Consider the following 57510-nt stretch of genomic DNA (forward strand, 5'->3'; position numbering starts at 1 on the left):
CGCGGAGCGGATCCCGCCGCAGCTCTACCCGCCGGCCTCCGCGTAGCCGGCCCCGGCGACGCCGAAGGGCGCCCCCGTCACCCGACGGGGGCGCCCTTCGCGCTGTCGCGCACGCGCGGGGACCTCTCGGCTCAGATCTCGCCGCGCAGCTTCGCCAGCGCCTCGGCCAGGATCGCCTCGCCGTCGGCGTCGGTGCGCCGCTCGCGGACGTAGGCGAGGTGGGTCTTGTACGGCTCGTTGCGCGAGGGCGCCGGCGGGTTGTGCTGGTCCTGGCCGGCGGGGAAGCCGCAGCGCGGGCAGTCCCAGGTCTCCGGGATCGCCGCCTCCGCGGCGAAGCTGGGACGGGTCTCGTGCTTGTTCGCGCACCAGAAGGAGATCCGGTTGCGCGGGGCGGACTCGCCGCGCTCCGCTTCGCCCATCGGGCCCGCCCCGACCCTGCTGCCACGGATGGCATTGCCACTTGCCACGGTCTGACTCCCTGCGTACTGGTGCGCCCACCCGCCGCGGTGCGCGTCGGTGGCGAAAGTCGTCCTAGTGTAAGCAGGAGTTAAGCATCCGCCACCATCGCCTCCGCTCCCGGCCGTTCCAGGATAGGCGCTCGGGCGACGGGGCGTCAGGGGTACGTCAGACGACCGACGTCTTCATCAGCAGGCCCAGGATGATGATGCAGGCGAACCAGCCGACGCCGACCACGATGGTGATGCGGTCGAGGTTGCGCTCGGCCACCGCCGAACCGCCGCCGGTGGACATCGCGCCACCGCCGAACATGTCGGACAGGCCGCCGCCCTTCCCCTTGTGCAGCAGCACCAGCAGGACCATCAGCAGACTGAAGACGATCAGGGCAATCGAGAACCCGAGAACCACGACGGGACCAACTCTCTCGTATCTTCGGCGAAGGGGCCGGGCCCGCGAACGGCGGTCCGGCCCCAAAGCCTACGTTGCTGCGGCGGCGTTAGCCTACTGCCTGCTCACGGTAGCGCACGATCTTGACGAACTCGTCCGCGTCCAGCGAGGCACCGCCGACCAGGCCGCCGTCGATGTCGGGCTTGGCCATCAGGCCGGCCACGCTCGACGACTTCACCGAGCCGCCGTACAGCACCCGGACCTTGCCGGCCAGCTCGGCGTCGTACAGCTCGGCGATCCGCCCGCGGATGGCGGCGCAGACCTCCTGCGCGTCCTCCGGGGTGGCCACCTCGCCGGTGCCGATCGCCCAGACCGGCTCGTACGCGACCACGACCGACTCGGCCTGCTCGGCCGGCACGCCGGCCAGACCGCCGTCCAGCTGGGCCAGGGTGTACTCGACGTGGGTGCCGGCCTTGCGGACCTCCAGCGGCTCGCCGACGCACAGGATCGGGGTGACCCCGGCGCGGTAGGCGGCCTTCACCTTGGCGTTGACGATCTCCTCGTTCTCGCCGTGGTACTGGCGGCGCTCGGAGTGCCCGACCACCGCGTAGGTGCACTGGAGCTTGGCCAGCATCGGGCCGGAGACCTCGCCGGTGTAGGCCCCGCCGTCGTGCTGCGAGATGTCCTGCGAGCCGTACTTGATCTTCAGCTTGTCGCCGAAGACCAGCGTCTGCACCGAGCGCAGGTCGGTGAACGGGACCAGGACGGCGACCTCGACGGCCTCGTAGTCCTTGTCGGCCAGCGCGAAGGCCAGCTTCTGGGTGTGCTGGATGGCCTCAAGGTGGTTGAGGTTCATCTTCCAGTTGCCCGCCATCAGCGGGAGACGGTCGGTCATGTGCTTTCAGTCCTCCAGAGCGGCGAGACCGGGGAGGGTCTTGCCCTCCAGGTACTCGAGGCTGGCGCCGCCGCCGGTCGAGATGTGCCCGAACTTCGTCTCGTCGAAGCCCAGGATGCGGACGGCCGCGGCGGAGTCGCCGCCACCGACCACGGTGAACGCGTCGCTGTCGAGCAGGGCCTGCGCGACGGCCTTGGTGCCGTTCGCGTAGTCCGGGTGCTCGAAGACGCCCATCGGGCCGTTCCAGAACACCGTGCCGGCGTCGGCCAGCTTGGCCGCGTACAGCTCGCGGGTCTTGGGGCCGATGTCCAGGCCCTCCTGGTCGGCCGGGATGGCGTCCGCGGCGACGGTCGAGGGGTTCGCCGGGGCCTTGGTCTTGAGGTCCGGGAACTCGGCGGAGACCAGGACGTCCACCGGCAGCACGAACTCGACGCCGCGCGCCTCGGCCCGGGCCAGGTACTCCAGGACGGTCGGGATCTGGTCCTCCTGGAGCAGCGAGATGCCGACCTCGTGGCCCTTGGCCTTGAGGAAGGTGTACGCCATGCCGCCGCCGATCAGGATCCGGTCGGCCTTCTCCAGCAGGTTGTCGATCACGCCGAGCTTGTCGGAGACCTTGGCGCCGCCGAGCACCACCACGTACGGGCGGGCCACGTCCTCGGTGAGCTTCTTCAGCACGCCGACCTCGGTGGCGATCAGGTCGCCCGCGGCGTGCGGCAGCAGCGCCGGCAGGTCGAAGACCGAGGCGTGCTTGCGGTGCACGGCGCCGAAGCCGTCGCCCACGTACAGGTCGGCCAGCGCGGCCAGCTGCTCGGCGAAGGCCTTGCGCTCGGCGTCGTCCTTGCTGGTCTCGCCGGCGTTGAAGCGCAGGTTCTCCAGCAGCGCGACCCCGCCGTCCGCCAGGGCGGCCACGGTGGCCTCCGCGCTGTCGCCGACGGTGTCGGTGGCGAAGGCGACGTCCTTGCCGAGGATCTCGCCGAGCCGCCCGGCCACCGGGGCGAGCGAGAACTTCGGGTCCGGCGCGCCCTTGGGGCGGCCCAGGTGCGAGGCGACGACCACCTTCGCGCCGGCCGCGGCCAGCTTGGCGATGGTCGGCGCGACGGCGCGGATGCGGCCGTCGTCGGTGATCGTGGCGCCGTCCAGCGGCACGTTCAGGTCGGCGCGCACGAAGACGCGCTTGCCTTCGACACCGGCTTCGATGAGCTCTTCGATGGTCTTCACGGGGATTCGGTTTCTCCTGGGGAGATGGTTGATGCGCAGTGAGGCGGCACGGCGCAGGGGCCGCCTGAGAAGTCCTTGAGCGCGGAACGAGGGCCCGGTCGGCACCGTACGCCGTCCGGGCCCTCGCCCCTACATCACGTCAGCTCCCGCAAGGTCAGAGCTGCCCGCCGACGAGGGTGACCAGGTCGACGACGCGGTTCGAGTAGCCCCACTCGTTGTCGTACCAGCCCAGCACCTTGACCTGGTTGCCCTGGACCATGGTCAGCTGCGAGTCGAAGATGCAGGAGTGCGGGTCGTTCACGATGTCCGAGGAGACGATCGGGTCCTCGGTGTAGGCCAGGATGCCCTTGAGCGGGCCCTCCTGCGCGGCCTTCTGGAAGGCGGCGTTGACCTCGTCCTTGGTGACCTCGCGCTCCAGGGTGACGACCAGGTCGGTGATGGAGCCGGTCGGGACCGGGACGCGCAGCGAGGTGCCGTCCAGCTTGCCCTTCAGCTCCGGCAGGACCAGGGCGGTCGCCTTGGCGGCACCCGTCGAGGTCGGGATGATGTTCTGGCTCGCCGCACGAGCACGGCGCAGGTCCTTGTGCGGGAAGTCCAGGGTGACCTGGTCGTTGGTGAACGCGTGGACGGTGGTCATCAGACCCTTGACGATGCCGAAGCTCTCGTTCAGCACCTTCGCCATCGGCGCCACGCAGTTGGTGGTGCAGGAGGCGTTGGAGATGACGTGGTGGTTGGCGGCGTCGTACTTGTCGTCGTTGACGCCCAGGACGACGGTGACGTCCTCGTCGGTGGCGGGCGCCGAGATGATGACCTTCTTCGCGCCGGCGGCGAGGTGCTTCTTCGCGGCCTCGGCCTTGGTGAAGATGCCGGTGGACTCGACGACGATGTCGGCGCCCAGGGCGGCCCACGGGAGGTTCGCGGGGTCACGCTCGGCGGTCACCTTGAAGGTGTGGCCGTCGACGGTGATGCTGTCCTCGGTGTGCGAGACCTCGCCCGGGAAGGTCCCCAGGGTGGTGTCGTACTTGAGCAGGTGGGCCAGGGTCTTCGTGTCGGTGAGGTCGTTGACGCCCACGACCTCGATGTCCGCGCCCTGGGCCTTGACCGCGCGGAAGAAGTTGCGGCCGATGCGGCCGAAGCCGTTGATGCCTACCCGGATCGTCACGAACCGATCTCCTCGTTAGGTACGCCGGGCCGAGGCCCGGCGGGGGTGAGATTTGGGAAGTCCCCGACCGCCTATGACCCTACCCCTCCGGGGGCTGGGACGGCACATCGCGCCGCCCTGTGAGACTGGGCGTGGCGCGGCCGAAACCCGATTTCAGGCCGTCCGGCCTTGCTTCGCCGGGCAGTTGGTCCCGGACCAGTGGTCTCTACCAATTCGGCCGTTCCGGCGGGCCCGCGGAGCGGTCCGGCGGGGCGCCGCGCGGGCGGCCCGGCAACACTCCGGAAACACCGGCGGCCGGCCCCCCGGGAGCGGGGCGCCGGCCGTGCCGTCACGGAGCGTGAGTACTAGGGCGTGTCTGACAATTCGCCGCGCACCCGGCGAGAATTGTCAGACACGCCCTAGCTCAGTGCCATCTCGTCGGTGATGCTGGCCTCGGTGCTCGGCAGGCCGAGCTCGGAGGCGCGCTTGTCGGCCATCGCCAGCAGGCGGCGGATCCGGCCGGCCACCGCGTCCTTGGTCAGCGGCGGGTCGGCGAGCGCGCCCAGCTCCTCCAGCGAGGCCTGCTTGTGCTGCATCCGCAGCTGGCCGGCCGCGGCCAGGTGCTCGGGCACCTCGTCGCCGAGGATCTCCAGCGCGCGGGCCACCCGGGCGCCGGCCGCCACCGCGGCACGGGCCGAGCGGCGCAGGTTGGCGTCGTCGAAGTTGGCGAGCCGGTTGGCGGTGGCGCGCACCTCGCGGCGCATCCGGCGCTCCTCCCAGGCCAGCACCGACTCGTGCGCGCCGAGCCGGGTCAGCAGGGCGCCGATCGCGTCGCCGTCGCGGATCACCACCCGGTCCACCCCGCGCACCTCGCGGGCCTTGGCCGGGATGCCGAGCCGGCGGGCGGCGCCGACCAGGGCGAGCGCGGCCTCGGAGCCGGGGCAGGTGATCTCCAGCGAGGAGGAGCGGCCCGGCTCGGTCAGCGAGCCGTGCGCCAGGAAGGCCCCGCGCCAGGCCGCCTCGGCGTCGCAGGTGGCCCCGGAGACGACCGCCGGGGGCAGGCCCCGGATCGGGCGGCCGCGGCCGTCCACGAGCCCGGTCTGGCGCGCGAGCAGCTCACCGTCCTTGACCACCCGGACGACGAAGCGGCTGCCGCGGCGCAGCCCGCCGGGGGCCATCACCACGAGGTCGGAGGAGTGTCCGAAGATCTCCAGCAGGTCCTTGCGCAGCCGCCGCGCCGCCGCGCCGGTGTCGAGCTCCGCCTCGATCACGATGCGGCCGCTCACGATGTGCAGCCCGCCCGCGAACCGCAGGATCGCCGACACCTCCGCCTTGCGACAGCAGGCCCGGGTGACCGGGAGCCGGCTGATCTCGTCCTTCACCGCTGGAGTCATCGCCATGGCCCGATCCTTCCATGTGTCCGGAAAATCCGGTCGTACGCTGCCGCCAACAGCTCGGGGTCGTGTCGCGGCGTCCCGTCGGTGCGGGCCACCGAGCCGAGTACCAGAGCGGCGCCCATGCGTTCGGCGGCCTTGGCCAGTCCGTCCAGGTCGGCCTGGCCGAAGGCCCCGCCGGTGACGGCACGCTCGTCCACCAGGATCGCATCCACCGCGAGCTCCGGAGCGTGGTCGGCGATGACCTCCAGGTGGCGCTGCGGGGTGAAGCCCTCGGTCTCCCCCGGCTGGGGGGCCAGGTTCAGGGTGAGCAGCCGGCGGGCGCGGGTCTCGGTGAGGGCGGCGGCCAGCTCGGGCACCAGCAGGTGCGGCAGCACGCTGGTGAACCAGGAGCCGGGGCCGAGCACCACCCAGTCCGCCTCCCGGACGGCGGTGACCGCCTCCGGGACGGCGGGCGGCTCGTCCGGCAGCAGCCGGATCGACTGCACGGTGCCGGGGGTCGCCGCGACGTCGGCCTGGCCGCGGACGGCGGTGACCTCGCCGGGGCGCGCCGGGTCGTGCCCGCGGACGGTCGCCTCGATGTCCAGCGGCACCGCCGACATCGGCAGCACCCGGCCCTGCACGTTGAGCAGCCGGCCGACCCAGTCCAGTGCCGCGACCGGGTCGCCCAGCTTCTCCCAGAGCGCGACGATCAGCAGGTTGCCGACGGCGTGGCCGCCGAGCTCGCCGTTGCCGGTGAAGCGCTGCTGGATCACCTCGGACCAGGTGCGGCCCCAGTCGTCGTCCCCGCACAGCGCGGCCAGCGCCTTGCGCAGGTCCCCCGGGGGCAGCACGCCGAGCTCCTCGCGCAGCCGGCCGCTGGAGCCGCCGTCGTCGGCGACGGTGACCACGGCGGTGAGGTCGCTGGTGAGCCGGCGCAGCGCGGAGAGCGAGGCGGACAGGCCCTGCCCGCCGCCGAGCGCGGTGATCCTCGGAGCCGGATTGGTCCGGACGGGACTGCTGCGCGGACGGCTCGGCGCCGTGGGCCGGGCCGGGCTTCCCGCCCGGTCTCCGGTCCTGCTCTGCGGCTGCCGCCCGGGCACGTATCCCGCCACACTCACCTCGCGTTCCTCGGCCCGCCAACCGCTCCGCCGGCGGGCCCGGCAGGCAGGCGGCGGTTACTCCCGTCCCATGTCACGGTGGACGAGCACCGTCTCTACTCCGTCGGCGATGAGACGCTTGGTCAGACGCTCGGACATGGCGACGCTGCGGTGCTTGCCACCGGTGCAGCCTACGGCAAGCGTCATGTAGCGCTTCCCCTCGCGGCGGTATCCCTCGGTGACGATGCGCAGCAGCTGGGCGTAGCCGTCCAGGAACTCGTTGGCTCCGGGCTGCTGGAAGACGTAGTCGGCGACGTCCGCGTCGGTGCCGGTGCGGGCCCGCAGTTCGGGCACCCAGTGCGGGTTGGGCAGGAAGCGGCAGTCCACCACGAGGTCGGCGTCGACGGGCAGGCCGTACTTGAAGCCGAAGGACATCACGGTGGCGCGCAGCTCGGGCTCGTCGTGGTCGGCGAACTGGGCGTCCAGCTTGGCGCGCAGCTGGTGCACGTTGAGGTTGGAGGTGTCGATCACCAGGTCGGCCTCGCCGCGCAGGTCGCGCAGCAGGTCGCGCTCCTGGGCGATGCCGTCCACGATCCGGCCGTCGGCCTGCAGCGGGTGCGGGCGGCGGACGCTCTCGAAGCGGCGCACCAGCGCCTCGTCGGAGGAGTCCAGGAAGACGACCCGCAGCCGGACGCCGCGCTTCTCCAGCGCGTCCAGCGAGGTGAGCAGGTCGTCGAAGAACTGCCGGCCGCGGACGTCCACGACGACGCCGATCCGGGCGACGTTGCCCTGGGAACGGGCGCCCAGGTCGACCATGGTCGGGATCAGGGCCGGCGGCAGGTTGTCCACCACGAACCAGCCGAGGTCCTCCAGGCACTTGGCGGCGGTGGAGCGGCCGGCTCCGGACATACCGGAGATGATCACCAGCTCCGGCGCGTTCTCGGCCACGTCTGACACGGTCACTTCGGTTCCCCGCTCTCGGTCTTTCTGCTGGGGAGCACGCGCACGGCTCGGCCGCCCTCCCCCGGCCCGGGCAGGCGGGCGGGGCCGGGGCGCACCGGCTGACGGGCGGCGTCGGCCGTCATGGCGTCTCCTGGGATGGTGCGGTCTGGGGTGCTGCTGCCACCGGCTCGGTGGTCTCGTCGACCCCGTCCTCGATGATCTCGCCGGTCGCGGTGTTGACCGCGGGTGCGGCGGGTGTACGGGACGACAACGCCTCCGCAACAGTCTGCGCGGTGCGGCGTCCGATGCCGGGTACCTCGCAGAGCTCGTCCACGGTGGCGGCCCTGAGCTTCTTCAGCGAGCCGAAGTGCTTGAGCAGCGCCCGGCGGCGAGTCTCGCCGAGGCCCGGGACGGAGTCCAGTTCCCCGGCGGTGAGTCGCTTGGAACGCTTGTTGCGCTGATAGCTGATCGCGAAGCGGTGCGCCTCGTCGCGGACCCGCTGGAGCAGGTAGAGGCCCTCGCTGGAGCGGGGCAGCACCACCGGGTCGTCCTCGCCGGGCAGCCACACCTCCTCCAGGCGCTTGGCCAGGCCGCAGAGCGCGACGTCGTCGATGCCGAGCTCGTCCAGGGCCCGCCTGGCGGCGGCGACCTGCGGCTGGCCGCCGTCGACGACCAGCAGCTGGGGCGGGTAGGCGAAGCGCTTGGGGCGGCCGTCCTCGGTGCGCGGGCCCTCGGCCGGCTCGTCCTCCTCGGGGACGGCCCACTCGCCGGTCTGCTCGCGCTCCTGGAGGTAGCGGCGGAAGCGCCGGCTGATCACCTCGTGCATCGAGCGGACGTCGTCCTGGCCCTCGAAGCCCCTGATCTGGAAGCGCCGGTACTCGCTCTTGCGGGCCAGGCCGTCCTCGAAGACGACCATGGAGGCGACCACGTCCTCGCCCTGGAGGTGGGAGATGTCGTAGCACTCGATGCGCAGCGGGACGGAGTCCAGCTCCAGGGCGTCGGCGATCTCCTGGAGGGCGCGGCTGCGGGTGGTGAGGTCGGAGGCGCGCTTGGTCTTGTGCAGCGCCAGCGCGTGCTGGGCGTTGCGCCGCACGGTGGCCATCAGGTCCTTCTTGTCGCCGCGCTGGGGGATGCGCAGGTCGACCTGGCTGCCGCGCAGGCCGCCGAGCCACTCGCGGACCGGCTCCACCGGCTCGGGCAGGGCGGGGACGAGCACCTCGCGCGGGACGGACTCGCCGCCGCCGTAGAGCTGCTGGAGGGCGTGCTCGACCAGGCCGGCGGTGTCCACGTCCTCGACCTTGTCGGTGACCCAGCCGCGCTGGCCGCGCACCCGGCCGCCGCGGACGTGGAAGATCTGCACGGCGGCTTCGAGCTCGTCCTCGGCGACGGCCAGCAGGTCGGCGTCGGTGGCGTCGGCGAGCACGATGGCGTTCTTCTCCATGGCGCGCTTGAGGGCGCCGATGTCGTCCCGCAGCCGGGCCGCCTTCTCGTACTCCATCTCGGCGGCGGCCTCCCGCATCTGGTCTTCCAGCCGGCGCAGGTAGTTGCCGGTGCGCCCGGCCATGAAGTCGCAGAAGTCCTCGGCCAGCGCGCGGTGTTCGTCGGCGGAGACCTTGCCGACGCAGGGGGCGGCGCACTTGCCGATGTAGCCGAGCAGGCAGGGCCGGCCGACCTGGCGGGCGCGCTTGAAGACGCCGTTGGAGCAGGTGCGGACGGGGAAGACGCGCAGCAGCAGGTCGACCGTCTCGCGGATCGCCCAGGCGTGCCCGTAGGGGCCGAAGTAGCGCACGCCCTTCTTGTGCGCCCCGCGCATCACCTGGACCCGCGGGTACTCCTCGTCGAGGGTGACGGCGAGCTCGGGATAGCTCTTGTCGTCGCGGTACTTGACGTTGAACCGCGGGTCGAACTCCTTGATCCAGGAGTACTCCAGCTGGAGCGCCTCGACCTCGGTACCGACCACCGTCCACTCCACCGAGGCGGCGGTGGTGACCATGGTCGCGGTGCGCGGGTGCAGGTTGGCCAGGTCCTGGAAGTAGGAGGACAGGCGCGGCCGCAGGCTCTTGGCCTTGCCGACGTAGATGACCCGGCCGTGGGCGTCGCGGAACCGGTAGACGCCGGGTGCGGTCGGGATCGCACCGGGCGCCGGTCGGTAGGTGCTCGGGTCAGCCATGGGTCCACCGTACCGAGTGCGGCAGGGGGCGGGGGGCGGAGATCGTCAGGGGGGATCGTGGCGGTCGGGAGGCGGTCAACTGCGTCAGCTCGGGGTCACCTTGAGGTTGCCGCCCTCGACCGTGACGGTGTAGGCGGGCAGCGGGGCGGAGGCCGGCCCGTCCTGCACGGAGCCGTCGGCGGCGGAGAACCGGCTGCCGTGGCAGGGGCACTGGATCTGGGCGTTCTTCACCTGGTCGACCAGGCAGCCGGCGTGGGTGCAGCGGGCGTTGAAGGCCTTGTACTGGCCGGCGGCGGGCTGGGTCACCACGATCTTCTGCTCGCGGTAGACCTTGCCGCCGCCCTCCGGCACGGCCGAGGCGGGGCCGAGACCGACCGGGGCCTTGGGCGCGCCCTTGTCCCCGGCGGAGGAGCCGCATCCGGCGACCGCCACGGTGCCGCCGGCCGCCAGGACGGCCGCGGCCCCGCAGAGCAGGGTGCGGCGGGAGGCGGTGGGGCTGGTCTCGGGTGCCTCGGACATCGGGCTGCTCCTACGGGTACGGCTGGTGCGGGGACCACGGAAGTCTATGCGGCGCCCGCCCCGCCGCTCCGGGGACTGCCCGGAGCGGCGGGGCGGGGGCGGGGCTACTTCTTCGCGACCTTCGCGGCGGCCGCGCTCTTCGCGGCGGTCGCGCCCTTCGGAGCGGCCGCGCTCTTCGCGGCGGCCGCGCGCTTGCGCGGTGCCTTCTTCGCCGGGGCGGCGGGCGGGGCGTCCGCGAAGCCCTCCGGCAGGATGTCCCGCAGGAACTTGCCGGTGTGGCTCTCCGGGACGGCCGCGATCTGCTCCGGGGTGCCCTCGGCGACCACCGTGCCGCCGCCGGAGCCGCCCTCGGGGCCCATGTCGACGACCCAGTCGGCGGTCTTGATCACGTCGAGGTTGTGCTCGATGACGATCACCGTGTTGCCCTTGTCCACCAGCCCGCTGAGCACCTTGATCAGCTTGCTGATGTCCTCGAAGTGCAGGCCCGTGGTGGGCTCGTCCAGCACGTAGACCGTCCGCCCGGTGGAGCGCTTCTGGAGCTCCGAGGCGAGCTTGACGCGCTGCGCCTCGCCGCCCGACAGGGTGGGCGCGGACTGGCCGAGCCGGACGTAGCCGAGGCCGACGTCGTTCAGCGTGCGCAGGTGCCGGGCGATCGCCGGGACGGCCTCGAAGAAGGCCAGCGCCTCCTCGATCGGCATGTCCAGCACCTCGGCGATGGACTTGCCCTTGTAGTGGACCTCCAGCGTCTCCCGGTTGTACCGGGCACCGTGGCAGACCTCGCACGGCACGTAGACGTCCGGCAGGAAGTTCATCTCGATCTTGATGGTGCCGTCGCCCGAGCAGTTCTCGCAGCGGCCGCCCTTGACGTTGAACGAGAACCGGCCGGGCAGGTAGCCGCGGACCTTGGCCTCCTGCGTCTCCGCGAAGAGCCGGCGGACGTGGTCGAACACGCCGGTGTAGGTGGCCGGGTTGGACCGCGGGGTGCGGCCGATCGGCGACTGGTCGACGTGCACCACCTTGTCCACCTGGTCGGTGCCGGTGATCCGGGTGTGCCGGCCGGGCACGCTGCGGGCGCCGTTCAGCTCCCGGGCGAGGTGGGTGTAGAGGATGTCGTTGACCAGCGTCGACTTGCCGGAGCCGGACACCCCGGTGATCGCGGTGAAGGTGCCGAGCGGGAAGCCGACCGTGACGTCCTTGAGGTTGTGCTCGCGGGCGCCGTGGACGGTCAGCTGGCGCTTCCTGTCCCGCTCGCGGCGGGTGGCCGGGACCGGGATCGAGCGCTTGCCGGAGAGGTACTGGCCGGTCAGCGACTCCTTGTTCGTGAGCAGCTGCTTCAGCGAGCCGGAGTGCACCACCTTGCCGCCGTGCTCGCCGGCGCCCGGGCCGATGTCGACCACCCAGTCCGCCGTCTTGATGGTGTCCTCGTCGTGCTCGACGACGATCAGGGTGTTGCCGATGTCGCGCAGCCGCACCAGCGTCTCGATCAGCCGGTGGTTGTCCCGCTGGTGCAGCCCGATGGACGGCTCGTCCAGCACGTACAGCACGCCGACCAGGCCGGAGCCGATCTGGGTCGCCAGCCGGATGCGCTGGGCCTCGCCGCCGGACAGGGTGCCGGCCGCGCGGTCGAGCGAGAGGTAGTCCAGGCCGACGTCGACCAGGAAGCGCAGCCGCTCGTTGACCTCCTTGAGGACCCGCTCGGCGATCTGCTTGTCCCGGGCGTTCAGCTTCATCGCGCCCAGGAACTCGGAGCAGTCGCTGATCGACATCGAGGAGACCTCGGCGATCGACCGGCCCTCGACGGTGACCGCGAGCACCACCGGCTTGAGCCGGGTGCCCTGGCACGTCGGGCAGGGCACCTCGCGCATGTAGCCCTCGAAGCGCTCGCGGCTGCTGTCGCTCTCCGCCTCGGTGTGCCGGCGCTGGATGAACGGGATCGCGCCCTCGAAGCCGGTGCTGTACGAGCGCTCCCGGCCGAAGCGGTTGCGGTAGCGGACCTGCACCTGGTGCTTGTGCCCGTACAGCAGCGCCTTCCTGGCCCGGGCGGGCAGCCCGGCCCAGGGGATGTCGGTGCGGAAGCCGAGCTCCCCGGCCAGCGCGTCGATCAGGCGCTGGAAGTACTCCTTGGCGTGGCCGGCCGACCACGGGTGGATCGCGCCCTCGTCCAGCGAGCGCTCGACGTCCGGGACGACCAGCTCCGGGTCGACCTCCATCCGGTTGCCCAGGCCCGAGCAGTCCGGGCAGGCGCCGAACGGCGAGTTGAAGGAGAACGAGCGCGGCTCCAGCTCCTCGAACGACACGTCGTCGTACGGGCAGTAGAGGTGCTCGGAGTACATCCGCTCGCGCTCCGGGTCGTCCTCCGGGAGGTCGACGAAGTCGAGCACGACCATGCCGCCGGACAGCCGCAGGGCCGTCTCCACCGAGTCGGTGAGCCGCCGCTTGGCGCTGTCCTTGACGGTGAGGCGGTCGATCACCACCTCGACGGTGTGCTTCTCCTGCTTCTTGAGCTTCGGCGGCTCGGCGAGCTGGACCGTCTCGCCGTCGACGCGGGCGCGGGAGTAGCCCTTGGACTGGAGGTCGGCGAAGAGGTCGACGAACTCGCCCTTGCGCTCCCGCACCACCGGACTGAGCACCTGGAAGCGGGTGCCCTCGGCGAGCTCCAGCACCTTGTCGACGATCGCCTGCGGCGACTGCTTGGCGATCGGGCGGCCGCAGTGCGGGCAGTGCGGCTTGCCGATCCGGGCGAACAGCAGGCGCAGGTAGTCGTAGACCTCGGTGATGGTGCCGACGGTCGAACGGGGGTTGCGGTTGGTGGACTTCTGGTCGATCGAGACGGCCGGGGAGAGGCCTTCGATGAAGTCGACGTCGGGCTTGTCCATCTGCCCGAGGAACTGGCGGGCGTAGGAGGACAGCGACTCGACGTAGCGGCGCTGGCCCTCGGCGAAGATCGTGTCGAAGGCGAGCGAGGACTTGCCGGAGCCGGAGAGGCCCGTGAAGACGATGAGGGAGTCGCGGGGCAGGTCGAGCGAGACGTTCTTGAGGTTGTGCTCGCGAGCACCGCGGACGATGAGGCGGTCGGCCACTGCTTCTGGCGCCTTTCTCCGGGGCGAGAGGGCTTGCGGTGAGTTTCGTACTTCTTCCAGGATGCGGCAGCCAGCCTATAGCTCAGGCGTTCGAATATCGACTCTGTCCAGCCGGGACCACCCGAACGAGTGAGGGCGGCTCCCGGACGGTCCGCACCCGGACCGAAAAAGCCCCTGCTCAGGGCCCGGATTCGGCGATAGCGTCGACTGGTCAACGAGCGAAGCCCCGCCGGGGCAACGCACCGTCCCGCACCGAAGGCAGAATCGATGACCGACCCGCAGTCCACCGCCGCCCGCCACCTCGCGCAGGTGGAGGAGAGCACCCGGCACCTGCTGCACACCGTGGCCGAGCTGGCGCCCGAGTCCCTCGCCGAGCCCTCCGCGCTGCCCGGCTGGACCCGCGGCCACGTGCTGGCCCACCTCGCCCGCAACGCCGACTCCCTGGTCAACCTGCTGGAGGGCGCCCGCACCGGCACCGACATCCCCCAGTACGCCAGCGACGAGGCCCGCGAGCAGGGCATCGAGCGCGACGCGCCCCGCCCGCTGGAGGTCCAGCTCGCCGACCTGCGAGACTCCCACGCCCGCTTCGTCGCGGCCGCCGCGCAGCTGGGCCCCGAGTCCTGGGCGGCGACGGTCCGGCACCGCTTCGGCTACACCTTCCCGGCCTTCGACATCCCCGCCAAGCGCGTCGTCGAGCTGGAGTTCCACCACGTCGACCTGGCCGCCGGCTACACCCCCGCGCACTGGCCGCAGGAGTTCGCCGTCGCCCGCTTCCGCGCGATCGCCGCCGGCCTAGCCGGCGAGGCCTCCCTGCCCGCCGTCGAGCTGGTCTCCGAGGACACCGCGGACCGCGCCGTGATCGGCGCCCCGGCCGCGGCCGGGGCGGGCCCGGCCCTGACCGTCGAGGGCCCCGTCCGCGCCCTCACCGCCTGGCTCTCCGGCCGCTCCACCGGGGACGGGCTGCGCCACGCCCCCGGCACCGCGCTGCCCCAGCTTCCCCCGATGGGCTGACGGCGCGCATCCGACGGGATCGCGCGCGTCACGCGCCGGTGGCCTCCGACGGAGCTTCGTCGGAAGCCACCGGCGCGGTCGTTCACCAGCCCTGGTCGGGCTCCAGCTCGGAGGCGCCGTCCTCCGTCTGGGCTGAACCCACGGATGCGACTTCCTCGAAGCTCCACTCGGCCATGGTCGAGATGAACCTCCGAAGCTGGTTCTCCACGGCTTCCTGGCGAACGGTCAGGAAGCCGTCGCGGTCGTCGGCGGACAGCTTCTGGCTCGCCTCGCGGGAAACGCAGTGCGATTCCAGCACCGTGTCCCACGTGGCTTCGTCCAGGTCCAGCGGCCTGGTGCCGAGCAGGCCCGGGACCTCGCTGACGGGTTCGTCCTGACCGGCCAGGATCAGCCGGTTGGCCGCCCACAGCTGCTGCCTCGGCGACGGCACCTTCGGGAAGAACCTGCGCACCGCGACAGCCGCGGTCACCTGCTCTGCCAGGATGTCACTGAGCTCCTGGGCGGAGTACTCGAGACCGGTGATCGGCGACCGCGGACGCAGTGCCCACCAGGAGCAGAGGATGATCCTCCCGGTGGCCTCGTTCGTCTGGAACCGTTTGGCATCCGGAATCGAGGCCTGGGCTGTCTCCATCAATCCCAGGAGCCTCGCGACGGACCCGTCCTCGTCGCTCGGGTGGATCCGCGTGGCCAGCGACCGGGCCATCTGGGTAAAGCTCCCCTTGAACACCGCGGGCCCCGCGACGACGACCCTCCAGTACAGGCGGCGGAGGAGCTCGCGATTGCGCTTCTTCGGGTTGGGAAAGTGCGCGAAGAAGCGAGCGAAAACCACCAGGGGTGCCCGGTACGCAAGGAGCGAGAGGTGCGGAACGCCGACTTCCTCCTGGAAGAACGTGATGGCCCGGATGAGCGCCCGTTCCCCTTCCGCGTAGGCCGTCTCCTGGTCCTCCCCGGGGAACTCCGGATCGGTACGCCGACGGCTGTCGTCGAACTCCGTCCGCGGTTCACGGGTGATGTCCGGACCACGCCTGGCGAGGATGGAATGCAGCACCGTGTCGTTGTCGATGGTGCCGAACCCGGTGCCGGCCGCCACTCGGTCGGCGATCTTGCTGATCGACAGCCGGCTGCTGGATCCCTCCTCAGGGCCCGCGAACAGGGCCGAGAAGATCTCCGCCCGGCTGAGCCGCTTGCCGAAGTTGTTCATCCGGTCGAAAATATCGGTCAGGACGGCTTCATCGTGCTGTTTGACGAGGTAGGCGGGCACTTTGTACTGGCGCAGCCGCTTTGCGACGCTCCGGGCCTCGTTGAAATATTCAGAAGCCCCTTTCCCTGCCCCGGCAAACCAGCCCAGCAACTCTTCCAGATCGAACAAGGTCGGCAGCGGGATGTGGTGCGTTTCGGCGACCTTGGGAGTGGGGATGAATTCCCGCTTTTCCAAGTCGTAGTAGACGTTGAAGGGCTCTTGGAGGTTACCGGCCGAGTGCAGTGCGTTGGCGAGGCTCGTGACCCGCTGCTGCCCATCGACCACCCACAATGCCTGGTCCGTCTCCGGAGCATCGATGGTCAGCGCGCCCAGTCGGACGCGGTCCGAAGGCGAGTGGCGCACCCAGAGGAGGAGGCTGCCGATGGGGTACCCGCGGACGATGCTATCGAAGAGCCAGATGACGTCTTTGGAGGTCCATCGGTAATCGCGCTGGAAATGCGGGACGCGGATCCTGCCCGACCACGCCTCGGCGATCAGATCTTCCAGATCATACGTAGCCGCACTCGGCTGTGTATCAAGCCCCGGTGTACTCATTGACCCTCCCCTGTATGAGCTCCATCACGATCCCAGCCTGCCAAGGTTTTGGCAAACCCCTGCCGCATCGCCCGCAGATCTGATAGTGATCAGCAAAATGGGTTGGAAGTACGGCAACACCGCTCCACCGGGGACGGGCTGCGCCACGCCCCCGGCACCGCGCTGCCCCAGCTTCCCCCGATGGGCTGACGGCGCGAGGATGATCCCAGGAGCCACTGGAGAGGGAGCGAACGGATGACGTACCACGGAGCGGTCAAGGTCGGCGGGGCGCCGGACGTACGGGAGCTGGCCCATCTGATCATCACCAAGGTGGCTGTCGGGCCGTACGACAACAACGCCTACCTGCTGCGCTGCCGGGCCACCGACGAGCAGCTGCTGATCGACGCCGCCGCGGACGCCCCGGTGCTGCTGGAGACCGTCGGGGACGAGCTCGCGACGGTGGTCACCACCCACCGCCACCACGACCACTGGGGCGCGCTGGCCGAGGTGGTCGCCACCACCGGCGCCCGCACCGCGGCCGGGGAGCACGACGCCGAGGGCATCGAGGTGCCCACCGAGCTGCTGCTCGCGGACGGCGACGCGCTGCGGGTCGGCGAGGTGGAGCTGACCGTCCGGCACCTGGTCGGGCACACCCCGGGCGCGATCGTGCTGGTCTACGACGACCCCCAGGGCCACCCGCACGTCTTCACCGGCGACTGCCTCTTCCCCGGCGGCGTGGGCAACACCTGGGGGGACCCGCAGGCCTTCGAGAGCCTCTACCGGGACGTCACCGCGAAGATCTTCGACGTCCTGCCGGACGAGGCCTGGGTCTACCCCGGCCACGGCAACGACACCACCCTCGGGGCCGAGCGTCCGCACCTGGCCGAGTGGCGCGAGCGCGGCTGGTAGCCCGCCCCGCCGCACGGCCGGGGCCCCGCGACCGGAAGCGGTCGCGGGGCCCCGGCACGGGCGCGGCGGCTCAGGCGTCGAGCGTCTCGCGCTCGTCCTGCCCGGCCTTCTTGGCGGCCCGCAGGCTGGTGACGGTGGTGATCGCCAGCACCACCACGATGAAGCCCAGCGAGAACGGGATGCCGATCTCCGGGGCCCAGGTGGCGCCCGCCTCGTGCGCGGCGTGCAGCACCAGCTTCAGGCCGATGAAGCCGAGGATCACCGACAGCCCGTACGACAGGTGGACCAGCTTCTTCAGCAGCCCGCCGATCAGGAAGTACAGCTGGCGCAGCCCCATCAGCGCGAAGGCGTTGGCGGTGAAGACGATGTACGGGTCCTGGGTGAGGCCGAAGATGGCCGGGATCGAGTCCAGCGCGAACAGCACGTCCGTGGTGCCGATCGCCAGCATCACCACCAGCATCGGGGTGATCAGCCGGCGGCCGTCCTCCCGGACGAGCAGCCTGGTGCCGCGGTAGTCCTCGGTGGCCGGGAAGCGGCGGGTGATCGCCTTGAGGACGCGGTTCTCCTCGAACTCCTCCTCGCCCTCCTCCTCGGCCCGGGCCTCCTTGATCAGCTTCCAGGCCGTCCAGACCAGGAACGCGCCGAAGACGAAGAACACCCAGGAGAACTCGGAGACCAGCGCGGCGCCGCCGGCGATGAACACCGCCCGGAGGACCAGCGCGATGATCACACCGAACATCAGCACGCGCTGCTGGTAGATCCTGGGCACCGCGAACTTGCCCATGATCAGGATGAACACGAAGAGGTTGTCGACACTGAGCGACTTCTCGGTGATGTAGCCCGCGAAGAACTCGCCCGCCGGCTGCCCGCCGGAGTGCCACCAGAGGAAACCGCCGAAGAGCACCGCGAGGGCGACCCAGACGGCCGTCCAGATCCCGGCCTCCTTGATCGAGACCTCGTGCGGCTTGCGCCCTCCGATGAAGAAGTCGGCCACGACCAGTGCGATCAGCACCAGGATCGTGGAGACCCACAGGGTTACGGAAACGTCCACTACTGCTCCTCCGGCAGGTAGGCGAGACAGTCATCGTCACTGCCGGAGGTCTCTTCCGCCCGTCGGGCCAGCGCCCCGGGGTGCCGCGACGGGCACCCGTGATGACGGGGTCGGCTGTCGAGGAATACTCCCCTCCGCTGCCCCGAGAGTAACAGGAAGCCCAAGGGAAGGTAAAGAAGGTAAAGGACGTCGCTCCCCGCTACAGGAACGGCTCGATCGCCGGCAGCAGGTCCTGGAAGGTGCGCCCCTTGGCCGGGGCGCCGATCGCCTGCATCTCCCAGCCGCCGTCGCCGTCCCGGACCACCTTGGCCATGATCTGCCCGGTGTGCGGCCCGCCGCCCGCCAGCTCGTAGCGGGCCAGCTCCAGCCCGGTGGACTCGTCCACCAGCCGGCAGTGCGCCCGCTGCACCTCGGCGAAGGTCTGCCCGGTGTACGAGCTGACCGTGAACACCACCTGGGTGATGTTCACCGGCACGTGCACCAGGTCGACCAGGATCGCCTCGTCGTCCTCGGCCCCCGAGCCGCCCTCCAGGTTGTCGCCGGTGTGCCGCACGGAGCCGTCGTTGCTCTCCAGGTGCGAGAAGAACACCACGTCGGACGGGGTCTTCTCGGCGTACAGCAGCGCCGAGGCGTCCAGGTCGATCTTCCGCGTCCGGCTGCCGAACAGCCCGCGCTTGGGGGCGGCCCGCCAGCCGAGGCCCATCCGGACCACGGTCAGGGCGCTGCCCTGCCCCTTCTGGAGGCTGACCCGCTGCCCCTTGGCCAGGTTCACCGACACGGCGTTGTCCTCTCTGCCGGCCGCGCGGTCGCTGCCGCACGGCTCCCCGATGGAACACCCCGTCGCCGTCCCCCGGCTGAGGCCCCCTCTGTGACGGCCCGCCACCCCGTCCCCGGGGCACGATGCCGCAGGCCAGCCTAGGGCCTGCGGCACCCGCGACTCCTCCGGGTTACCCGGTTTGTGGCGAGTCTGAGACACCGCGGGGCTTGACCGGTGCCGAACCGGCCAAGCCCCGCCCCGTAGGCCTCAGGCCACACCGGCCTCGCGCATCTGCCGCAGCTCCTTCTTCAGCTCCTTCACCTCGTCGCGCAGCCGGGCCGCGACCTCGAACTGGAGGTCGGCGGCGGCCGTGTGCATCCGGTCGGTCATCTCCTGGATCAGATCCGCCAGCTCGGCGGCCGGCAGCGACCTGGCCGGCTTGCGCTCCGCCCCCAGGGCCGGCACCGGGGCCTTGGCCCTGCCGGACCCGCGGTACCCGGTGGAGAGCAGCTCGCCGGTGTCCACGTCCTCGCGGGCGAGGGTGTCCAGGATGTCGCCGATCTTCTTGCGCAGCGGCTGCGGGTCGATACCGTGCTCCTGGTTGTAGGCCTGCTGCACGGCCCGGCGGCGGTTGGTCTCGTCGATGGCCTTCTCCATCGCGGGGGTGATCCGGTCCGCGTACATGTGGACCTGGCCGGAGACGTTGCGCGCCGCGCGGCCGATCGTCTGGATCAGCGAGGTGCCGGAGCGCAGGAAGCCCTCCTTGTCCGCGTCGAGGATCGCCACCAGCGACACCTCGGGCAGGTCCAGGCCCTCGCGCAGCAGGTTGATGCCGACCAGCACGTCGAACCGGCCCGCCCGCAGCTCGCGCAGCAGCTCCACCCGGCGCAGCGTGTCCACGTCGCTGTGCAGGTACCGGACCCGGATGTCCAGGCCGAGCATGTAGTCGGTGAGGTCCTCGGCCATCTTCTTGGTCAGCGTGGTGACCAGGACGCGCTCGTCGCGCTCGACCCGCCGGCGGACCTCGTGCACCAGGTCGTCGATCTGGCCCTCGGTCGGCTTGACGATCACCTCGGGGTCGATCAGGCCGGTCGGTCGGATGATCTGCTCGACCTGGCCGTCCCCGCGCGACAGCTCGTACGGGCCGGGCGTCGCCGACAGGTAGACGGTCTGGCCGATCCGCTCCAGGAACTCCTCCCACTTCAGCGGGCGGTTGTCCATCGCGGAGGGCAGCCGGAAGCCGTGCTCGACCAGGGTGCGCTTGCGCGAGGCGTCGCCCTCGTACATCGCGCCGATCTGCGGGACGGTGACGTGCGACTCGTCGATGACCAGGAGGAAGTCCTCCGGGAAGTAGTCGAGCAGGGTGTTCGGCGGGGAGCCGGGCTCGCGGCCGTCGAAGTGCATCGAGTAGTTCTCGACGCCCGAGCAGGTGCCGATCTGGCGCAGCATCTCGATGTCGTAGGTGGTGCGCATCCGCAGCCGCTGGGCCTCCAGCAGCTTGCCCTGCTTCTCCAGCCGGGCGAGCGTCTGCGCCAGCTCCGCCTCGATGCCGTTGATCGCGCGCTCCATGCGCTCGGGGCCGGCCACGTAGTGCGAGGCGGGGAAGACGTAGACCGAGTCGTCCTGGCTGATGATCTCGCCGGTGAGCGGGTGCAGGGTGTAGAGCGCCTCGATCTCGTCCCCGAACATCTCGATCCGGACGGCGAGCTCCTCGTAGACCGGGAAGATCTCGACGGTGTCGCCGCGGACCCGGAAGGTGCCGCGGGTGAAGGCCATGTCGTTGCGGGCGTACTGGATGTCGACGAAGCGGCGCAGCAGGTCGTCCCGGTCGATCTCCTGGCCGACCCTGAGCTGCACCATCCGGTCCACGTACTCCTGCGGGGTGCCGAGGCCGTAGATGCAGGAGACCGAGGCGACCACGACCACGTCCCGCCGGGTGAGCAGCGAGTTGGTCGCCGAGTGGCGCAGCCGCTCGACCTCCTCGTTGATCGAGGAGTCCTTCTCGATGTAGGTGTCCGTCTGCGGGACGTACGCCTCGGGCTGGTAGTAGTCGTAGTACGAGACGAAGTACTCGACCGCGTTGTTCGGCAGCAGCTCGCGGAACTCGTTGGCGAGCTGCGCGGCCAGCGTCTTGTTCGGCGCCATCACCAGGGTGGGCCGCTGCAGCTTCTCGATCATCCAGGCCGTGGTGGCCGACTTGCCGGTGCCGGTGGCACCGAGCAGCACGACGTCCTTCTCCCCTCCCCTGATCCGCCGTTCCAGCTCGGCGATCGCCGCCGGCTGGTCGCCGTTCGGCTGGAAGGGGCTGACGACCTCGAAGGGCGCCACGGACCGCTCAATACTCGTGATGGGACGCACCACTCAACGGTACGACCCACCACCGACAAGCGGGGCCTAGCCGGCGCTGTCCCGGGCGAGGGCGACCAGGCGGGAGACGGCCCGCAGGTACTTCTTGCGGTAGCCGCCGCGGAGCATCTCCTCGGGGAAGACCTGGTCGAAGGGCAGGCCGGAGGCGGTGATCGGCAGCTCGCGGTCGTACATCCGGTCGGCGAGCACGACCAGGCGCAGCGCGGTGGACTGGTCGTCGATCTGCCGCACGCCGCGCAGGCAGACCGCGGCCACGTCGTCCAGCAGCGCGCCGTAGCGGCTGGGGTGGACGGCGGAGAGGTGGCCGAGCAGGGCGTCGAAGTCGTCCAGGGAGGCGCCGGGGGTGCGGGCCGCGGCGGCCTCGACGGCCTCGTCGGAGTACGGCGGCGGGGCGTCCGGCAGGCCGCGGTGGCGGTAGTCCTGGCCGTCGATCCGCATCGGGCGGAAGTGCGCGGACAGGCCCTGGATCTCGCGCAGGAAGTCGGCGGCGGCGAAGCGGCCCTCGCCGAGCTTCTCCGGCAGGGTGTTCGAGGTGGCGCAGAGCTTCACGCCGTTGTCGACGAGCCGGCCGAGCAGGGTGGAGACCAGCACGGTGTCGCCCGGGTCGTCCAGCTCGAACTCGTCGATGCAGAGCAGGGTGTGCCCGGAGAGGGTCTGCACGGCCTGCTGGAAGCCCAGCGCGCCGACCAGGTTGGTCAGCTCGACGAAGGTGCCGAAGGCCTTGGGCCCGGGGGCGGCGTGCCAGAGCGAGGCGAGCAGGTGGGTCTTGCCGACGCCGTAGCCGCCGTCGAGGTAGACCCCGGCCGGGCCGGCGGGCGCAGGGGCGGAGCGGCGGAACCAGCCGCGCTTGGGCGCGGAACCGTTTCCCCTGCCGAGGGTGGCCGCGAACTGCTCCAGGACCTGGACGGCCTCGTACTGGCTCGGCTGGGCCGGGTCCGGGATGTACGTCCCGAAGCTCACGTCGGCGAACCGGGGCGGCGGGACCATCTCGGCGACCAGCCGCTCGGCGGGCACGACGGGACGGCGGTCGGTGAGCGCGATCGGCGCGCCGGACGCGGGTGCGCCGGCTATCGGCTCGGGCGCGGTGGCGGGGTGGGAGGCTGCGGGCACATCAGTAGAGGGTACGCCTGCCCGGTACGCCGTCCGCACGACCCGCGGTCCGGGGCCGCCGCGGCCCGCGGTGGAAGACTGGGGGCATGCAACAGTTGATCAGCCCGCTGGGTGCGCGGCCCGCCGATCCGGCCGCACTGGAATCGCTCGCCGCCGTCTACGCGTACCCCGAACAGGTGAATCAGGGGCGCCCCTGGCTGCGCGCCAACATGGTGTCCGGCCTGGACGGCGGGGCCAGGGTGGACGGGCTGTCCGAGGGCCTCTCCGGGGATGGCGACAAGCGGATCTTCGGGGTGCTGCGGGCCCTGGCGGACGTGGTAGTGGTGGGCGCGGAGACGGTCCGTGCCGAGGGCTACCGGCCGGCCCGGGCCCGTGGGCAGTTCGCGGCGGCCCGCGCGGCGGCGGGCCAGGCGCCCGCCCCGGCGATCGCCGTGGTGACCCGCTCGCTCCAGCTGGACCTGACCGCGCCGCTGTTCACCGAACCGCTGGTCAGGACGGTGGTGATCACCACCGAGGACGCCTCGGCGGAGCGCCGCCGGGCGGTCGCCGAGGTGGCCGACCTGGTGGTCGCCGGCACCGGCTCGGTGGACCTGCGGGCGGGCCTGGCGGCCCTGGCCGAGCGGGGCTGGACGCGGCAGCTGACCGAGGGCGGCCCGCGCCTGCTGGGGCAGCTCGCGGCGGACGGCCTGCTGGACGAGCTGTGCCTCTCGCTGGCGCCGCTGGTCACGGGCGGCGACGCGCCGCGCATCCTGCACGATGCCCGAATGCCGGACGTGCAGCGGATGCGGCTGGTCTCATTGATCGAGCAGAAAGGATTCCTCTTCACCCGCTACCTGCGCCACCCGGGTTCGGATGACCCCGTGACCCCCTGATCGTGATCCCGTTATGCGATGCCGGGGCCCGGGGCCGGCCACTGGAAGGGACTCACGTGTTCAAGACCGTACTGATGATCGAAAAGGCTCTCTCCGACGCGGACGTGGAACTCGTCACCACGCTCCACGGCGAGGAGGAGGTGTCCTTCGTCGTCCTGATGCAGCCGCGCGGCAAGCAGGACGAGCTGCTGCGGGCGCTCGACGACGTCGCCCTCGGCCACCTCGACAAGGTGGTGCACGAGCACGACGAGTCCGAGAGCACCCCGACCGTGGCCACCGAGTCGCTGGAGCACAGCCTGCGCCACCTGCGCGCGGCCGGTGCCGAGGCGGTGGGCGAGCTGGTCGAGGAGAAGCCGCTGGACCGGCTGCGCGCGGTGGTCGGGGAGCAGCGGGCGGACGAGGTGGTGGTGCTCACCTCGCCGCACTTCGTGGAGGAGTTCTTCCACCGCGACTGGGCCTCCCAGGCCCGGCACAAGGTGGGGGTCCCGGTGCTCAGGCTCTTCGCCAGCGACTCCTAGCCTGCCGCGCCGGTGGTGCAGAATCGTCCTTGCGGTCCGCCCGCGAGGACGATTCCGTCTTCCCGTCCCGTCCGCCCGCCCTGTCTGCCCCCGCCCGTACGGAGCCACGCCTTGAACGACGCCGCGCACGACCTGCACGCCCCGCACTTCATCGGCATCGGCGGCGCCGGGATGTCCGGCCTGGCGAAGATCCTCGCCGTGCGCGGGGCCAGCGTCTCGGGCAGCGACTCCAAGGAGTCCGAGACCGTCCTGGCGCTGCGCGCCCTCGGCGCCACCGTGCACGTCGGCCACGCCGCCGAGCACGTGCCGGACGGCACCAGCAGCGTCGTCGTCTCCAGCGCGATCCGCACCGACAACCCGGAGCTGGTCGCCGCCCACGAGCGCGGCATCCCGGTGGTGCACCGCTCCGACGCGCTGGCCGCGCTGATGGGCGGCCGCCGGGCGCTGGCGGTGGCCGGCACCCACGGCAAGACCACCACCACCAGCATGCTCGCCGTCGCCCTCGGCGAGCTGGGCCTGGACCCGTCCTACGCGATCGGCGGCGACCTCGACGCGCCCGGCTCCAACGCCCACCACGGCACCGGCGGGATCTTCGTCGCCGAGGCGGACGAGAGCGACCGCAGCTTCCACAAGTACGCGCCCGAGGTGGCGATCGTGCTCAACGTGGAGCTGGACCACCACGCCAACTACGCCTCGATCGAGGAGATCTACGAGTCCTTCGAGACCTTCGTCGGCCGGATCGTCCCCGGCGGCACCCTGGTGGTCTCGGCCGACCACGACGGCGCCCGCGAGCTCACCGCCCGGGTGGCCGGCCGCGCGGGCCTGAACGTGGTGACGGTCGGCTCCGCCGAGGACGCCGACCTGCGGGTGCTCTCGGTGGTCGCCCGCGGCATGACCAGCGAGGTCACCGTGCTGCTGGACGGCGCCGAGCTGGCCTTCACCGTCTCGGTGCCCGGCCGGCACTACGCCCACAACGCGGTGGCCGCGCTGGCCGCCGGCGTCGCGCTGGGCGTCCCGGCCGCCGACCTGGCCAAGGCCCTCGGCGCCTACACCGGTGTGCGCCGGCGCCTCCAGCTCAAGGGCGAGGCCGGCGGGGTCCAGGTGGTCGACTCCTACGCCCACCACCCCACCGAGATGGCCGCCGACCTGGAGGCGATCCGCGACGGCCTGACCGGCGACGGCCGGGTGCTGGTGGTCTTCCAGCCGCACCTGTTCAGCCGCACCCAGCAGCTCTCCGAGGAGATGGGCCGGGCCCTGGCGCTGGCCGACGCCTCGGTGGTGCTGGACATCTACCCGGCCCGCGAGGACCCGATCCCCGGCGTGACCAGCGAGCTGATCGTCGACGCGGCCCGCCGGGCCGGCGCCGAGGTCCTCGCCGAGCACTCGTTCGCCGCCGCCCCCGCCGTCCTGGCCGGCCTCGCCCGCCCGGGCGACCTGCTGCTCACCATGGGCGCGGGCGACGTCACCAACCTCGGACCGGAAATCCTCCGGCACCTCGCGAACGTTGCCTCCAACGTCTGACGTCCGTCCGTCCGACGTCCACCGCGACCGGGAGCCGTGATGAGCTACGAGATCGAGAAGACCGAGGCCGAGTGGCGCGCCCAGCTCAGCCCCGAGGAGTACCACGTGCTCCGCGAGGCGGGCACCGAGCGCCCGTTCACCGGCGAGTACACCGACACCAAGACCGTCGGCGTCTACAGCTGCCGGGCCTGCGGGGCCGAGCTGTTCAGCTCCGAGACCAAGTTCGACAGCCACTGCGGCTGGCCGTCCTACTACGCGCCGCTGGCCGGGGACCGGGTCCAGTACATCGAGGACACCTCGCTCGGCATGCGCCGGGTCGAGGTCCGCTGCGCCCGCTGCGGCGGGCACCTCGGGCACGTCTTCGAGGGCGAGGGCTACGGCACCCCGACCGACCAGCGCTACTGCATCAACAGCGTCTCGCTGACGCTGAAGCCGGCCGAGTAGCACCGGCCGAGCGGCACGGGGCCCGGACCGGCGTCCGGGCCCCGTGCCGTCTCCACCGGCCGGGGCCGGGCTACCCCTCCACCGGCTGGAAGCGGACCGGCAGGTGCATCAGGGCGCGGTGGAACGGGCCCGGGCGCCAGAGCAGGTCCTCGGCCGGGGTGGACAGTTCGAGGTCGCTGAGGCGGCTGCCCAGCTGCTCGATGGCGGTGATCGAGATCAGCAGGGCCGGGTCCCGCGCCGGGCAGGCGTGCGGGCCGGCCGCCCAGGCCAGGTGGGCGCTCTCGCCGCTGCGCAGCCCGCCGTCGTCGGTGGGGGGCGCGGCCTGGGAGTTGGCGGCCGCGTACGAGACCAGGACCAGCGTGCCCGCCTTGATCTCCCGGCCGTGGAAGGTGATGTCGTACCGCGGGTAGTGGGCCGAGAGGTTGGCCATCGGCGGCTCGTGCCAGAGCACCTCGTCGATCGCCTGGTGGGCGGTCATCGCCCCGCCGAACAGCGAGCCGGCGTAGCGGGCGTCGGTGAGCAGCCGCAGCAGGGCGTTGCCGATCAGGTTGGTGGTCGGCTCGTGCCCGGCGATCAGGGTCAGGGTGATCTGCCGGATCACCTCGTCGTCGTCCAGCCCGACCGGGTGGGTGACGTACATGGAGGTGAGGTCGTGCCGGGGGCGCGCGCGGCGCTCGGCGACCATCGCGGTGACCACCGCCACGAGCTTGCCGTACGAGGCGCCGGCGCCCGCGGTGGACTCGATCAGCCCGGTGATCGCGTCCACCACCTCCTCCCGCTGCTCCTGCGGCACGCCGAACCAGGTGGTGAGCGCGAAGGCGGGCAGTCGGCGGGCGTACTCGGCGATCAGGTCGGCGTGCCCGACGGCGGCGAAGCGGTCGATCAGCCGGTGCGCGGTCTCGGCGACCTGCCGCTGGAGCCGGTGCGGCTCGAACATCGCCAGGGCGTCGGTGATCACCGCCCGGTAGCGCGCGTGCGTCTCGCCGTCGCTGAACAGCGCCGTCGGCCGGTAGCCGAGCACCGGCAGCAGCGGGGAGTCCGCCGGGACGGTCCGCTGCCAGGCCCGGGAGTCCTTGGAGAAGGTGTCGGTGTCGCGCAGCAGGTCCAGCGCGGCCTGGTAGTCGGTGACCAGCAGGGCCTCGACGCCTGGCGCGATCTCCACCGGGGCGACCGCGCCGTGCCGCCGCAGCCGCTCGTAGACCGACTGGGGGTCGGCGGCGAAGACCGGGCCGTGGATCGGGGTCGGGCGGGACTCGACGGTCACGGCTGCTCCGGGGTGGCGACGGGGGCGGCGACGGGGGCGGCGACGGGGGCGGCGGGGGCCGCGGGGGCGGCGGGCAGGGCGTCCAGGACGTGCTCGGCCAGCGCGATCAGCGCGTCCAGGCTGCTCTCCCGCTCGCGGGCGTCGCAGAGCAGCAGCGGGGTGGCGGCGTGCAGGTCCAGGTGGGTGCGCAGCACCTCGACCGGGTGCTCCGGTGCGTCCGGGAAGCGGTTGACGGCGACGGCGTACGGCAGGCCCTGCTCCTCGACCATGTCCATGATCTCGAAGGAGTCGGCCAGCCGGCGGGTGTCGGCGAGCACCAGGGCGCCCACCGCGCCGCGGGCGATGTCCTGCCAGAGCGGGAAGAAGCGGCGCTGGCCGGGGGTGCCGAACATGTAGAGCACCACGTTGCCGGGCAGGGTGAGCCGGCCGAAGTCGACGGCGACGGTGGTGGTCGACTTGCCGGGCACGCCGGCCAGGTCGTCCACCGGGCGGCCGGTCTCCGTCATCGCCTCCTCGGTGTGCAGGGTGGCGATCTCGGAGAGGGTGCGGATGAGGGTGGTCTTGCCGACCCCGAACGGGCCGGCCACCACCAGCTTCATCAGCGTCTGGTCCTGGTCGGGCAGGTAGCCCACCCTGCTCTGGTCTTCCGGGTCCGGCCGGGCGGCCGGGTCACCGGAGCGCGCGGAGTCCAACGAGGAGCCTCTCGACGATGGTGCGGTCGGTCTGCTGGGCTCGCGGGATCGGCGCGCGGGCGTGCAGGCAGCCCGCCTCGACCAGATCGGCCGCGAGGAAGACGGTGGCGCTCACCGGCAGGCTCAGGTGCGCGGCGGCCTCCACCACGGTCAGCGCGCCGGGGCGCAGTAGTTCCCAGAGCCGGCGGTGCTCGGGTTCCAGCGCGTCCGGCGGGTCGGCGCGGTCGGCGAACAGCACGGTCAGCCGTTCGAAGCCCTTGGTGCCGGGGCGGGTGCGGCCGCCGGTGGCCAGGTAGGCGGGCACCATCCGCCTGCGGGGGGCGGTCATGACCGCCCGTCGTCGTCCTGCCGCCGGGTCGGGCTCGCGAGCGCGCGGCCGAGGGCGGCGACCTGAAGCTGCATCTGGTAGGCCACGTTGCCGAGTTGGGCGTCCGGCGTGGTGAACACGGCGAGCGAGGTGTTCTCCCCGGCGGGCACCACGACGGCGTAGCCGAGGTCGGACTCCACCACGGTCTGGGCCAGCCGGGGCCGCTCGGCGTCGGTGAACGCGGTGGTGAAGGCCCGGGCGGCGGCGTGCACGGTGGCGGTCATCGCGGCGACCCGCTCGGCCGAGGCGCGCTCCAGGCCGTCCGAGGCGCCCTCGACCAGGCCGTCCCCGGTGGCGACGACCGCGTGCAGCACCCCCGGCAGCTCCAGCAGCGGGGTCAGCACCCACGAGATCTCGTCGGTGGCGGTCGGGCTGGGCGTGCTGCTCACTGCTCGGCTCCTTCTGAGGTCGGACCGGTGCTCTGGTCACCGGGGTCGCGGTCGGCGGGGGTGGCGCCGGGGGTGGTGCCGCCGGGAGCTGTGCCGCCGGGGGCGGTGGGCGCCGTACCGGTGCCGGCGCCGCCCGTGGTGCCGCCGGTGCCGCCGCCGCGGGCGGCCTCCTCGCGCTCGGCCCGGGCGACGGCGGCCCGGCCGGAGTCGGTGCCCTGCTGCAACGCCTGCCAGTGCGCGGCGGCCTGCTCGGGGGTACGGGCGGTGGCGGGAGCGCGCTTCGGCTCGGACACCCGCTCGGTGGCCGGCCGCTCGGCGGGCGGCTGCCCGGCGAGTGGCGGACGGCGGCGGCGCCGGGTGGGCAGGCCGGTGCCGTCGTCGGCCACCGGCGCCTCCGTCGCGGGGGCGTCCGCCGCGGGTGCCTCCGCGGCCGGGGCCTGCCCCGCCGGCCCGTCCTGCCCCGCCGGCCCGTCCTGCCCGGCCGGGTCGGGCACCACGCGGATGGCCGGGGCCGGGTGCGGGCCGGGCCGGTCGTGGCGGTCGGCGAGCTGCGGGAAGTCCCGCTCGTCCGCGTCGCGCATCGGCGGGACGGCCGCGACGGGGGGCGCCGGGGCCGGGCCCGCGCCGGCCCGCAGCGGCAGCGGGGTGAGCACCGACAGCGGCTGCGCGTCGTCCACGACGGTCACCAGCGCGGCCGGGATGCGCAGGATGGTCCGCATGCCGCCGTACGGCGAGGGCTCGATGTGGCAGGAGAAGCCGTACTGGCGGGCCAGCTTGCCGATCACCGCGAACCCGGTCTTGGGCGGGTTGCCGAGCTCGGTGAGCAGCATGTCGGGCGGGCCGGCCAGCAGGCGGCGGGCGCGCCGCAGCTGGTCCTCGTCCATGCCGATGCCGCTGTCGTCGATGATCACCAGCGCGCCGCGGCCGCCCTGCTGGACGGTGACCGGGACGTCCGTCTCCGGGTGGGAGTAGGCGGTGGCGTTGGCCAGCAGCTCGGCGATGGTGACGGCGATCGGCTCGGCGGCCCGGGCGACCACGGCGAGGCGCTGCTCGCGCAGGTGGTTGGCGACCTTGATCCGGGCGTAGCCGGGCACCCGGGAGAGCGCTCCGACGACCACCTCGGCGAGCGGTGAGTCGGTGCGGGCCAGGCCCGGCCAGGCCTCGCAGAGCACCGCGACCGTCTGGATCCGGCGCAGCGCGACCTCGTTGCGGAAGTCGACCTCCAGCAGCCGGGGGTCGTCGTTCTCGTGCTGGAGCTGCTGGACCAGGCTCTGGATCTGGTACAGCAGCGTCTGGATCCGGGAGGTGGCGCCGCGCATGGCGGCGCGGGCGGCGGCGTCCACCCGCTCGCGCTCGTCGGTGAGGGCGGCCTGGGTGGCGTCCAGGACGGTCTGCAGCGCCCGGACGGCCTCGGGGCCGACGGCCTGCGGGTCCAGCGGGCCGACCAGCGGGGCGTTGCCGTGGGTGAGCCGTACGGCGGTCGCGGCGACCCGCTCCTGGGCGAGGTGGCCGATCTCGGCGAGCAGCGCGGCGCCCCGCGCCTCGGCGGCGGCGAGCGCGGCCTCGGCCCGCTCGGCCCGGGCGGTCGCGGCGGCGCCCTGCTGCAGGGTCTCCCGGACGGTGTCCTGCGCCTGCCGGGCCGTCTCCTGGGCCTCGCGGACGCTGGTCTCGGCGGCCCGGGTGCGCTCCTCCGCCCGCCCGGCCTCCTCGGCGGAGCGCCGGGCGGCCTCCTGCGCCTCGCGCTGCTGCTGCTCCGCGCGGGCGAGCCTGCCCTCGGCGGCCCGGGCGCGTTCCTCGCCCCGGCCGAGCGCGGCCTCGGCGGCCGTCGCCCGGGCGACGGCGAGGGCCCGGCCGCGGGCGAGCACGGCCGCGACCACGGCGGCGACCAGCGCCACGGCGATCAGCGCGATCTGCGTCATCGGAGTCCTCGGGGTGCGTGCGGGGTGCGTGCGGGGTGGACCGGGTGGTGCGCCGCCTGACGGGGGCTCGGTGCGGGTTCGGTGCGAGGGGTCCGGTACGGGGCGGGGTCAGCGCCGGACGGGGCGCGGCCGCTGGGCGCGGGCCGCGTCCTCGGCCAGCTCCCGGGCCACCAGGGCGACCTGGCCCATGGCCTCCAGGACGCCCGGGGCCGCCGAGCCGTCCAGGTGTCGGTACTCGGCCGCGACGGTGAGCACCAGCCGCTCGGGCAGGCCGAGTTCGGGGTGGCGCTGCTCGGCGATCACCCGCCGGGCGGCGTCCAGCGCGGGTATCCCGGCGGCGTGCAGGGCGTGGGCGCGCTCGCGGACGTAGGCGAGGTAGCCGATGTGCTCCCGCACGCCCTCGCGGTCGAGCACCGGGCCGTGGCCCGGCACGAAGATCTCCGCACCGGTGGCGAGGGCCCGCTCGCAGGCGCCGATGACGTTCTCCAGCGGTCCGGCCCAGTGCGAGGGGTGGTCGCCGGGCTGCTCGGGCGTCGAGGAGAAGATCACGTCGCCGGTGAACACCGCGCGCTGGTGCGGGAGGTGGACCATCAGGTCGCCGCCGGTGTGGGCGGCGGGCAGGCTGGTGATCTGCACCGGGTGGCGGCCGACGGTCAGCTCCAGCTCGCCGGTGAAGACGGTGTCGGGGCGCACCGGCTCGGTGCTGGACCAGTCGAACGCCCCGAAGTGCTCCTTGAGGTAGCCGCCGAGCGGCGAGTCCGGATCGCTGTTGACGACCAGCGCGTGCTGCTGCTGCGGGCTGGGCTCCCAGTGGATGTGCTCCAGCGCCTCGCGGGTGGCGATCACCTCGGCGTCCGGCAGCACCCCGGCGCCCCACAGGTGGTCCCCGTTGGCGTGGGTGACGACCACCCGGTCGATCCCGACCCCGTCCGGCAGCAGCCGCCGGCTCGCGGCGAGGAACTCCTCGGCCATCGAGGGGTCGTACGGCGTGTCGATCCAGAGCGCGGTGGTCTCCGAGGCCAGCAGCCCGCAGTTGGCCAGGCCCCAGCCCCGCTTGGGCGGGAGCCACACGTACAGGTCCTCGGCAATCGCGCTCACGTTCGCACGGCTGATCGTCATGTGCGCGATTATGCCCATGCTGTGACAGGGGTGGAGCAAAACCATTACGGTTCAAGCCACTTCGCGCCCGAAGCGGCCCGACCTGTCCCGATTCGTCCGGCATGGTCTGGACCACATCTGGCCGAAGTGGCCCGCACCCGGCCCCGGGACGCCGGGGCCCCCGGGCGCGGGAGCACCGGTCAGGGCGTCAGGGCGTCAGACGTCCCGCTCCGTCGGCCGCTCCAGCCGCTTGATCCCCTTGCGCTCCCCCGCACAGCGCTCGTACCCCAGCCAGGCGTTGATCGCCAGCATCGGCCCGTTGGTCGTGTCGTTGCTGGTGTACGCGTACCGGTGACCCGCCGCCGCGGCGAGCCGCAGGGACTCCAGCTTGGCCGACTTGGTCAGCCCCCGGCCGCGGAACTCCCGGTGGCAGGCGGTGAACGCGGACCAGTAACGGTCCACCCCGTCGGTCTGCGCCATGCTGAACGCGACGGGGCGGCCGTCCACCGCCGCGACGACGCTCAGCGCCAGGTCGCGGTCCGGGCGGCCCCAGTCGTCGCGCAGCCAGTCCTCGTACGTGAGGGCGTCCATCGGCACCTCGCTGCCGGGCTCGTCCCGGACGGCGTCCGCATCGACCAGGAACACCGGGTACGGGTCGGCCGCCCAGTCCGCGGCCGGGCGCAGTTCGACGCCGGCCGGCCGCGCGGGCTCCGGCGGCAGCGGCAGCGCCAGGTCCCGGCCGGCGAAGTGCATGGCGCGGCCGAGCCGGTAGCCGCGGTCGGTGGCGAAGGCCAGCGACGCGGGCTCGTCGTCCAGCCAGGTGTGCAGCTCCGTCACCCCGTGCGCGGCCAGGTGCCGCTCGGCCGCGGCCAGCAGCGCGGTGGCCGCGCCGCGCCGCCGGAAGCCGGGCAGCACGCTGCCGTTGGCGTGGCCGACGCCCTCGGTCGTCGTCCCGAGCACCACGCCGCAGCGCACCGCACCGACCACCCGGCCGTCCAGCTCGGCGACGAAGATGCGGAAGTGCTCGGCGGGGCTCGGCCGGGCGGCCAGCCACAGCAGGGCCTCGGCGGAGAGCACCAGGTGCTCGCGCCCGGCCCGGTGGGCGGCGGCCACGGCCTCGGCGTCCTCGGGGCGGAAGTCACGGACCGTCACGGCGGAAGTATGCGAAGGAGTCATGGGTTCCCACGCTAGCCGCGCCCGCCCGCCCGGCGCCTCCGGTTTTCCGGCGGCCCGGGCCCGGCCCGGCTCCTCGGGGTGCGGGTCCTCGGGACCCACGTCCCTGACGGTCCGGGCGGCATGCTCAAATAATGCTCTGAGAAGACCGGGTGAGGCTTGGCAGCCGTCACGCCCGGGGACATTCTCGGCACCACGGCCGCCCGGCCCCGGCGACGACGCCGCACCGGCCGACGGCCCTCCCACCCGGCCCTCCGAAGGGGGCGAACCGATGACATCCCCTGCCCTGGGCACCGCGCCCCGGCCGGCCCCGCCGCGCCTGGGCGTCGGCCTCGGCTGGCGCAGCGAGATCGACACCGTGGTCGAGCGCCAACCCGGCCTGGACTGGGTCGAGGTGGTCGCCGAGAACGTCTGCGCCGACCACCTGCCCACCTCCCTGACCGTGCTGCGCGAACGCGGCGTGACCGTCGTCCCGCACGGCGTCGGCCTCGGCCTCGGCGGCGCCGACCTGCCCGACCCCGACCGCCTCGCCCGCCTCGCCGGGGTCGCGACGGCGCTCGGCTCCCCGCTGGTGACCGAACACCTGGCGTTCGTCCGGGCCGGCGGCCTGGAGGCCGGCCACCTGCTGCCCGTCCCCCGCACCCGGGACTCGCTGCGGGTGATCGCCGAGAACGTCCGGATCGCCCGGGAGCAGTTGCCGGTGCCGCTCGCCCTGGAGAACGTCGCCGCCCAACTCGCCTGGCCGGACGACGAGTTCACCGAGGGCGAGTTCCTCGCCGAGCTGGTCGAGCGGACCGGCGTCCGGCTGCTGGTCGACGTCGCCAACCTGCACACCAACCGGGTCAACCTCGGCCTCGACCCGGCCGCCGAGCTCGACCGGCTGCCGCTGGAGGCGCTCGCCTACGTGCACGTCGCGGGCGGCACCCTGGTCGACGGCGTCTGGCACGACACCCACGCCCACCCCGTCACCGAGCCGGTGCTGGAGGTGCTCGCCGAGCTGTGCGCCCGCACCGACCCGCCCGGGGTGCTGCTGGAGCGCGACGCCAACTTCCCGCCGCCCAGCGAGCTGGCCGGGGAACTGGACGCCGTCCGCCGGGTGCTGGAGGGGAGCACCCGGTGACGGCCGACACCACGGCGCGGGAGGCCGCCGCCGACCAGGGCAGCGCCGACCCGGCCGGCACCACCCCGAACCCCGCCGACCGGGCCGCCGCCGACCAGGACCTCGCCGCCGCCCGGCGGCGCCTGGCCCGGCGCCAGGAGGAGCTGCTGGCCGCCCTGGTGGCCGGCGGCCCCGTCCCGCCCGGCTTCGACCAGCGCCAGGTCCGCGCCCAGTCCACCGGCCTCGCCGCCAAGCGGCGGGACACCACCGCCAGGGTGGCCCCGGAGCTGCCCCGCGCGCTCGGGGAGCAGTACGGCCCGCTCTTCCTGCGCTACGCCCGCTCCCATCCGCAGACCGGCGGCTACCACGCCGACGCCCGGGCCTTCGCCCGGTGGGTGCTCACCGACGGCGGCCCGCTCGCCGCCGACCGCCGCCGGGCCCTGGAGCAGTGGCTCCACCCGGCACCCGTACGGCCTCCGGGCCCGCTCGCCCGCCTGCGCCGGGCGCTGCGCCGCTAGGCCGCCCCGGGACGCGCGTCCCGCGTCCCGACCCACCGGGCCTCCCGGCCCCGCCGAACCGTCACCACCTCGGGGGAACCGCCCATGTGGCACAACAGCTACTTCACCGTCCCGGCCGTCCTGCTGCTGGCCGCCGCCCTCCACGCCTCCCTGACCCGCCAGGCCGTCGGCCGGGTCCGGTACGCCAAAGGCCTGCCGGGCCGCGGCCTGCCGCTGCTCGACACGGCCTTCCTGTCCGGCGGCCCGGGGCGGGTCTTCGACACCGCCCTGGTCCGGATGCACCTGGGCGAGCAGGCCGTGATCAGCCGCTCCGGCCTGGTGACGCTCACCGGCGCCAAGCCGTACGACGCCGTCGACCAGGCCGTCCAGGACGCCGTCGGCCCGACCGGCAGCCGCGAGCTCGGCCCGCTGCGCCGCGCCGTGATGCGCTCCGCCGCCGTCCAGGAGATCGGCGACCGGCTGGCCGACCGCGGCCTGCTGCGCCGCCCCGAGCGGCTGCGCCGGGCCCGCACCGCCCGCCGGCTGCTCTGGCTCGCGCTGCTCCTCGTCGTCGCCTCGGCGGTGGCCGCCCTGCTGCTGGACGACGGCGCCGCCGGCCACGAGCGCCCGAACCTCTGGATACCGGGCGTCCTCCTCGTGGTGGGCTTCGTCTCGCTGCTCGCCACCCCGCCGATGAGGAGCCGGATCACCCCGGCCGGGGAGCGCCAGCTCTCCCTGATGCAGGGCCGCCCGTGGAAGCCCAACGCCGGGATGCCGCCCCGGCTGGCCGGCGGAGCGCTGCTGGGCGCGCTCGCCCTCGGCGGCCTGGCCGCCGCCGGGCTGGAGGACCAGGAGCTCCAGGCCGCGATGCTGGCCGCCTCGGCCGAGGAGGAGGCCGTCCGGCAGGCGGCCGCCGCGAACGCCGCCGGGTCGTCCTCCTCGTCCTCGTCCGGCTCCTCCTGCTCCTCCGGTTCGGACGGCGGCTCCGCGGCCTGGTGCGGCTCCTCCGACTCCGGCTCCTCCGGTTCCGGCTGCGGCTCCTCCGGCTGCGGGTCGTCCTCGTCGGGGTGCGGCTCCTCGTCCTCCTCCGGCTGCGGGTCCTCCTCGTCGAGCTGCGGCTCCTCGTCCTCCAGTTGCGGATCGAGCTGCGGCGGCGGCTGCGGCTCCTGAGACCCCCGGCAGGCTCGCATGTGGCAGAACGCGTACGTCCTGGTCGCGGCCGTCCCGTCGGCGGCGGGGATCTGCGCGGCCGTCTGGACCAGGCGGCGGGTCAGCCCCGCCGAACGCCCGGTCGGGGCCGAGCTCTCCCCGCACGACATCGCCTTCCTGGCCGGAGGGCCCGGGCGGGTCGTCGACACCTCGTTGGTCCGGTCGTACCTGGCGGAGCGGCTGGTGCTCAGCCGCGACGGCCGCGTCACCGTCACCATCAGCGCCGCCAGCCAGCGGCCGGACGACTACCTGGACGCGGTGGTCTTCGGCCGGGCCGAGCGGGCCGGCAACATCAACTACCGGTTCCTGCGCCGCGGGGCGATGGGCCACCACGGCGTCCGGGCCGTCGGCACCGGGCTCGCCGAGCGCGGGCTGCTGCACCACCTCGAACGGCTGCCCGCGGCCCGGACGGCCCGCCGGTTCCTCGGCTGGACCCTGCCGCCCCTCGCGCTGGCCGTCCTGCTCGCCGTCCTGCTGGACGGCGGGCGCCCGGACCGGCCCGCCGTGGCCACGGCCCTGGCCCTGCTCGCCGCCGGAGCGGCCGCCCTGGCGGCCACCCGGCCGCCCCGGGAGCTGCTCGCCGCGGCCGGGCGGCGCCGGCTCGCCGAACTGCGCGGCCACCTGCCGCGGCGGCCGGGCGAGGCCCCTGGCTCCCCGACCGGCCCGGACTCCCCGGCGGGCGAGGACTCCCCGGCGGCCCAAGACCCCCCGACGACCCAGGGCTCCCCGACGAACGCGGACGAGCTGCTCCTGGCGATCGCCCTCGACGGCCCGGCCGACGCGCCGCCGGAGCTGCTGCCCCCGGAGTTCCGCACGGTGCTGGTCTCCGAGGCCGAGGAGGCCGACCGGCTCGTGGCCCGGGACCGCGCCCGCCACCGCGCCCGCCGCTCCACCCGCTCGACCCGCTCCACCGCGTCCGCCACCGGCGGCGCCGGCCTCTCCGGCTGGGCCTCCTGCGGCGGATCCACCTCCTGGTGCGGCTCCCCCGGCTCCGCCTCCTGCTCCTCGGGCGGCGGCTCCACCTCCCACGGCTGCGGCTCGTCGGGCGGCTGCGGGTCGAGCTGCGGCGGCGGTTCCTGACCCCGCGCCCCCGCCCGTCGGACGTCACAGTTCGGTATCGCGCACCGGGAACACGTTCCGCCCGCCGTCGGCGCAGGCATAGAACATGGCCCATGTGGTTGCTGTTCCTCATACCGGCCTGTGTCGCGGCGGTCCTGTCCTGCGTCCGGCTGGTCCGGATGACCGCCACCGCCGACGCCCTCGCCGGCCAGGACGGCCTGCGGCCGCCCGAAGCCGTCGGCATCGGCCTGTACGAGACCGCCTACCTGGCCGGCGGCCCGGACCGGGTCGTCGAACTCGCCCTCGTCCTGATGGCCGGCCGCGGACGGCTGCACCTCGCGCACACCGGCTGGACCACCGTGGTCGACCCCAGGGGCCGCAGCCGCCTGGAGCGGGCGGTCGTCGCCACCGTCGGCCCCGGGGGCCAGTGCCGGACGGACGAGCTGCGCCGGGCGATGGCCGAGCACCCCACCGTGCTGGAGATCGGCGCCCGGCTCGCGCTCGCGGGCCTGGCCACCCCGGCCCTGGTGCAGCGCAACACCGTGGTGGTGATCCGGCAGGTCCGGCACGCGCTGCTGCTGGCCCTCGTCCTGCTGGCCGCCTCGCTGGCCCTCGACGGCTTCACCGGCGGTGACACCCTCGCCCCGCTCGCCTGGTTCTCGCTGCCGCTGGTGCTCACCTCGGGCACCCTGCTGATGGCCCGGGTCGACGTCTACCCGTACACCCGCTGGGCCTCCCCGATCGGCCAGGAGGTGCTGCGCGAGGTCCGCCCGGCCCGCCAGCGCGGCCTGGCCGACGACGAGGAGCGCGAGCTGCTCACCGCCGTCGCAATGAACGGCCCGGCCGCCCTGCCCGACGCCCGCCTGCGCGCCGCCCTGCGCCCGCACCGCGGCTGAGGCCCGCACCGCGGCTGAGCCCGCGCGGGCCGCGGCGGGCTCCGTCCACCCGGACGCCGGAGGCCGGCTCCCCCCGAGGGGAAGCCGGCCTCCGGCAGGGCCGGCGGTCGCTCAGACCAGGCCGTTCAGCAGCTCGCTCACCGGCTTGCGGCGGCCGGTGAAGAACGGCACCTCCTCGCGGACGTGCAGCCGGGCCCGGGACGGCCGCAGGTCGCGCATCAGGTCGACGATCCGGTGCAGTTCGTCGGCCTCGAAGGCGAGCAGCCACTCGTAGTCGCCGAGCGCGAACGAGGCCACCGTGTTGGCCCGCACGTCGGGGTAGCCGCGGGCCATCTGGCCGTGCTCGGCGAGCATCGCGCGCCGCTCGGCGTCCGGCAGCAGGTACCACTCGTAGGAGCGGACGAACGGGTACACGCAGACGTAGTCGCGCGGGCGCTCGTCGGCCAGGAAGGCCGGGATGTGCGACTTGTTGAACTCGGCCGGGCGGTGCAGCGCCATGTTCGACCAGACCGGCTCCAGCAGCCGGCCGAGGCCGGTGCGGCGGAAGCGGTTGTACGCCTCCTGGAGGTCGTCCGAGTCCGCGGCGTGCCACCAGACCAGGATGTCGGCGTCCGCGCGCAGACCGGAGACGTCGTAGGTGCCGCGCACCGTCACGTCCTTGGCGTCCAGCTGGGCGAACAGCTCGTCCACCTCGGCGGCCAGCGCGGCGCGGTCCTCGGGCAGCGCGCCCCTGAGCTTGAACACCGACCACATGGTGTAGCGGATGACCTGGTTCAGGTCGCGCGCCTTCTTCTTCTCGGGCCGCTGCTCCGGCTCCCGCTCAACGCTCTCAGTCATGCGCCCATTGTCCTCTCCGTGGAACCTTCCCCGGTCGTCGGGGTCAACAGTCTGTCGACGGCCTCGGCGGCCGCCGCCGCCGAACCGATGCACGCAGGAATGCCCACCCCGTCGTACGCGGCGCCGCACAGCGCCAGCGCGCCCACGCGCCCCGCGGCCGCCCGGATCCGGGCCACCCGCTCCAGGTGCCCCACCGGGTACTGCGGCAGTCCGGCCGAGAAGCGGGAGACGAAGGTGTCGTACGGCCGGGCGGTCAGCCCGATCGCCTCCTCCAGGTCCGCCAGTGACCGCGCCACCAGCTCCTCGTCCGGCAGCCCCAGCGCCTCCTCCTCGCGGTACCGGCCCAGCGAGGTGCGCAGCAGGAACGCGTCCGGCGCGGAGCGCTCCAGCCAGCCCCACTTGTTGGAGGAGAAGGTCGACGCCTTGATCCGCCGCCCGTCCACCGGCGGCACCAGGAAGCCGCTGCCGCTCGGGAGCTCGGCCAGGTCGGCGCGGCGGAAGGCCAGGGTCACCAGGGCCATGCCCGCGTACTCGACGGCGTCCAGCTCGGCGGCGGCCGCCGGGGCGTCCTCGCGCAGCAGCCGGGCCGCGGCCGGGGCCGGGACGGCCAGCACCACGGCGTCGGCGTGCAGCACCTCGCCGCCGGTCGCCACCCGCCAGCCGTCGGGGGTGCGGCGCAGCCCGTCCACCGGCGCGTCGGTGCGCACCTGCGCCCCGGCCGCCGCGCAGGCCGCGGCGACCGCCCCGGGCAGGGTGCCGAGGCCGCCGCGCAGGCCCTGGAACACCGGCGTGCCGACCACCTTCGGCCGGGAGGCCAGCTCGTGCACCCCCTCGACCAGCGAGCCGCCGCCGCGGGCGATCGACAGCAGCTGCGGTACGGCGGCGCGCAGCGAGATCTCCTCGGCGCGGCCGGCGTAGACGCCGCCGAGCAGCGGCTCGACCAGCCGGTCCACCACCTCCTGGCCCAGCCGGTCGGCGACGTAGCGGCCGATCGCGACGTCCTCGCCGACCTCGGTGGGCCGTTCGTGCCGGGCCCGCTCCAGGCCCTCGTCGCTCAGCACCCCGGACGCGGCCAGCGCCGCCAGGTCGCCGGGGACGCCCATCACCTGACCGCCGGGCAGCGGCCGCAGCGCGCCGCGGGTCCAGATCGCGGCCTTCGCGGTGGTCGGCGGCTCCAGTTGCCCGCCGAGCCCGACCGCCCGGGCCAGCTCGACCGCCTCCGGCCGCCGGGCCAGCACCGACTCGGCCCCGAGGTCCACCCGGACGCCGCCGACCTCGCCGCCCCACAGCTTCCCGCCGACCCGCCCGGACGCCTCCAGCACCGTCACCCGCGCCCGCGCGGGCCCCCCGGCCGCCCCGCTCAGGAAGGCGGCCGCAGCCAGCCCCGCGATCCCACCACCGACGACGACGACCCGTGCTTCCGACATGCTCCGCAGTCTCGCAGGTCTTACACCGGAAGCCTCAATCCGCTGCTCGCGCGAGGCCGACCGTGTCCGGGAGGACGTGCACGGCGCCCGACCGTCCTCTTCTTCCTCCTCGACGATCCGGTGGGGCGGGATGCCGGCCTCGGCGTCAGGTCGCCGGCGACTTCGCCGTGCCGCCGGCGCTGCGGGGACACCGCGAGGACCAGTGCTCCGCCGATCGGGTCGGTGTGCCGCGGCGCCTGCGGCAGGTGGTCGGGGCCGTCGGCGAACCGACCCCCGTCCCCGGGCGCGTACATCCGGTCCGGCAGCTCGCGCCCGGCCCCGGGACAGCCAGTCGGAGGGGCACGGCGGCCGCCACCTAACCTGTGTGCCATGGAACCGATCGTGGTGAGTGCGTGTCTGGCCGGGGTCCCCTGCCGGTACGACGGGCGGGCGAAGACCTCCGACGCGGCCCTGCGGCTGGTCGGGGAGGGGCGGGCCGTGGTGGTGTGCCCGGAGGGGGCGGGCGGGCTGCCGACGCCGCGGCCGCCGGCCGAGATCGTGGGCGGGGACGGCGCGGACGTGCTGGACGGGCGGGCCCGGGTGGTGGACGCGACCGGGGCGGACTGCACCGCGGAGTTCCTGGCCGGTGCCCGGGCGGCGCTGGCCGCCGCCGAGGAGGCGGGCGCCCGGCGGGCGCTGCTGATGGCGCGCAGCCCGTCCTGCGGCTGCGGGCAGGTGTACGACGGGACGTTCGACGGGCGGCTGCGCCCCGGCGACGGGGTGACGGCGGCGCTGCTGCGGCGGGCCGGGATCGACGTCACCTCCGGGTGACGCCGGTCCGGCCCGCCGCGGCGGGGCGGGTCAGCGCGCGCTGGCCTCGTGGACGAAGGCGACGAGGCGGCTGAGCGCGTCCGGGTCCATGGACGGCAGCACGCCGTGGCCGAGGTTGAAGATGTGGCCGCTGGTGCCGAGCGCCTGGGCGGCGTGCAGCACCTCGCGGGCCTTGGTCTCGACGACCTTGGTGGGCGCGAACAGCACGGCCGGGTCGAGGTTGCCCTGGAGGCCCTTGCCCGGGCCGACCCGCTCGGCGGCGACGTTCAGCGGCACCCGCCAGTCGACGCCGACGATGTCCGCGCCGGCCTGGCCCATCAGGCCGAGCAGTTCTCCGGTGCCGACGCCGAAGTGGATCCGCGGCACGCCGTAGCCGGCGACGGCGTCGAAGACCTTGGTGCTGGCCGGCATCACCGAGCGGCGGTAGTCGTCGGGCGCGAGCGAGCCGACCCAGGAGTCGAACAGCTGGACCGCCGAGGCGCCGGCCTCGATCTGCACCTTGAGGAAGGCCGAGGTGATGTCCGCGAGCCGGTCCACCAGGGCGGCCCACAGCTCGGGCTGCCCGTACATCATGGCCTTGGTGTTCTCGTGGTTCTTGGAGGGCCCGCCCTCGACCAGGTAGCTGGCCAGCGTGTACGGCGCCCCGGCGAAGCCGATCAGCGGGGTCCCGCCGAGCTCGTCCACCAGCAGGCCGACGGCCTCGGTGATGTAGGGGACGTCGTCCGGCTCCAGCGGGCGCAGCCGCTTCAGGTCCTCGGCGGTGCGGATCGGGTCGGCGATGACCGGGCCGATGCCGGGCTTGATGTCGACGTCGATGCCGACGGCCTTGAGCGGCACCACGATGTCGCTGAAGAAGATGGCCGCGTCCACCTTGTGCCGGCGCACCGGCTGGAGGGTGATCTCCTTGACGAGCTCGGGCCGCATGCAGGACTCCAGCATGGGGATGCCCTCGCGGACCTTCAGGTACTCCGGCAGCGAGCGGCCGGCCTGGCGCATGAACCACACCGGGGTGTGCGGCACCGGCTCGTGCCGGCAGGCGCGCAGGAACGCGGAGTCGTGTGCGGCGCCGCGGCGCCCGGGGGTGGTCGGGCCGTCGTGGGGGGCCGCCGTGGTGTCTGCCGTTGTCTCGCTCACGCGTCAAATCTTCGCACGCGTGCCGGGCCCGGTTCCCCGGCCGGGCTCGTCGGTTCCTCCAAGATCTGTCCGGGTTTGCCGTTCCGGCACGCCGCTGGGAGAGAAGTTGCGGCGATAACCCCGTTCCTCGACCTAGTCTTCGGGACATGGCAGCGGTCGGAGGGCACCCCGCGCAGGGTGGCGGAGCAGGTGGCGGAGCGGGTCGCGAGGGGGCGCCGAGCGAGTTCCGGGCGGCGGTGGCGGCCCTGGACGGGGCCCGGCTGCGGCCCGAGGTGCGGCTCTCCCCCGCGCCGGCGCCGCGCCGGCTCGCCCCGTACTCCTTCGCGGTGACCGCCTCGGTGGAGGTGGACGGCGAGGAGCTGGCGGACGGCCGGCTGGTGCTGCTGTACGACCCGGCCGGGCAGGAGGCCTGGAACGGTGAGTTCCGGGTGGTCACGATGACCCGGGCCGAGCTGGAGCCGGAGATGGCCGACGATCCGATGATCTCCGAGGTCGGCTGGGCCTGGCTGCTGGACGCGCTGCAGGCGCACGGCGCCGGGTACGCGGAGCCGTCCGGCACGGTGTCCCTGGCCTCCTCGCAGTACTTCGGGGGCCTGGCGGACCGCCCGGCCTCGACCGAGATCGAGATCCGGGCCTCCTGGACCCCGGCCGACGGCCGCTTCGAGCGGCACCTGGCGGCCTGGGCGGACCTCCTGTGCATCAGCGCCGGCCTGCCGCCGGCCGCCCCGGCCCCGCAGGGCCCCGGCGAGGGTCCTTCACTCGGTGGGGTGGTCCCGATGCCGGCCCGGCGACGCCCCCGGTCGCACTGACGGGTGGTGCGCGGCCCAGGCGGCGGCCGGCGGCCGGACGCCACCCCCAGGGCTGACGGAGTGTGACTTCGGACCCGCTCTACGTCAATTCCTCGGTCGACTTCGACCGTTTGGTGCCGAATCTGATCGATTTTGTGCGAATACCAGGCATGTCGCATCAATCATTTGCGCGATTTGTCCGTATTGTTACTCACTAGATCGTGATCTTTCGCTAAAGCCGGGCGCGGTTGCTGCCGAAGCAGACTGTGACCCTTTCCGAACGCGGAACACTCCGAACCGCCCCCATCGGGGTTCCGTCCGCCACTCCCCGCAGGAGGCCTGGTGTCGGTCCTTCTTGAGCACCCCGCAAACGTGGTCGCCTACCGGCCGACCAAGCCCACCGCCATGGTGGTCATCGCCGATCCCCGCGTCCGAAACACCGTCACCCGCCACCTGTGGGCGCTCGGTGTCCGGGACGTGATCGAGGTGTCCTCGATCGCCGAGGCCCGCCCCCGGGTCTCCACACCCCGCGACATCTGCGTCGCCGATGTGCACCTCCCGGACGGCTCCGGGCTGACCATCCTCGCCGAGACCCGCGCCGCGGGCTGGCCCAACGGCCTGGCGCTCTCCGCCGCCGACGACATCGGCGCGGTCCGCAGCGCGCTGGCCGGCGGCGTCAAGGGATACGTGGTGACCGGCACCCGGACGAACGTCGCGATGCCGGGCCGCCCGGGCCTGCCGCTCGGCGCCGCCGGGCTGGCCGGCCGGATGCGCCGCCCCGGCATGCCGGGCATGCCGGGCGCGGCCGGTGCCCCGGGCGCCCCCGGAGCCCCCGGTGCGCCGGGAGCCCAGCAGGCCGCCTACCGCGAGCTCTCCGGCCGCGAGGTCGAGGTGCTGCGGCTGGTCGCCGAGGGCCAGTCCAACAAGGCGATCGGCGTGGCGATGGGCCTGTCGGCGCTCACCGTCAAGAGCCACCTCGCCCGGATCGCCCGCAAGCTGGGCACCGGCGACCGCGCCGGCATGGTCGCGGTCGCGCTGCGCACCGGCATCATCCACTGAGCCGGACGCTCCGGACCGCTGCGGCGGCCGAGGAGGAACGTTTCCTCCTCGGCCGCCGCAACGCTGTCCCCGGGCCCCCACGGCCCCCGGACCGTCCCTGCGCCGCCCCCTGCCCGGCGCCTGACCGACCCCTGGCCGGCCTCCCGACCCGCCTCGCGGGCGAACGGACGGCCCCCGGGCGATCAACAGTCTGACCAGTCCGACAACACTCCCGGTCGCGAGGACCGTCGTACCCTTGGGGGGTGACCGACGCCGTAGCAGCCATCCCAGAAGAAGCAGCCCCGGTCCCGCTCCTCGAACCGAGGGAGGGGATCCCGCCCGTGGTGGCGGACGAGCAGGCGCTGGCCGGCGTCGTCGCCGCCTTCGCCCGAGGCACCGGACCGGTGGCCGTCGATGCCGAACGGGCCTCCGGCTACCGCTACGGGCAGCGCGCCTACCTGATCCAGCTGCGCCGCGAGGGATCCGGCTCCGCCCTGATCGACCCGATCGCCTGCCCGGACCTCAGCGCGCTCGGCAGCGCCGTCGAGGACGCCGAGTGGGTGGTCCACGCGGCGAGCCAGGACCTGCCCTGTCTGGCCGAGGTCGGCATGAGACCCCGGCGCCTGTTCGACACCGAGCTGGCCGGGCGGATCGCCGGCTTCGCCCGGGTCGGCCTCGGGCCGATGACCGAGAACGTGCTCGGGCTGAGCCTGGCCAAGGAGCACTCCGCGGTCGACTGGTCCACCCGCCCGCTGCCCGAGCCGTGGCTGCGCTACGCCGCTCTGGACGTCGAGGTGCTGGTCGAGCTGCGCAACGCACTCGAACGGGAGCTGGACGCCCAGGGCAAGCTCGGCTGGGCGCTGGAGGAGTTCGCCGCGATCGCCGCCGCCCCCCGCCCGGCCCCGCGCAACGACCCGTGGCGCCGCACCTCGCAGCTGCACAAGGTCCGCCGCCGCCGTCAGCTGGCCGTGGTGCGCGAGCTGTGGCTCGTCCGCGACCGGATCGCGCGGGACCGCGACGTCTCGCCGGGGCGGGTGCTGGCCGACGCCGCGATCGTCAACGCCGCGCTCGCCATGCCGCTGAACATCGCCGCCCTCCAGGCCGTCCAGGGCTTCGGCCCCCGGGTGCACCGGCGCCAGCTGGAGCAGTGGCTGGCCGCCGTGCAGCGCGCCCGGGAGATCCCGGAGAACCTGCTGCCGCCGGCCACCGCGCCGCACGACGGACCGCCGCCGCCGCGGGCCTGGGCCGAGAAGGACCCGGTGGCCGCCGCCCGGCTCTCCGGCGCGCGGGCCGCGATCGCCGAGCTGGCCGAGCGCTACCACCTGCCGGCCGAGAACCTCGTCACCCCGGACCTGGTCCGGCGGGTGTCCTGGCAGCCGCCGGCCGAGCCGGGCCCGGAGGGCGTGGCCGCGGCGCTGCGCGGGCTCGGCGCCCGGCAGTGGCAGGTGGACCTGGTGGCGCCGGCGGTGGCCGCCGCGTTCGCCGCGGCCGCCGCCCAGGACTGAGCACGGCACCGATCCGGCGACCCGCGCAAGGGGACGTCGTCCGTACGGGCGACGTCCCCTTCGTCGTGCCCGGGGCCGCGTTCCTGGTCGGACGGGTCGGGGAACGTGTCGCGGGACACACGGTCGGATCCCTCCGAGGGGCCTGGGCAGGTTGGTTACCGGCGGGTAGCATGGCCGTGATGCGGCGCCGCTCGGGTCTTCGACGGCGGCAGCCGCCCACCCCGAAATGTTGGTCCCTGGGAGGAGAGCCCCCGTGCCTCGTACCGCGAGGGACGTCGTCTTCGTCGATGGCGTCCGCACCCCGTTCGGCAAGGCCGGCCCGAAGGGCATCTACCACGAGACGCGCGCCGACGACCTGGTCGTCAAGTGCATCCGGGAGCTCGTGCGCCGTAACCCGAACCTGCCCGTCGAGCGCATCGACGAGGTCGCCGTCGCGGCCACCACGCAGATCGGCGACCAGGGTCTGACCATCGGCCGCACCGCCGCCCTGCTGGCCGGCCTGCCGAAGTCCGTCCCGGGCTACGCGATCGACCGCATGTGCGCCGGCGCGCTGACCGCCGTGACCACCACCGCCGGCGGCATCGCCTTCGGCGCGTACGACGTGGTCGTGGCCGGCGGCGTCGAGCACATGGGCCGCCACCCGATGGGCGAGGGCGTCGACCCGAACCCGCGCTTCGTCTCCGAGAAGCTCGTCGACGAGTCCGCCCTGTTCATGGGCATGACCGCCGAGAACCTGCACGACCGCTTCCCGCACCTGACCAAGGAGCGCTGCGACGCCTACGCCGTGCGCTCCCAGGAGAAGGCCGCCAAGGCGTACGCCAACGGCGACATCCAGCCCGACCTGGTGCCGATCTCGATCCGCAACACCAACCCCGAGGTCGGCGAGACCGGCTGGGGCCTGGCCACCGTGGACGAGCCGATGCGCCCGGGCACCACGATGGAGGACCTGGCGGGCCTCAAGACCCCGTTCCGTCCGCACGGCAACATCACCGCGGGCAACTCGGCCGGCCTGAACGACGGCGCCACCGCCTCGCTGCTGGCCGCCGAGGACGTCGCCGAGGAGCTCGGCCTCCCGGTCCGGATGCGCCTGGTCTCCTTCGCCTTCGCCGGCGTCGAGCCCGAGGTCATGGGCGTCGGCCCGGTGCCGGCCACCGAGAAGGCGCTGGCCAAGGCCGGTCTGACCATCGACGACATCCAGGCCTTCGAGGTCAACGAGGCCTTCGCCGTCCAGGTGCTGGCCTTCCTGGACCACTTCGGCATCGCGGACGACGACGAGCGCGTCAACCCGTACGGCGGCGCCATCGCCTTCGGCCACCCGCTGGCCTCCTCCGGCGTGCGCCTGATGAACCAGCTGGCCCGCCGCTTCGAGCAGCGCCCGGACGTCCGGTACGGCCTCACCACGATGTGCATCGGCTTCGGCATGGGCGGCACCGTCATCTGGGAGAACCCCCACTGGAGCGGCGCGACCGAGAACACCGAGCTCGAGGGTGGTAAGTGACCATGAGCAACACCACTGAGCTGCTGACCCGCGGCGCCGAGCTCTTCCCGGGCGAGGTCGTCACGACCGCGCACGTCCGCCACCTCGACCTGCCGCTCCAGGCCGGCAGGCTGGCGCTGATCACCCTGGACAACGGCTTCGACCACACCAAGCCGACCACCTTCGGCCCGGGTTCGCTGCTCAAGCTGGACGAGGCGCTGGACCGGGTCGAGGCCGAGGCGGCCGAGGGCCGGATCGTCGGCGCCGCGATCACCGGCAAGCCGTTCATCTTCGCCGTCGGCGCCGACCTCAAGGGCGTCGAGCTGCTGAAGGAGCACGCCGACGCGCTGGCCATCGGCAAGGGCGGCCACGACGTCTTCAAGCGGATCGCCGCGCTGCCCGTCCCCACCTTCGCCTTCTACAACGGCGCGGCGATGGGCGGCGGCGTCGAGGTCGGCCTGCACTGCGACTACCGCACGGTGTCGGCGGGCGTCCCGGCCTTCTCGCTGCCCGAGGTCTTCCTCGGCCTCGTCCCCGGCTGGGGCGGCTGCACCATCCTGCCGAACCTGATCGGCGCCGCCAAGGCCGTGAAGGTCGTCATCGAGAACTCGATGAACCAGAACAAGCAGCTCAAGGGCAAGGACGTGTTCGAGCTGGGGATCGCCGACGCGATCTTCGAGCCGGCCGACTTCCTGGAGCAGTCGCTGCTCTGGGCCGCCAAGGTCGTCAAGGGCGACGTCGTCGTCGAGCGCGAGGCGATCGACCGCGGCAAGGCCTGGGACGACGCCGTCCTGTGGGGCCGCATGGTCGCCGACGCCAAGGTGCACGGCGCCGCACCGGCCGCCTACCGGGCGCTGGACATCATCGCCGCCGCCAAGGACTTCGACCTGGCCGACAAGGCGAGCCTCCAGGCCGGCTTCGACGCCGAGGACGCGGCCCTGGCCGACCTCATCATGAGCGGCGAGCTGCGCAGCGGCATCTACGCCTTCAACCTGGTCCAGCGCCGGGCCAAGCGCCCGGTCGGCGCGCCGGACAAGTCGCTGGCCCGCCCGGTCACCAAGGTCGGCGTCGTCGGCGCCGGTCTGATGGCCTCGCAGCTGGCGCTGCTGTTCGCCCGCCGTCTGGAGGTGCCGGTGGTCCTCACCGACATCGACCAGGAGCGCGTCGACAAGGGCGTCGGCTACGTCCACGCCGAGATCGACAAGCTGCTCGGCAAGGGCCGGATCGGCCAGGACAAGGCCAACCGCCTCAAGGGCCTGGTCTCCGGCTCGCTGGACAAGGCCGCCGCCTTCGGCGACGCGGACTTCGTCATCGAGGCCGTGTTCGAGGAGATGGGCGTCAAGCAGGCCGTCTTCGCGGACCTGGAGAAGGTCGTCTCGCCGGCCTGCGTGCTGGCGACCAACACCTCCTCGCTGTCCGTCACCGAGATGGCCTCGAAGCTCCAGCACCCCGAGCGGGTCGTCGGCTTCCACTTCTTCAACCCGGTCGCGGTCCTGCCGCTGCTGGAGATCGTCCGCGGCGACGCGACCGACGACGCCGCGCTGGCCACCGCCTTCGCCGTGTCGAAGAAGCTGAAGAAGACCTCGGTCCTGTGCAAGGACCGCCCGGCGTTCGTGGTGAACCGGATCCTGACCCGCTTCATGGGCGAGATCCAGAACATCATCGACGAGGGCACCCCGATCGCCGACGTCGAGAAGGCCGTCGAGCCGCTCGGCCTGCCGATGTCCCCGATCGTGCTGCTGGAGCTGGTCGGCCCGGCCATCGCCCTGCACGTCTCGGAGACCCTGGCCGGCGCCTTCCCGGAGCGGTTCACCGTCTCCGAGAACCTCGGCCGGGTGGTCAAGGCCGGCAAGCGCGGCTTCTACACCTGGGTCGACGGCCAGCAGGTGCTCGACCCCGAGGTGCTGGAGCTGCTCTCCTTCGGCGACTCGGTGCTCACCGGCGAGCAGGTCCGCGCCCGCGCCCTGGAGGCCGTCGCGCAGGAGATCGGCCTGATGCTGGAGGAGGGTGTCGTCGCCGAGGCGCAGGACATCGACCTCTGCATGATCACCGGTGCCGGCTGGCCCTTCCACCTGGGCGGGATCACCCCGTACCTGGACCGTGAGGGCATCTCGGAGCGGGTGAACGGCAAGCGCTTCCTCGCCCCCGGCGTGGCCTCGGTGCCCGCGTAGCGCACACCCGCCGTACGCACGGGAGCCCCGGTGACCAGTCGGTCACCGGGGCTCCTCGGTGCGTACGGGCCTGCGCCAGCGGGCCGTGGTCCACCGCCTCAGTGCTTGAGGCGGTAGACCACGGTGTCGGCGAAGACGCCGACCATCTCGTAGTGGGTGTCCAGCAGGTTCTCGATCCGCGGGACCATGACCGGCTGGTACGGGGCGATGCCGGAGTCGTCCACCACGACCTCCGGCAGGCCGTTGGCCAGCTCCTTGTCGAAGGTCTGCCAGGCGTTGGCCACGCTGAACTGCTCGCCGACGTTCTGGTTGCCGTCCTTGCCGCCGCTGTAGTTGGTGAGGAAGCCGGCCGTCAGGTAGCGGCTGGCGGGCTTGCGGCCGGCCAGCCAGTACAGCTCCGGGTGCATGCCCCAGACCAGCATGGTGTCCTTCGGGGTGGTCTGGGCGGCGACGGCGGTGGCCACCTCGGTGGTGCGGTTGAGCCGCTCCCCCGGCCAGGCCAGCGCCAGGCCCCAGAACACCGTCGCGGCGGCCGTGGTGTACACCAGGACGGGCTTCCAGCGGATCGCCGAGGTGGCGACCGCCCCGGTGCCCAGCAGCACCATCGGCGGCATCAGCTGGAGGTAGTAGTGGCCGAAGAAGTGGAAGCCCACGCTGACCGCCACGGCCGAGGAGAGCAGCCAGACCCACAGGTCGGTGGTCGAGCCGTGCTCCTCGCCGGCCGCCGGCAGCGGCCGGTGGCGGCGCTTGAGCCAGAGCCGGCGCGCGACCGGGAACAGGAAGCCCAGGCCGGCCGCGGCCAGGATGGCCGAGTTGCCGAAGGCCCGGCCGAGCATCTGGAGCCAGGCACCGCCGAAGGAGGCGTAGTCGCCGCTGCCGGTGACCACCCAGAAGAGGAAGCCCTTGGGCTTGGTGAGGATCACCGCGACCAGCGCTATCGGCAGGACGAAGCCGAACCCGATCTTGAACAGCGCCGGCGGCCAGCGCACCCCGCGCCGGCGGGCATCCTGGAACAGCATCCAGAGCACCGGCAGCATGACCGCGCCGCCGGTCTGTTTGGTCAGTGAGCACAGGGCCACGGCGATGCCCGCGGCCAGCCAGCGGCGCCGTTCGGCGTACCGGAAGGCGGCCACCATGGCGGGCAGCATGAAGACCTCGAAGGTCGCCGCCTGGGTGTCCTCCGGGGAGAGCCCGATGGAGACCAGCAGGTAGAGCAGCCCGGCCCCGGCCCCGGCGCGGTTGCCCCAGCGGCCGCGGGCGATCGAGGCCAGCAGGATCGCGGTGACCAGGTGGGCCACCACCGCCAGGGTGCGCAGCGGCCAGAGCGAGGCGGAGCCGAAGACCGCGAAGCAGGCCTGGTAGAGCCAGGGCAGCAGCGGCGGTTTGCGGTCCACCACGGTGTCGTACAGCACCCCGCCGTCCGCCAGCATCCGGGCCTGGGTGGCCAGGAAGCCCTCGTCCGGGCTCCAGACGGGCCGGGCGAAGGAGGGGATGTGGGTCAGCAGCGCGACCAGGGCGAGCACCGGCACCAGCCTGGTCCAGTAGCCCGTGAGCACACGGGCACGGACGCGCTCGGGCAGGCACTCGGCCAGTCCGGCGAGGCGGGGGCGGGTGGGGGTCGGCACGAGTGACAACCTACCGGGCGGGATCGGCGTCGGCCGCGCCGGTCCCGCCTTTCGGTGCGATAGTCAGCTTGTTCCGTGACGAACTGTTACGGAGTTACGACAAATGGTCGTCGGCGGAGCGGTGATCCGCTCCGCCCGCACGGCCTCCGGTCAGGCCTCGACCGGCGCCGCGTCCAGCTTGGCGACCAGCGCCGTCACCTTTCGGGCGATGTCCGGAGCGTTCAGGCCGATCTCGGCCAGGATCTCGGCCCGGCTGGCGTGGTCCAGGAACTCCTGCGGGATGCCGAAGTCACGGACCGGCAGGTCCACGTCCGCGTCCCGCAGCGCCTGCGCCACGGCCGCGCCGACGCCGCCCACCCGGCCGTTGTCCTCGATCGTGACGACCACCCGGTGCTCGGCGGCCAGGCCCGGCAGGGCCGGGTCCACCGGCTTGACCCAGCGCGGGTCCACCACGGTGGCGGTGATGCCCTGGGCGCCCAGCAGGTCGGCGACCTCCAGGCTGGTGGGGGCCATCGCGCCGACCGAGACGACCAGCACGTCCGCGCGGTGGGCGCCGGAGGGCTCCCCGGCGGCGCGCAGCACGTCCATGCCGCCGATCCGGCCGACCGCGGGGACGGCGGGGCCGACCGTGCCCTTGGAGTAGCGCACGACGGTCGGGGCGTCCTTGACCTCGACGGCCTCGCGCAGCTGGGCGCGGACCTGGTCGGCGTCGCGCGGGGCGGCCAGCCGCAGGCCCGGGACGAGCTGCAGCATCGACATGTCCCACATGCCGTTGTGCGAGGCGCCGTCGGTGCCGGTGACGCCGGCCCGGTCCAGGACGAAGGTGACGCCCAGCCTGTGCAGGGCGACGTCCATCAGGACCTGGTCGAAGGCGCGGTTGAGGAAGGTCGCGTAGACCGCGAATACCGGGTGCAGGCCGTTGGTGGCCAGGCCGGCCGCGCTGGTGACGGCGTGCTGCTCGGCGATGCCGACGTCGAAGATCCGGTCCGGGAAGGCCTCGGCGAACGGGGCCAGGCCCACCGGGTGGAGCATCGCGGCGGTGATGCCGACGACGTCCTCGCGCTCGTGGCCGAGCGCGACCATCTCCTCCGCGAAGACCGAGGTCCAGTCCTTGCCGGAGCTCTTGATCGGCAGGCCCGTCTCCGGGTGGATCACGCCGACGGCGTGGAAGCGGTCCTCGTCGTTGTTCTCGGCGGCGTGGTAGCCGCGGCCCTTCTCGGTGAGGCAGTGCACGATCACCGGACCGCCGAAGCCGCGCGCCTTGGTCAGCGCGGACTCCAGGGCGGCCTGGTCGTGGCCGTCGATCGGGCCGATGTACTTGAGGCCGAGGTCCTCGAACATGCCCTGCGGGGCGATGAAGTCCTTGAGGCCCTTCTTGGCGCCGTGCAGCGTCTCGAACAGCTGCTGGCCGACCACCGGGGTGCGCTGGAGCGCGTCCTTGCCCCAGGACAGGAACCGCTCGTAGCCCTGGGTGGTGCGCAGGGTGGCGAGGTGGTTGGCCAGGCCGCCGATCGTCGGGGAGTACGAGCGCTCGTTGTCGTTCACGACGATGACGAGCGGGCGGTCCTTGGCGTCGGCGATGTTGTTGAGCGCCTCCCAGGCCATGCCGCCGGTGAGCGCGCCGTCGCCGATCACCGCGACGACCGGGTCGTTCCTGCCCAGGATCTGGTTGGCCTTGGCCAGGCCGTCGGCGTACGAGAGGACGGTGGAGGCGTGCGAGTTCTCGATCACGTCGTGCTCGGACTCGGCCCGGGACGGGTAGCCGGACAGGCCGCCCTTCATCCGCAGCCGGGAGAAGTCCTGCCGGCCGGTGAGCAGCTTGTGCACGTAGCTCTGGTGGCCGGTGTCGAAGAGGATGCGGTCGCGCGGCGAGTCGAAGACCCGGTGCAGCGCGATGGTGAGCTCCACCACGCCGAGGTTGGGCCCGAGGTGGCCGCCCGTCTTGGAGACCTCGGTCACCAGGAAGGTCCGGATCTCCTGGGCCAGTGCGGCCAGCTGTCCGGGCGTGAGCCGGTCGAGATCGCGCGGTCCCCGAATGCGGGTCAGCAGGGCCACCCGTTCCTCCTCGTTCAGTGTTCGCGGACCACGGACGGTCCGGCGGGCGTCGCTGCCCGGTCCGGCGGCGGGCCGACGGTCCGGCCGGTGGCGACCGGTCGAGTCTAATGTCCGCCTGCCGGACACCGAGCGGCGCGCCCGGTGCCACCGTTCGGTTACCGCCATTCCGGGAGGTCGGACCGGGAAGGCGGTACACGCCGGATTGACGGACAGGTGTTCGATGACCCGCCGCCCCTGGCGGCCCGTCCGGCGCCGCGGTCAGACCCGGCCCAGCGCGCCGGACTCCCCCATCTCGCTCATCACCAGGGCCAGCGCGCCGAGCACCTCGGCCCGCCCGCCGAGGGTGCCGGGGACGACCGAGAGCTGACGGGCGGCGCTCGGGATCGCGTAGCGGGCCACCGAGTCCCGGATCGGGGCGAGCACCAGCTCACCGGCCTCGGCGAGGTCCCCGCCGAGGATCACCCGGCGGGGGTTGAGCAGGTTGCACAGGGTGGCGACGCTGGTGCCGATCTGCCGGCCCGCGTCGGCGATCACCCGGCGGCAGCCGAGGTCGCCCTGCTGGGCCAGCTCGACCACCCGGGGCAGGCTGAGGTCCCGGCCGAGGGTGGGCACGAGCAGCGAGAGCAGGTAGCGGGAGCCGACGAAGGTCTCCAGGCAGCCGCGGTTGCCGCAGCGGCAGACCGGCCCGGCCTCGTCCAGGGTGATGTGCCCGATCTCACCCGCGGTGCCGCCCGGGCCGCGGTAGATCTGGCCGTTCACCACCAGCCCGGCGCCGACGCCGCTGGCGACCTTGATGTAGGCGAGGTCGCTCAGCCCGCGGCCGGCGCCCCAGACCAGCTCGCCCAGCGCGCCCAGGTTGGCGTCGTTGTCCACGTGCACCGGCATGCCGAGCCGCTCGGCCAGCTCCCGGCCCGGGGCGATGCCCGTCCAGCCGGGCAGGATCGCGGTGGATCCGAGCGCGCCGGTCTCCACGTCGATCGGGCCGGGCACCCCGAGGCCGACGCCGATCACCTTCCCGGGGCGGAACCCGGCCTGCGCCAGCAGCCGCTCGACCATCGCCTCGGCCCGGTCGAAGCCCTGCTGGGCGGAGACGTCGACGTCGATCGGAGCGCTCTCCTCGGCCAGCACCCGGTGGGCCAGGTTGCCGACGGCGACGCGCAGGTGGGTGTGGCCGAAGTCGATGCCGACCACGATGCCGGCGTCCCCGCTGAGCGAGACGCTGCGGGCGCGGCGGCCGCCCGAGGAGGTGTCGGCGACGACGACGGTGCCGCTCTCCTTCAACTCCCGCACGATGTTGGACACGGTGGCCGCGGACAGTCCGGTGCCGCGGGCGATCTCGGCCTGGGTCAGCGAGCCGGCCATCCGCACCGCGCGGAGCACCCGTTCCAGGTTCGCCCGGTGCAGCGACGACTGCGAGCCCGGTGTGTCCGTCGACATGATCCACCCTCCCACCGCGGGAACCCCTCCGCCGGGCGTCCCCTTCAACTCCTGAAGGGTACGGCCCGGGGGCCCGGGCGGGGACCCGGCCGGGGCGGGCGGGAGCGCCAGGGGGCGCGGACGGCACGCGACCGGCGCGGGGCACGGAGCGGGGGCGCGCGCGTGGGGGCGCGGTGATCGGACGGTGAAGGTCTTGCGCGGCCTGGACCTGCGAGGACGGCGATCCGCCGTCCTGGCGACGGCCGAAAATCACGCACCACTAGCATGGGTGCCACTTCTCACCCGTCCCATCGGAGCCGTGGACGGCACCGGCAGGGGGACGCTTCCAGACATGACGGGGAATCAGATGGCAGGGGATCACCCTACGCCGGGGGCGGGCGAAGCGCCCGGCAGCGGTCCGCAGGACAACCGGGGCGTTTCGTTCGGACGCCCGCCGGGCGGCGGTGTCGATCCGGCCGCCGTCGCGGACCAGATGACGCAGCTCGACGGCGCCGCCGTCCCGGGGCAGGTCGCGCCCGGCCCGGTCGCACCCGCGGGCCCGCCGCCCGCCCAGCCGCCGGCACCGCCCGGGCAGCCGCCCGTCGGCAGCCCGGAGTACGCGCCGTACGCGCCGACCGCGACCGGCTTCCCCCACCAGGCCCCGCCGCCGGCCGGCCCCGCCCCGGTCGGCCCGTACGACCCGGCCCCCGGCGCCCCGTACGGCGCGCCGGACGCCGGGCAGGGCTACCACCCCGCCGGCCCCGCCGGGTACGGCTATCCGCAGCAGCAGCCGGGCTACGGCTACCCCGCCGCGCCCGTGCCGCCCAAGCAGCGCAACCCGGTGGTGCTGTGGGGCGGGATCGTCGGCGGCGTGCTGGCGATCGCGATCGCGGTCGCCCTGGTCGTCCTGCTCAAGGACCCCAAGCCCGCCCCCTCGCCGGACCCGGGCCCGATCAGCGGCGGCACCAGCGGCGGCACCGACAACGGCGGAACGGGCAACGGCCCCACCTCCGCCGCCAAGGGCGGCGCCTTCACCGTCGCCTGGAGCGCCCCCAAGCCGGCCAACTCGGACAGCTCGAACCAGATGCTCGGCATCTGGGGCACCGACAAGCTCGCCGTGCGCGTCGACAGCACCGGCATCAGGGCCTACAACCTGGCCGACGGCAAGGAGGCCTGGACCATCCCCGTCCCGGCCGGCAGCAAGGAGCTGTGCACCGCCTCGTACGGCGCCAACTCCAAGGGCGTCGCCGCCGTCTCCTTCAACACCGGTGACAGCGACTGCTCCACCGTCGGCGCCGTCGACCTGGCCCAGGGCAAGCTGCTCTGGAGCGTCAAGGTCTCCGCCGACCGGATGTCCTCGCCGACGCTCAGCGTCACCGAGAACGTCGTCGCCGTCGGCGGCAACGCCGTCGGCGCCCTGAACGTCGCCACCGGCCAGCCCGCCTGGCAGTACCAGCCGCGCGACAAGGACTGCATCCTGCGCGGCAAGGCCGCCGGTACCCAGATCGCCGTCAGCGACCGCTGCTACGGCACCAGCGGCCCGAAGTCCCAGCTGGTCATCGTCAACGCCGAGACCGGCAAGGCGGCCAGCACCCCGATCACCCTCACCGGGAGCATCGAGGAGGTCGACTCGGTCATCCAGGACAAGCCGCTGGTGCTGCTGATGTCCAGCGGCCCGCAGGGCGACTACATCCTGCCGTTCGACAAGGACAACAAGCCGGGCAACCAGATGTCCGTCAAGGAGCCCGGCTCGGACAGCCTGCGCCTGTCCGGCCAGGACGAGGCCCTCACCCGCAACGTGGTCAGCGGCAGCACGCTGTACGTCCAGGTCAGCGGCACGAAGGCGGGCATCAACGCCTACGACCTGAACACCGGCAAGCGGCTGTGGTCGGCCAACTCCGGCTCGTCCTCCAACGACATGCGGCTGGTCGCCGGGACGGACAAGGAGGGCAAGGTCCGCGCGGTCGTCGACCAGGGCTACAACAAGCCGGCCCGCCTGGTGACGCTCTCGCCGACCGACGGCTCGATGACCGACCTCGGCACCATGGCCATGCCGTCCAGCATGAGCATCGGCAGCAGCAGCTCCGAGTACCTGATCTCGGACGACGGCGCCGCCGTCTACGCGTTCCGCCGCTACAGCGCGAGCGACGGTCCGCTGACCAAGTGGAAGAAGTGACGCCGGGGGCCTGACCTTCCGGCACGGCACGGGGCCTGACCCTCCGGCACGGCGCCGGGGGCGTACGGCCCTCGGCACGGCACGGGGGGCGTACGGCCCTCGACGCGGACCCACCCGGGCGGGGCGGGCACGGGCTGATCGCCCGGCCCGTCCCGCCCGCGATTTTCCGGCCGTCCCGTGCGTTGGACGTGCGAGGATTCGGACCATCAGTCTGACAAAGGAGTGCAGCGAGTGCCCGGCACAAACCTGACCCGTGAGGAGGCCCGCACCCGGGCCGACCTCCTCCACGTGGACGCGTACGACATCGAGCTCGACCTCGGCTCGGCCCGCGAGGGCGGTACCTTCCGGTCCACCACCGTGGTCCGGTTCACCGCCACCACCCCGGGGGCGGAGACCTTCATCGACCTCGTCGCCCCGAGCGTCGAGGAGATCACCCTCAACGGCGAGCGGCTCGACCCGGCGAGCTTCGCCGACAGCCGCATCCCGCTGCCGGGCCTCGCGGCCGAGAACGAGCTGCGGGTCGTCGCGAACTGCGAGTACACCAACACCGGTGAGGGCCTGCACCGGTTCGTCGACCCGGTCGACGGCGAGACCTACCTGTACACCCAGTTCGAGGTGCCGGACGCCCGCCGCGTCTTCGCCAACTTCGAGCAGCCCGACCTCAAGGCCGCGTTCGCGTTCACCGTGACCGCGCCGGCCGGCTGGGTCGTGGTCTCCAACTCGCCCACCCCGGAGCCGACCGGCGAGGGCGACACCCGGGTCTGGACCTTCGAGCCCACCGGCCGGATCTCCAGTTACATCACCGCGCTCGTCGCCGGGCCGTACGTCGGGGTCTTCGACACCTACGAGAACGGCGGGCAGAAGGTGCCGCTGGGCGTCTACTGCCGCCCCTCGCTGCGCGAGTTCCTGGACCCGGAGGCCGTCTTCGAGGTCACCAAGCAGGGCTTCGACTACTTCCAGGAGAAGTTCGACTTCCCGTACCCGTTCGCCAAGTACGACCAGCTCTTCGTCCCGGAGTTCAACGCCGGCGCGATGGAGAACGCGGGCGCCGTCACCCTGCGCGACCAGTACGTGTTCCGCTCCAAGGTCACCGACGCCGCCTACGAGGCCCGCGCCGCGACGATCCTGCACGAGCTCGCCCACATGTGGTTCGGCGACCTCGTCACGATGGAGTGGTGGAACGACCTCTGGCTCAACGAGTCCTTCGCGACCTTCGCCGAGGCGGTCTGCCAGGCCGAGGCCCCCGGCTCGAAGTGGCCGCACTCCTGGACCACCTTCGCCAACCAGATGAAGACCTGGGCGTACCGGCAGGACCAGCTGCCGTCCACCCACCCGATCATGGCGGAGATCAACGACCTGGAGGACGTCCAGGTCAACTTCGACGGCATCACCTACGCCAAGGGCGCCTCGGTGCTCAAGCAGCTGGTGGCGTACGTCGGCCAGGACGCCTTCTTCCGCGGCGTGCAGGCGTACTTCAAGCGCCACGCCTGGGGCAACACCCGGCTCGACGACCTGCTCGGCGCCCTGGAGGAGGCCAGCGGCCGCGACCTCAGGGCCTGGTCCAGGGCCTGGCTGGAGACCGCCGGCATCAACGTGCTGCGGCCCGCCGTCACCGTCGACGCCGAGGGTGGGATCGAGTCCTTCGCCGTCCTCCAGGAGGCCCCTGCGCTGCCCGCCGGGGCCAAGGGCGAGGCCGTGCTGCGGCCGCACCGCATCGCGATCGGCCTGTACGAGCTGAACGGCGACGCGCTGGTGCGCACCGACCGGATCGAGC

47 protein-coding genes and 1 pseudogene (2 of these 48 running past the window's edge) are annotated in these 57510 nt (G+C 73.3%); 19 read left to right on the forward strand and 29 right to left on the reverse strand.

The features are described 5' to 3' along the window. On the forward strand, positions 1-46 hold the final stretch of the coding sequence (pgl, locus tag ACH5AR_RS13445) for a 6-phosphogluconolactonase (protein WP_396301520.1). It extends 743 nt beyond the left edge of the window; the window shows 46 of its 789 coding nt (coding positions 744-789); its start codon lies off the left edge, out of view; the stop codon is at positions 44-46. 85 nt (positions 47-131) lie between these two features. On the opposite strand, the gene ACH5AR_RS13450 is transcribed toward pgl, so the two are convergent. The 11 genes from ACH5AR_RS13450 to uvrA form a co-directional block, all read right to left on the reverse strand. Continuing rightward, positions 132-419 (reverse strand): RNA polymerase-binding protein RbpA, encoded by a 288-nt coding sequence (locus ACH5AR_RS13450; protein ID WP_223245297.1) that lies wholly within the window; start codon positions 417-419, stop codon positions 132-134. A gap of 205 nt (positions 420-624) precedes the next feature. After that, positions 625-864, reverse strand: a complete 240-nt coding sequence (secG, locus tag ACH5AR_RS13455) for a preprotein translocase subunit SecG (protein ID WP_396301521.1) — start codon at positions 862-864, stop codon at positions 625-627. 88 nt (positions 865-952) lie between these two features. Continuing rightward, entirely contained in the window at positions 953-1738 is a 786-nt protein-coding gene (gene tpiA / locus ACH5AR_RS13460) for a triose-phosphate isomerase (protein ID WP_396301522.1), read from the reverse strand. 6 nt (positions 1739-1744) lie between these two features. Beyond that, on the reverse strand, positions 1745-2956 hold the full coding sequence (locus tag ACH5AR_RS13465) for a phosphoglycerate kinase (protein ID WP_396301523.1): 1212 nt from the start codon (positions 2954-2956) through the stop codon (positions 1745-1747). A 154-nt stretch (positions 2957-3110) separates the two neighbouring features. Continuing rightward, a complete protein-coding gene (gene gap / locus ACH5AR_RS13470) occupies positions 3111-4118 on the reverse strand; it encodes a type I glyceraldehyde-3-phosphate dehydrogenase (protein ID WP_396301524.1) in 1008 nt (335 codons plus the stop codon). Between the two features lie 398 nt (positions 4119-4516). Further along, a complete protein-coding gene (whiA, locus tag ACH5AR_RS13475; RefSeq protein WP_396301525.1) occupies positions 4517-5497 on the reverse strand; it encodes a DNA-binding protein WhiA in 981 nt (326 codons plus the stop codon). Then, complete coding sequence (yvcK, locus tag ACH5AR_RS13480) at positions 5488-6585, reverse strand: uridine diphosphate-N-acetylglucosamine-binding protein YvcK (RefSeq protein ID WP_396301670.1); 1098 nt, start codon at positions 6583-6585, stop codon at positions 5488-5490. The genes whiA and yvcK overlap by 10 nt, the downstream gene beginning before the upstream one ends. 63 nt (positions 6586-6648) lie before the next feature. Next, positions 6649-7533 carry an RNase adapter RapZ gene (gene rapZ / locus ACH5AR_RS13485; RefSeq protein WP_396301526.1) on the reverse strand — a complete coding sequence of 295 codons (885 nt, stop codon included), beginning with the start codon at positions 7531-7533 and terminating at the stop codon, positions 6649-6651. A 118-nt stretch (positions 7534-7651) separates the two neighbouring features. Then, a complete protein-coding gene (uvrC, locus tag ACH5AR_RS13490; protein WP_396301527.1) occupies positions 7652-9682 on the reverse strand; it encodes an excinuclease ABC subunit UvrC in 2031 nt (676 codons plus the stop codon). An 84-nt stretch (positions 9683-9766) separates the two neighbouring features. Next, complete coding sequence (locus ACH5AR_RS13495) at positions 9767-10201, reverse strand: Rieske (2Fe-2S) protein (protein WP_396301528.1); 435 nt, start codon at positions 10199-10201, stop codon at positions 9767-9769. A gap of 104 nt (positions 10202-10305) precedes the next feature. Then, a complete protein-coding gene (gene uvrA / locus ACH5AR_RS13500) occupies positions 10306-13281 on the reverse strand; it encodes an excinuclease ABC subunit UvrA (RefSeq protein ID WP_396301529.1) in 2976 nt (991 codons plus the stop codon). Between the two features lie 267 nt (positions 13282-13548). Here uvrA and ACH5AR_RS13505 point away from each other — a divergent pair, with 267 nt between their 5' ends. Further along, complete coding sequence (locus tag ACH5AR_RS13505) at positions 13549-14292, forward strand: maleylpyruvate isomerase family mycothiol-dependent enzyme (RefSeq protein WP_396301530.1); 744 nt, start codon at positions 13549-13551, stop codon at positions 14290-14292. An 82-nt stretch (positions 14293-14374) separates the two neighbouring features. Here ACH5AR_RS13505 and ACH5AR_RS13510 read toward each other — a convergent pair whose 3' ends face one another. Further along, positions 14375-16087, reverse strand: a complete 1713-nt coding sequence (locus tag ACH5AR_RS13510; RefSeq protein WP_396301531.1) for a DUF262 domain-containing protein — start codon at positions 16085-16087, stop codon at positions 14375-14377. A 234-nt stretch (positions 16088-16321) separates the two neighbouring features. On the opposite strand from ACH5AR_RS13510, the gene ACH5AR_RS13515 reads away from it, so the two are divergent. After that, positions 16322-16975 (forward strand): MBL fold metallo-hydrolase, encoded by a 654-nt coding sequence (locus ACH5AR_RS13515; RefSeq protein WP_396301532.1) that lies wholly within the window; start codon positions 16322-16324, stop codon positions 16973-16975. 70 nt (positions 16976-17045) lie between these two features. Here the strand turns inward: ACH5AR_RS13515 and ACH5AR_RS13520 are convergent, their stop codons facing one another. The 4 genes from ACH5AR_RS13520 to zapE form a co-directional block, all read right to left on the reverse strand. After that, positions 17046-18026, reverse strand: coding sequence for a TerC family protein (locus ACH5AR_RS13520; RefSeq protein WP_396301533.1), 981 nt, complete (start codon positions 18024-18026; stop codon positions 17046-17048). A gap of 199 nt (positions 18027-18225) precedes the next feature. Further along, entirely contained in the window at positions 18226-18804 is a 579-nt protein-coding gene (locus tag ACH5AR_RS13525; protein WP_396301534.1) for a TerD family protein, read from the reverse strand. 246 nt (positions 18805-19050) lie between these two features. Continuing rightward, positions 19051-21141: an excinuclease ABC subunit UvrB gene (uvrB, locus tag ACH5AR_RS13530; RefSeq protein ID WP_396301535.1), complete on the reverse strand. Its 2091-nt coding sequence runs from the start codon at positions 21139-21141 to the stop codon at positions 19051-19053. Between the two features lie 36 nt (positions 21142-21177). After that, complete coding sequence (zapE, locus tag ACH5AR_RS13535; RefSeq protein WP_396301536.1) at positions 21178-22260, reverse strand: cell division protein ZapE; 1083 nt, start codon at positions 22258-22260, stop codon at positions 21178-21180. Positions 22261-22346: 86 nt separating this feature from the next. Here zapE and ACH5AR_RS13540 point away from each other — a divergent pair, with 86 nt between their 5' ends. The 4 genes from ACH5AR_RS13540 to msrB all read left to right on the forward strand — a co-directional run bounded on the left by ACH5AR_RS13540 (position 22347) and on the right by msrB (position 25615). After that, positions 22347-23132 carry a pyrimidine reductase family protein gene (locus tag ACH5AR_RS13540; RefSeq protein ID WP_396301537.1) on the forward strand — a complete coding sequence of 262 codons (786 nt, stop codon included), beginning with the start codon at positions 22347-22349 and terminating at the stop codon, positions 23130-23132. Between the two features lie 56 nt (positions 23133-23188). After that, entirely contained in the window at positions 23189-23650 is a 462-nt protein-coding gene (locus ACH5AR_RS13545) for an indole-3-glycerol phosphate synthase (protein WP_396301538.1), read from the forward strand. A gap of 111 nt (positions 23651-23761) precedes the next feature. Continuing rightward, the gene (murC, locus tag ACH5AR_RS13550; RefSeq protein ID WP_396301539.1) at positions 23762-25171 is read left to right on the forward strand and encodes a UDP-N-acetylmuramate--L-alanine ligase; all 1410 of its coding nucleotides are present in this window, start codon (positions 23762-23764) and stop codon (positions 25169-25171) included. Between the two features lie 39 nt (positions 25172-25210). Further along, the gene (msrB, locus tag ACH5AR_RS13555; protein WP_396301540.1) at positions 25211-25615 is read left to right on the forward strand and encodes a peptide-methionine (R)-S-oxide reductase MsrB; all 405 of its coding nucleotides are present in this window, start codon (positions 25211-25213) and stop codon (positions 25613-25615) included. A gap of 70 nt (positions 25616-25685) precedes the next feature. On the opposite strand, the gene ACH5AR_RS13560 is transcribed toward msrB, so the two are convergent. The 7 genes from ACH5AR_RS13560 to ACH5AR_RS13590 form a co-directional block, all read right to left on the reverse strand. Then, entirely contained in the window at positions 25686-26879 is a 1194-nt protein-coding gene (locus ACH5AR_RS13560; protein WP_396301541.1) for a cytochrome P450, read from the reverse strand. Then, a complete protein-coding gene (locus tag ACH5AR_RS13565; protein ID WP_396301671.1) occupies positions 26876-27478 on the reverse strand; it encodes a GTP-binding protein in 603 nt (200 codons plus the stop codon). Before ACH5AR_RS13565 ends, ACH5AR_RS13560 begins: the two co-directional genes overlap by 4 nt. 70 nt (positions 27479-27548) lie before the next feature. Continuing rightward, entirely contained in the window at positions 27549-27899 is a 351-nt protein-coding gene (locus ACH5AR_RS13570) for a DUF742 domain-containing protein (RefSeq protein WP_396301542.1), read from the reverse strand. Continuing rightward, a complete protein-coding gene (locus ACH5AR_RS13575; protein ID WP_396301543.1) occupies positions 27896-28327 on the reverse strand; it encodes a roadblock/LC7 domain-containing protein in 432 nt (143 codons plus the stop codon). The genes ACH5AR_RS13570 and ACH5AR_RS13575 overlap by 4 nt, the downstream gene beginning before the upstream one ends. Then, positions 28324-30246, reverse strand: a complete 1923-nt coding sequence (locus tag ACH5AR_RS13580) for an ATP-binding protein (RefSeq protein WP_396301544.1) — start codon at positions 30244-30246, stop codon at positions 28324-28326. The genes ACH5AR_RS13575 and ACH5AR_RS13580 overlap by 4 nt, the downstream gene beginning before the upstream one ends. Before the next feature lie 108 nt (positions 30247-30354). Further along, complete coding sequence (locus ACH5AR_RS13585) at positions 30355-31365, reverse strand: MBL fold metallo-hydrolase (protein WP_396301545.1); 1011 nt, start codon at positions 31363-31365, stop codon at positions 30355-30357. Between the two features lie 195 nt (positions 31366-31560). Continuing rightward, a complete protein-coding gene (locus tag ACH5AR_RS13590; protein ID WP_396301546.1) occupies positions 31561-32496 on the reverse strand; it encodes a GNAT family N-acetyltransferase in 936 nt (311 codons plus the stop codon). 292 nt (positions 32497-32788) lie between these two features. Between ACH5AR_RS13590 and ACH5AR_RS13595 the strand changes: the two are divergent. The 4 genes and pseudogenes from ACH5AR_RS13595 to ACH5AR_RS13610 all read left to right on the forward strand — a co-directional run bounded on the left by ACH5AR_RS13595 (position 32789) and on the right by ACH5AR_RS13610 (position 37277). After that, positions 32789-34134 (forward strand): annotated as a pseudogene (locus tag ACH5AR_RS13595) (DUF692 domain-containing protein). Between the two features lie 84 nt (positions 34135-34218). Next, positions 34219-35283 (forward strand): TIGR04222 domain-containing membrane protein, encoded by a 1065-nt coding sequence (locus ACH5AR_RS13600; protein WP_396301547.1) that lies wholly within the window; start codon positions 34219-34221, stop codon positions 35281-35283. 18 nt (positions 35284-35301) lie between these two features. Then, positions 35302-36402 carry a TIGR04222 domain-containing membrane protein gene (locus ACH5AR_RS13605; RefSeq protein WP_396301548.1) on the forward strand — a complete coding sequence of 367 codons (1101 nt, stop codon included), beginning with the start codon at positions 35302-35304 and terminating at the stop codon, positions 36400-36402. A 92-nt stretch (positions 36403-36494) separates the two neighbouring features. After that, on the forward strand, positions 36495-37277 hold the full coding sequence (locus ACH5AR_RS13610) for a TIGR04222 domain-containing membrane protein (protein WP_396301549.1): 783 nt from the start codon (positions 36495-36497) through the stop codon (positions 37275-37277). A 111-nt stretch (positions 37278-37388) separates the two neighbouring features. Here ACH5AR_RS13610 and hemQ read toward each other — a convergent pair whose 3' ends face one another. After that, complete coding sequence (hemQ, locus tag ACH5AR_RS13615) at positions 37389-38114, reverse strand: hydrogen peroxide-dependent heme synthase (RefSeq protein ID WP_396301550.1); 726 nt, start codon at positions 38112-38114, stop codon at positions 37389-37391. After that, a complete protein-coding gene (hemG, locus tag ACH5AR_RS13620; RefSeq protein ID WP_396301551.1) occupies positions 38111-39541 on the reverse strand; it encodes a protoporphyrinogen oxidase in 1431 nt (476 codons plus the stop codon). Before hemG ends, hemQ begins: the two co-directional genes overlap by 4 nt. A gap of 369 nt (positions 39542-39910) precedes the next feature. Here hemG and ACH5AR_RS13625 point away from each other — a divergent pair, with 369 nt between their 5' ends. After that, a complete protein-coding gene (locus ACH5AR_RS13625; protein WP_396301552.1) occupies positions 39911-40351 on the forward strand; it encodes a DUF523 domain-containing protein in 441 nt (146 codons plus the stop codon). 30 nt (positions 40352-40381) lie between these two features. On the opposite strand, the gene hemE is transcribed toward ACH5AR_RS13625, so the two are convergent. Further along, positions 40382-41395, reverse strand: coding sequence for a uroporphyrinogen decarboxylase (gene hemE, locus ACH5AR_RS13630; protein WP_396301672.1), 1014 nt, complete (start codon positions 41393-41395; stop codon positions 40382-40384). Positions 41396-41631: 236 nt separating this feature from the next. Between hemE and ACH5AR_RS13635 the strand changes: the two genes are divergently transcribed. From ACH5AR_RS13635 to ACH5AR_RS13655, 5 genes are all read left to right on the forward strand, one after another. Continuing rightward, positions 41632-42294: a DUF3000 domain-containing protein gene (locus tag ACH5AR_RS13635; protein ID WP_396301553.1), complete on the forward strand. Its 663-nt coding sequence runs from the start codon at positions 41632-41634 to the stop codon at positions 42292-42294. A 321-nt stretch (positions 42295-42615) separates the two neighbouring features. Continuing rightward, the gene (locus tag ACH5AR_RS13640; RefSeq protein WP_316527151.1) at positions 42616-43332 is read left to right on the forward strand and encodes a response regulator transcription factor; all 717 of its coding nucleotides are present in this window, start codon (positions 42616-42618) and stop codon (positions 43330-43332) included. A gap of 242 nt (positions 43333-43574) precedes the next feature. Next, entirely contained in the window at positions 43575-44816 is a 1242-nt protein-coding gene (locus ACH5AR_RS13645; protein ID WP_396301554.1) for an HRDC domain-containing protein, read from the forward strand. 253 nt (positions 44817-45069) lie between these two features. Further along, on the forward strand, positions 45070-46314 hold the full coding sequence (locus ACH5AR_RS13650) for a thiolase family protein (RefSeq protein WP_396301555.1): 1245 nt from the start codon (positions 45070-45072) through the stop codon (positions 46312-46314). Positions 46315-46316: 2 nt separating this feature from the next. Next, the gene (locus ACH5AR_RS13655) at positions 46317-48464 is read left to right on the forward strand and encodes a 3-hydroxyacyl-CoA dehydrogenase NAD-binding domain-containing protein (protein WP_396301556.1); all 2148 of its coding nucleotides are present in this window, start codon (positions 46317-46319) and stop codon (positions 48462-48464) included. Positions 48465-48562: 98 nt separating this feature from the next. Here ACH5AR_RS13655 and ACH5AR_RS13660 read toward each other — a convergent pair whose 3' ends face one another. The 3 genes from ACH5AR_RS13660 to ACH5AR_RS13670 all read right to left on the reverse strand — a co-directional run bounded on the left by ACH5AR_RS13660 (position 48563) and on the right by ACH5AR_RS13670 (position 53581). After that, complete coding sequence (locus ACH5AR_RS13660) at positions 48563-50089, reverse strand: ArnT family glycosyltransferase (RefSeq protein WP_396301557.1); 1527 nt, start codon at positions 50087-50089, stop codon at positions 48563-48565. 150 nt (positions 50090-50239) lie between these two features. Further along, complete coding sequence (gene dxs / locus ACH5AR_RS13665; protein ID WP_396301558.1) at positions 50240-52144, reverse strand: 1-deoxy-D-xylulose-5-phosphate synthase; 1905 nt, start codon at positions 52142-52144, stop codon at positions 50240-50242. 258 nt (positions 52145-52402) lie between these two features. Continuing rightward, positions 52403-53581 (reverse strand): ROK family protein, encoded by a 1179-nt coding sequence (locus ACH5AR_RS13670; protein WP_396301559.1) that lies wholly within the window; start codon positions 53579-53581, stop codon positions 52403-52405. Positions 53582-54053: 472 nt separating this feature from the next. Between ACH5AR_RS13670 and ACH5AR_RS13675 the strand changes: the two genes are divergently transcribed. Next, on the forward strand, positions 54054-55736 hold the full coding sequence (locus tag ACH5AR_RS13675) for a PQQ-binding-like beta-propeller repeat protein (RefSeq protein ID WP_396301560.1): 1683 nt from the start codon (positions 54054-54056) through the stop codon (positions 55734-55736). A 231-nt stretch (positions 55737-55967) separates the two neighbouring features. Next, positions 55968-57510, forward strand: partial view of an aminopeptidase N gene (gene pepN, locus ACH5AR_RS13680; protein ID WP_396301561.1) — the 5' portion only. It continues 1037 nt past the right edge of the window; only the first 1543 of its 2580 coding nucleotides appear in the window; its start codon is at positions 55968-55970; the stop codon falls past the right edge of the window.

The organism is Kitasatospora sp. NPDC018619, assembly GCF_044391605.1.
GTDB lineage: Bacteria > Actinomycetota > Actinomycetes > Streptomycetales > Streptomycetaceae > Kitasatospora.

Coding starts and splice junctions, on each gene's coding strand:
- ACH5AR_RS13625 (WP_396301552.1), top strand. CDS start 39,911: ATGGAACCGATCGTGGTGAGTGCGTGTCTGGCCGGGGTCCCCTGCCGG.
- ACH5AR_RS13540 (WP_396301537.1), top strand. CDS start 22,347: ATGCAACAGTTGATCAGCCCGCTGGGTGCGCGGCCCGCCGATCCGGCC.
- msrB (WP_396301540.1), top strand. CDS start 25,211: ATGAGCTACGAGATCGAGAAGACCGAGGCCGAGTGGCGCGCCCAGCTC.
- ACH5AR_RS13505 (WP_396301530.1), top strand. CDS start 13,549: ATGACCGACCCGCAGTCCACCGCCGCCCGCCACCTCGCGCAGGTGGAG.
- ACH5AR_RS13570 (WP_396301542.1), bottom strand. CDS start 27,899: ATGACCGCCCCCCGCAGGCGGATGGTGCCCGCCTACCTGGCCACCGGC.
- ACH5AR_RS13495 (WP_396301528.1), bottom strand. CDS start 10,201: ATGTCCGAGGCACCCGAGACCAGCCCCACCGCCTCCCGCCGCACCCTG.
- ACH5AR_RS13675 (WP_396301560.1), top strand. CDS start 54,054: ATGACGCAGCTCGACGGCGCCGCCGTCCCGGGGCAGGTCGCGCCCGGC.
- ACH5AR_RS13605 (WP_396301548.1), top strand. CDS start 35,302: ATGTGGCAGAACGCGTACGTCCTGGTCGCGGCCGTCCCGTCGGCGGCG.
- ACH5AR_RS13600 (WP_396301547.1), top strand. CDS start 34,219: ATGTGGCACAACAGCTACTTCACCGTCCCGGCCGTCCTGCTGCTGGCC.
- ACH5AR_RS13670 (WP_396301559.1), bottom strand. CDS start 53,581: ATGTCGACGGACACACCGGGCTCGCAGTCGTCGCTGCACCGGGCGAAC.
- hemQ (WP_396301550.1), bottom strand. CDS start 38,114: ATGACTGAGAGCGTTGAGCGGGAGCCGGAGCAGCGGCCCGAGAAGAAG.
- ACH5AR_RS13450 (WP_223245297.1), bottom strand. CDS start 419: ATGGGCGAAGCGGAGCGCGGCGAGTCCGCCCCGCGCAACCGGATCTCC.
- ACH5AR_RS13580 (WP_396301544.1), bottom strand. CDS start 30,246: ATGACGCAGATCGCGCTGATCGCCGTGGCGCTGGTCGCCGCCGTGGTC.
- ACH5AR_RS13515 (WP_396301532.1), top strand. CDS start 16,322: ATGACGTACCACGGAGCGGTCAAGGTCGGCGGGGCGCCGGACGTACGG.
- whiA (WP_396301525.1), bottom strand. CDS start 5,497: ATGGCGATGACTCCAGCGGTGAAGGACGAGATCAGCCGGCTCCCGGTC.
- ACH5AR_RS13510 (WP_396301531.1), bottom strand. CDS start 16,087: ATGAGTACACCGGGGCTTGATACACAGCCGAGTGCGGCTACGTATGAT.
- ACH5AR_RS13565 (WP_396301671.1), bottom strand. CDS start 27,478: ATGAAGCTGGTGGTGGCCGGCCCGTTCGGGGTCGGCAAGACCACCCTC.
- ACH5AR_RS13585 (WP_396301545.1), bottom strand. CDS start 31,365: ATGACGATCAGCCGTGCGAACGTGAGCGCGATTGCCGAGGACCTGTAC.
- hemG (WP_396301551.1), bottom strand. CDS start 39,541: ATGTCGGAAGCACGGGTCGTCGTCGTCGGTGGTGGGATCGCGGGGCTG.
- ACH5AR_RS13655 (WP_396301556.1), top strand. CDS start 46,317: ATGAGCAACACCACTGAGCTGCTGACCCGCGGCGCCGAGCTCTTCCCG.
- tpiA (WP_396301522.1), bottom strand. CDS start 1,738: ATGACCGACCGTCTCCCGCTGATGGCGGGCAACTGGAAGATGAACCTC.
- ACH5AR_RS13635 (WP_396301553.1), top strand. CDS start 41,632: ATGGCAGCGGTCGGAGGGCACCCCGCGCAGGGTGGCGGAGCAGGTGGC.
- ACH5AR_RS13610 (WP_396301549.1), top strand. CDS start 36,495: ATGTGGTTGCTGTTCCTCATACCGGCCTGTGTCGCGGCGGTCCTGTCC.
- uvrC (WP_396301527.1), bottom strand. CDS start 9,682: ATGGCTGACCCGAGCACCTACCGACCGGCGCCCGGTGCGATCCCGACC.